We start from the raw sequence: 55,394 nt of genomic DNA, 5'->3' as shown, positions 1-55,394 counted from the left end.
GGCGGGGCCGGCCACGAACTCGGCCCGTCCGCCGTCGCCGGTCACCAGCCGGGCCAGCCAGATCACGCCCGCGACCAGGAGGACCGCGAGCGCGGCGATGACGGCGACGATACGACGGCGATCCACGGACATGGCCGCTCCCCTCGGGGGTGCTTCCGCCTGCGTACCACAGGCCGGGGCAGGCCGATGTCGGGTGCGCGACGGCCGGCGCCACCATCCGTCGATCGGTGGATCCGCGGGCGCGGCGGTGGAGGCGGGGGAGCGGTACATCGGTCGATTCGGGCCAGGGGTGGACGCCCGAACCTGGAGGCATGACTGTCAAGCGGGGAACTGCCATGGCCGGGCCGGTCGGAGCGCGGGAGCGGGACCTGGCGCCCGACCTGGCGCGGGGGCTCATGCTGGCGCTGATCGCGCTGGCCAACTCGGTCGTCTATCTGTATGCGAGGCCGTACGGGGTGCGGCAGCACATCGTCGAGCCGGGGCTCGTGGACCGGATCGTCAGCGTCGTCACGGTGACCGCCGTCGACGGCCGCGCCTACCCGATGTTCGCGGCCCTTTTCGCGTACGGCGTGGTGCAGATCCTGCAGAGGCAGCGCGCCGCCGGGGCGTCGCTCGCGGACGCCAAGCGACTGCTTCGGCGGCGCAGCTGGTGGCTCGTCGCGTTCGGGTTCGCGCACGCCCTGCTGCTGTTCCCGGGGGACATTCTCGGGCTGTACGGCGTGGCCGGCTTCGTCCTGGTCGCCCTCACGCAGGTGAGCGACCGGAAGCTGCTGATCGCGGCGGGCTGCTGGCTGGTGGTCGTGGCGCTGGTGCAGGGGGCCGCCTACATGGCTCCGCCGTCCGGGCAGCGCTCGTTCTTCTGGTCGTTCGAGACGGCGGATCCGTTGCGTGCCATGGCCTTGCGGCCGCTCGAGTGGCTGATGACGCCGGCCGGGGTGCTCGGCGTGGGCAGCGCGATCCTGGTCGGCACGTGGGCCGCCCGGCGCCGCATCCTGGCCGACCCGGCCTCTTATCGTGCGCTCCTCACGCGTACGGCAATAGTGGGTCTGACGACGGCGATTCTGGGCGGCCTGCCGGCGGGGCTGGCGGTCGGCCACTTCTGGACGCCGTCCACGACCTTCGCGCTGTGGGGGATCTCGGCGCTGCACGCGGTGACCGGTGTCGTCGGCGGTCTGGGCTACGCGGCGCTCATCGGCCTGGTCGCGATCCGGGCCCGGGGCCGGGTGGTGAATGCGCTGGCCGCCACCGGGCAGCGGTCGCTCAGCTGCTACCTGTTCCAGTCGGTGGTCTTCGTGGCGCTGCTCGCGCCGTGGACGCTGGGGCTGGGCGCGACCATCAGCACCTCCGCCGTGGCCCTGCTGGCGCTGGGCACCTGGCTCGTCTCGGTCGTGCTGTCCGACCTGCTGCGGCGGGCTGGGCGGCGGGGGCCGGCCGAGATCGGGTTGCGGAAATTGTCGTACCGGACCGGCAAGATGACTGTGTGACCACGACCGTGGAGGAGCTGCGCCGGGAACACCGGTGGAACCAGGCGTGGGCTTTGCTTCCGTACGGTTTGCTGGTCGTCGCGTGTGGGCTGGCGCTCATCAACGGCAGCGGGCCGCACGTCCTGGCCGTGGTCGCCGGCTTCGCGGTCTGGCACTGGTGGTTCGTCCTGGCCCACCCGCAGTGGCCCGAGCGCCGACCGTGGCTCATGGCGGTCTACTTCGCCGGCGTGCTCGGCTCCACTTATCTGTTCCTGCGGCTCGACGAGGCGTTCCAGCTCTTCGTGCCCGCCTGCTATGTGCTCGCATTCGTCGCTCTGCCCGGGTGGTACGCCTATGGAGGCCTGCTCGCGGCCAACATCCCGCTGCTGGTGGCGTCCGAGGCCAACCTGACCTCGCTCCTGATCAACGTCGCCATCATCACGCCGCTGGCCGGGCTGTTCGGCACGATGATCCGGCTGATGGAACGCGAGGCGATCCGCCGGCGCGAGGTTAACAGCGAGCTGGTCGCCGTGGCGGCCGAGAACGCCCGGCTCAGCCGTCAGGCCGGCGTGGCCGAGGAAAGGGCCCGCCTGGCCCGCGAGATCCACGATACGGTGGCCCAGGGGCTCACCGGCATCGTCACCCAGCTCGAGGCGGTCGGCGACCTGCCGCCCGCGCAGGCCCGGCGGCTCGAGACGGCCCGCACGCTGGCCCGCACCAGCCTCGCCGAGGTGCGCCGCTCGATCGATGCGCTGCGGCCGGGCCCGCTGCAGGACGCGCGTCTGGGCGACGCCGTACGGCTGGCCGTGACCGCCTGGAGCGGGCAGCACGACGTCCCCGCGAGCTTCACCGTGACCGGCACCCCCGTGCCGGCCCATCCCGAGGTCGAGGTGACGGTGCTCCGGGCCGCCCAAGAGGCGCTGGCCAACGTGGGGCGGCACGCGCGGGCCGGCCGGGCCGACGTCACGCTGTCCTACATGGAGGATGTGATCGTGCTGGACGTGCGGGACGACGGCGCCGGGTTCGACGTGCCCGCGGCCGAGGGGTTCGGGCTGGTCGCGCTGCGCCAGCGGGTTGAGGCGCTGGCCGGGTCGGTGGCGATCGAGTCGTCGCCGGGCGCCGGCACCGCCGTCAACGTGACGCTGCCGGCGATCGGGGCGGCGTGATGGCGGCGCTGCGGCTGGTCGTGGTCGACGATCACCCCGTCGTGCGGGACGGGTTGCGGGGCATGCTCGGCACCCAGCCCGACTTCGAACTGGCCGGCGAGGCCGCGACCGGCTCCGAGGCGCTGACCGTGGTCGCGGCGGTGCGGCCCGACGTGGTGCTGACCGACCTGCGCCTGCCCGAGCCGAGCGGCGGCACGCTGATCCGCTTGCTGCTCGAACGCGTGCCCACCGCCCGGGTGCTCGTGCTGACCACCCACGACACCGACTCCGATGTGCTGCCCGCGGTCGAGGCGGGCGCGATCGGCTACCTGCTCAAGGACGCGCCGCGGGAAGAGTTGTTCCGGGCGGTGCGGGCAGCGGCTCGCGGAGAAACCGTGCTGTCGCCGACGGTCGCGGCAGTGCTCCTGGCCCGCGTACGGCCTAAGAAGCTCGCACCGACCACCCAGCTCAGCTCACGCGAACGCGAGATCCTGGCCCTGGTGGCCGAGGGCCGCACCAACCGCGAGACGGCGGCGGCCCTGTTCATCAGCGAGGCCACGGTGAAGACGCATCTGCTGCACATCTACGCCAAGCTCGAGGTGCCCGACCGGGCCTCGGCGGTGTCGGCCGCCCACCGCCGAGGCATCCTCTAGTGCTAGATCAGCGGGATGAGAGTCTTCGCGACCTTCTTGGCGTCCGCCAGGTTCTCAGCGTCGGAGCCACCCCGCGAATAGACGTCGATCTGGACGGTCCCGTAGAGCACGTAGAGGTGGCCGGAGTGCACGAAGGCGTCCTCGCCGACGCCCTCGACCGGCTCGGCCTCGGCCACGGTGACCTCGAAGTCGGCCGGGGTGGTGCGGCTCAGGAAGACCGCCAGCTGGCCGCCCGACTGCTGCCACTGGCAGAAGCGGGTGATGTCGCCGGGGTCGCCGCCGTCCTCGTCGATCTGGGTGACCTCGCGCCCGGTCAGCTCCATGACCTCCTGCTTCGAGAGCAGCGTGCACGGGTCGGGGATGTCGCCCTCGTCCTTCACCGAGCCGAAGCCGGACTCGGCGGTGGGCGAGGGATCCGCCCCGGAGCCGGCCGTGGCGGTGGGCGCCGGCGTCTTCGGTGCGGCGGTCGCCGACTCGAGGAGGCTGCAGCCGGAGGTGAGCGAGACGGCGACGAGGGCGGCCAGGGCGACGAGGCTTCTTCTCATGGGGAGAACTCTGCGGCCCGGGCCCAAAGAAACCCCAAAGGCCTCACCCGAGCAGCGCGGCGACCACCTGGTCGAGGGACATTTCAGCGGACGATCGGTAGGCGCGGGCCACCTCGGCCGGGCTCAGCGCGCCCCGGGCGGCCGCCTCGGCCTGGTCGCGGTCGGCGATCTCGTCCGGCGTGAAGCTGGGTGCGCCCAATTCCGTACGTTCTCGCTCGGCCACCGCCAGCAGCCGGAGCCCACCCTCGGCGTCCCCCTCGAGGATGTCGAGCTGCGCCAGCCCCTCGACCGCGTCCAGCTGTCCCTCGGCGATTCCCAGCTCCGTGTAGACCGCCAGCGCCTCCAGCATCGCCTTGCGGGCCGGAGCGTAGCGGCCGAGACGCCGATCGGTCGTCGACAGGTTGGACAGCGCGGCCGCCTCCCCGCGCCGGTCGTTGAGCGCGCGGAACCCGTCCAGCGCCCGGATGAACAGCGGCTCGGCCTCGTCGAGGCGGCCCATGCAGCGCAGCGTCCCGGCCGTGTTGTTGGACGCGGCGGCGACCATCCGGGCGTCCCCGGCCTGCTCGGCCAGGTCCAGCGCCTCGTGCCCGAAGGCGAGCGAGGCCGGGTAGTCCTCCTGCGCCTGCGCGGTGATCAGCAGGTTGTTCAGCGCGGCGATGGTGCCCGTCCGGTCGTCGAGCGAGCGGAACACGGCCAGCCCCTCCTCGCCCAGCCGCCGGGCCGCCGCCAGGTCGCCCGAGTTGCGGGCCAGCGCGGCCGCCGCCCGCAACGCCCGGGCCCGCAGCGCGGACGGCTCGGCCGAGGCCGCCAGGGCCCGGTCGAGCCAGGTCAGGCCCTCGGCCATGCGCCCCGAGACCCACCAGTACCACCACATGGCGGCGGCGATCCGCAGGCCGTCGGCCGGGTCGCCCTCGCGCAGCGCCCAGTCCATGGCGGCCACGATCGTGTCGTGATCGGCCGCCGTTCCGGCCAGCCACTCGGTGTGCGCGGGACCGTCGACCGGCGGCGGCTCGGCCAGCCGCCGAGTCCAGTAGCCGACCAGGCGTACGAAGGCCTCGGAACGCTCGGCCGGACCGAGCCGCTCGCGGGCGTACTCGCGGATCGTCTCGATCAGCCGGTAGCGGCCGTCCCGCCACTCCACCATGGACCGGTCGACCAGCTGAGTGAGCGGGTCGAGCGGATCGGCCCCGGCCACCTCGGTCGCGGTGGCCAGCTCGAACCCGCCGGCGAAGACCCCGAGCCGCCGGAGAAGTTCCTGCTGCGGTACGTCAAGCAGCTCGTAGCCCCAGTCGATGGCCGCCCGCATGGTCTGGTGCCGGCGCACCGGCGACGTGCCGGTCAGCAGGTCGAGCCGGCGGTCGAGGCGGGACACGATCTCGGACAGCGGCAGCGCGCGCAGCCGGGCCGCGGCCAGCTCGATCGCCAGCGGCAGGCCGTCGAGCCGGCGGCACAGCTCGGCCGCCACCGCCAGCTCGGCCGGGGCCAGCCCGGCGCCACCGCGGGCCGCCGCGACCCGGTCGGCCAGCAGCCGTACGGCGTCGGTCTGATCGGCTGAGCCCGGCTCCGGTGTGGCCAGGCCGCCCAGCGAGAAGATCACCTCACCGCTCAGGCCCAGCTGCTCGCGGCTGGTGGCCACCACGCGTACACCCGGGCATTGCGCCAGCAGGGTGTGGGCCAGCTCGGCCGCCTCGGGCCGGACGTGTTCGCAGTTGTCCAGCACCAGCAGCACCCGGCCCGCGAGCTGGCGCGTCACCGTCTCGAGGACCGGCGTGCCGGGCTCCTCACGGATGCCGGTGGCCGCGGCCAGCCGGGCCGCCAGCGGACCGTCCCGGTGCTCGGCCAGCTCGACCACGTGCACGGCGTCGTGGTCGGCGGCCACCTCACGGGCCAGTTCCTGGCTGAGCCGGGTCTTGCCGGCCCCGCCCGGCCCCACGATGGTGAGCAGGCGGGCCGAGCCGAGCAGGTCGATGGCCCGGTCGAGCTCGGCCCGGCGGCCGATGAACCGGTTGCGCCGGCCGGGCACGCCGGGCGCGGGCCGGTCGAGGGTCGGGTCCTGCCGGCGGACGGCGGCGGCCAGCGCGTCCAGGTCGGGGCCGGGACGGGCGCCCAGACCGGCCAGGGCGGTGGCTGTCCGGTCGTACGCGGAAAGGGCATCACCGGCCCGGCCGGACCGGTAGAGGGCGAGCATGAGCTGCTTGACCAGGCCCTCGGCGGTCGGTTGCTCGGCCGTCCACGCGGCCAGTTCGGTCGCCGCGGCCACATGCTTGCCGTCGGCCAAAGCTTGCTGCGCCCACTGTTGCCGGGCGGCCAGGCGCAGCTCGGTCAGGCGCGCCGCAGCGGCCGCGACGGCTGGTCCGGCCGCCACCCCCTCGTACGCGTCGCCCTGCCACAACGCGAGGTCGCCGCCCTGTTCGAACTCGGCGGCGTCGAAGGTGGCCCCGGCCAGATCGAGCCGATAGCCGCCCGGGGCCGTGCCCACCCGCTCGCCGACGACCTTGCGCAACGCCGACACGTGCATCTGCAGCGTCGCTGTGGCCGTCGAAGGTGCGCCCTCGGGCCACAGCTCGCCCAGCAGCCTCTCGACCGTGACCGGGCGGCCCTTCGCCGCCAGCAGGACGGCCAGCAGCGCCCGGGGCTTCGGGGCCAGGGTGGCCGCCTCGCCGTCGTTCGCCAACACCCGTACCGGCCCCAGAACCTCGAACCGCACCCGCGCCTCTTTGGTGGTTTTTTGGCGGTGCCGGTCAGGCTTCCCGCACAGGTCGGACAGGGAGTGGGGACATGGTAAGCGCAAAATCACTGGGTACGGCGATGCTGACCTCGATCGTGTTGGCGACACTGACCGCGTGCGGCTCCGTCGCCGATGACAACGCCGCCGCGGCCGACGAGGACGCCGGCTTCTCGCTCGGCCCGCAGGTGACCGTCACCTTCGACGTCACCGGAGCCAAGACGCTGAAGGGCAAGCAGACCGCCCTGGCGCCCACGCTCAACGGCACCTTCAACGAAAGCTGCGCCGCCTACGCCAAGGGCAGCACGAAGGACGACAAGACGCTCTACGCGATCGCCGGCCTCTACAACGGCCCGGTCGACGGCAAGAAGGTCACGCTGGAACTCTGGATCGACGACTACACCGGCGCCGGCGACTATCCCAAGGACCAGCTGACGGCCCCCGGCTCGCGCCCCAGCATCGCCATCGACAACAAGGTCTACGGCACCTGGCCCGACTCGACGTCGAGCAAGGTGACCACCGACGCCAAGGGCGGCGGCACCTGGACCTTCAAGAGCCTGGCCACCACCGGCCCCGGCGGCCTCCCCGGCGACGCCCTGAGCGGCACCGTGAAGTGGACCTGCAGCGAAGGCTAGAGCTCGGCGACCAGGATGTCGTACGCGCCGCTGGGCGCCTGCAGGTTGCGCAGGTCGGGCTCGGCCGGCTGCACGTAGCCGAGCCGCAGGTAGAAGTCGCGGGCGACCGGATTGGACTGGTCCACGCCGAGCAGCACCCGGCGGTGGCCGCGGACGCGCAGGCCGGCCTCCGCCGCGCGGAGCAGGGCGGTGCCGACGCCGCGGCGCCGCCGGGCGGGGTCGACGTGCAGGTGCTGGATCATCGGCACGCCGGCCAGGTGGCGGCGCACCTCGGGTTCGGTGGCCAGGTCCCAGTTGAGCAGGACCCCGCCGACCGGGCGACCGTCCTCGAAGGCCAGCAGGATCTCGCCCAGACCCTTGTCCTGCAACGGGTAGCGGTTCAGGAAGAACTCGTGGTGGGCGGGGCCCAGGGAAGCGGCGAGCCCATCGAGGTCGTCGCGGTGGGCGGCGCGGATCTTGACTGCCACCCGCACAGCTAAACCCACGAAAGGCTGCGCCGCGATCCGGGTCTGGTCAGTGGTTGACCATCGAGACGAAGACGGCGCCGACCAGGGCGGCCAGCGAGAGGAAGAGCAGCACGACCACGCCGAGCGAGCTCAGCAGCATGCGGGTCATCTGCCAGACGGCCACCAGTACGGAGCGCGCCCAGCTGAAGGCGAAGCCGAGCAACATGATCGCGACCGCGATCGCGATGGTGCTCATCAGGTCGGTGGGAAGTTCGGGAGTGGTGCCGGCCGCCGCGGCCAAGGGGACGAGTGTCGACATGAGTCTGCCTTCCCTGCAAAGAGCCGGTTCGCGTCTGAGCTTCTTCGGGGCGGGCTGGCTGGAGAGCGGGCGATGGCCGGGCATCGGTTTCGCCCTGTCGGCGCCGGGAGGTTCAGCGCCTCTTGTAGACTCAGCCTAAACTTCAGCACTTCACTGAAGTAGCGTCGGCAACCGTCAATTTCCGGTCTCTTCGCGCGACACGCCAACGCTTCATTCGGCTTCACTCATGCTTTTCCCGGCGTTAAGGTCTATCCTTCAGGCGGAACTTCAGCATGGCACTGAAGCTGACTGAAGGGAACGGCGCCGATGCCCGCTGTGACGCTGGCCGACCGGCTGCGCGAGCTTCGCGGCTCCCTTACGCAGCGGCAGCTCGGGCGTGCGCTGGGGGTGAGCGTCCCGCTGATCTCGTCGTGGGAGCACGGCGTCGTGCCGCCGCCGGAACGCCTGGACGACTACGCGCGCTACTTCGCCTTGGCCGAGCCGGGTTCCACGCTGCCCACCCCCGAGCAGTTGAGTCCGGACGAGCGGCAGACCTACGACGTACTGCGCCGGGGTCTGCACAGGCTGCGCGGCAGCAGCGAGATCGAGCCGGAACTGCCGCACCCGTTGCGGTTCCCGCCCGGCCAGGCGATCACGATCGTCCCGTCGGAACTGCCCTCACACGTACGCGACCAGTTCGGCGACGTTTCCAAGCCGCAGGGTCCCGACTACGTGGACGCGTACAAGTACGCCGACCTCGACGCCCTGATCGAGCTGCTGTCGTTCATCCGGGGCATGAACCCCACCAACCCCACCACCGTCGGCGTCCCGAGTGAACTGTCGACCGACGACCTGACGGCACATCTCATCGCGCTCGGCGGGGTCGACTTCAACGAGGTCACCGAGGCCACCCTGACCGACCTCAGCCACGTGCCGGTGAAGCAGTTGCGCCGGGCGACGTTCCAGGACACGGGTTCGTTCTCGGTCGGCTACGCGGACGGGCGGCGCGTCGAACTCGCCCCCAAGCTGCGGCGTGACCAGCGCGGCACCACTCTTCGGGAGGACGTGGCCCACTATCTGCGCGCGCCAAATCCCTATAATCGTGAGCGAACACTGACATTCTTCAACGGCATGTACAGCCGGGGAAGCTACGGAATCGTCCGGGCCCTGACCGATCCGAAGATCCAGGAGCGGAACGCGGCCTACGTCGACCGTAGATTTCACGGCGCCGACACCTATAGCATCGTCTGCCGCGTGAAGATCGTCGCCAATGAAGTTGTCGTCCCCGACTGGACTGTGGACGACATTCGTCTACACGAGTGGCCGGAGGCCGAGCATGACCGCTCCAGCGGTGCTGCCGCCCACTGACGCGCGGCAGCCCCGGCAACGGGCCACGCACCGGCGGCTCCTCCAGCAGGTCGCCACGGCCGAGGCCGAGGCTCAGGTCGACGCCATCATCGTGCCCGCCGCCCGCCCGGCCGGCAGCCTGAACCACGCGACCCGGCTGGCCGCCGAGCTCGGCTGTCCGCTGCTGGTGCTGTGCAGCCTCGACGCGAAACCGGAAGACGTGCTGGCCCACACGGCCGGGGCCGGGGTCGCGGTGTTCGCCGTCGAGTCGCCGCCGAAGAGCAATGTGCCGGTCCTCGAGACGAAGGGCCTGCTCCCCGAAGACCTCAGGCGCCGGACCGACACGCCCGGCAAGCGGAACTTCGGCCTGGCCCTGGCCTGGATGGCCGGCTGGGAAAGGGTGCTCTTCCTCGACGACGACATCGACATCCGCGACGCCTCCGAAGTGCGCCGGGCGGCCGCGCTGCTCGACGAGTACGAGGTGGTCGGCCTCGACAACGTGGGTTTCCCCGACAACTCGGTAGTGTGCCACGCCCACCGCGACACCGGCGGCGAGCAAGGCACGTTCATCGGCTCCGGCGCGATGCTGTTCCGCCGCAGCCGGGCCACGTCGTTCTTCGCGACCATCTACAACGAGGACTGGTTCTTCCTGCTCGACCCGGACGGGCTGGCCCGCTGCGCGGTCTACGGCACCTTCAGCCAGGCCCGCTTCGACCCGTACGCGGTGAAGAACCGAGCCGCCACCGAAGAGTTCGGCGACTGCCTGGCCGAGGGTTTGTTCTCCCTGCTGGACGACGGCCGCTCGCTGGACGAGGCGGCCACCACCCACTTCTGGGAAGCCTTCCTGGCCGACCGCGGGCAGTTCATCGCCGGCGTCCTGAGCCGGCTCGAGACCACGCCCGGCATCTCGGTGTTCCGCCGCATGCAGATGGCCGAGGCGCTGCACGCCGCCCGGACCAGCCTGCACCAGTTCACCGCGGAGGAATGCGTCGGCTACCTGAAGACCTGGCAGGTCGACCGGCAGATGTGGCGCTCCTGGATCGAGGGCCTGCCGGTGGGCCTGACCATCGACGAGGCGCGGGCCCACCTCACCTCCTGACCGTGGTGTTGCGGCGCGATGCCGCCGGCCCGATTCTGCAGGGATGGACGGTCACCTTCTGCGCGACAAAGTCGTGCTGGTCAGCGGAGGCACGCGAGGCATCGGGGCCGGCATCGCCGCGGCGGCGCTGCGCGAAGGCGCGTCGGTCGTGGTGAGCGGGAGGCGGGCGCCGGCTGGGTCGGGGGCTTATTTCGTACGGTGTGACGTCTCGGACGTGGAAAGCGGGCGAGCAGCCGTCGCGGCCACCGTGGACCGCCACGGCCGGATCGACTGCCTGGTCAACGCGGCCGGCCTGACCACGCGTGGCACCCTGCTCGACACCACGCCGGAGCTGTTCGACGAACACGTGGCGGTCAACCTGCGCGGCCCGTTCTTCCTGATGCAGGCGGCCGTCCAGGACATGCTGCGGCGCGGCGCCCCCGGCACGATCGTCAACATCATCTCGTCGTCCGAGCTGGGCGGCCAGCCGTACCTGGCCCCCTACGTGGCGGCCAAGGCGGGGCTGGCCGGCCTCACCCGCAACGCCGCCCACGCCCACCGCTTCGACCGGATCCGCATCAACGGCCTCGACATCGGCTGGACCGACACCGAGGGCGAAGACCAGATCCAGCGCCGCTTCCACAACGCGGACGACGACTGGCGGGAAAGGGCGGCCGAGAAGCTGCCGATGGGCAAGCTGGCCCAGGTCGACGAGATAGCCGACTTCGTCGTCTTCCTGCTTTCCCCGCGCAGCGGAGTGGTGACCGGCTCGATCCTCGACTGGGACCAACAGGTCTTCGGCGCCACCGACTGAAACGCCTCGCCAGTTCGGCGTGCTATCCGGAAAGCGGCAACTTGCGGCGGCGTTTCTGCTCGTCCATTCCGGAAATCAGCTCCGCCTTGAGGGCTGCCGGATCAGCGATCAGACGATTGCGAAAGGCGCCGGCCTGCTCATGCAGCCTGCGCACCCAGTCGCGATCATCGGTCGGATGAGCATCGATTGCCTCTTGGACCGCACGGGCCGCCCGTTCAGCGTCTTCGGGGCGTTCGAGGATGACGGCGGTAGCAGCCTGGCGGTAGAGAATGTGCGGATTGCCGAGTTGGTTCGGATGATCGGCGTTGTAGCGCCGGCAGAGATCGAAGTAACCCTCCAAGCTCCCGTTCTCGGTGATGTAGGGGAGAACGGTCTCGACGACGGCGCCGGCCAAGTCGTGCATGTACTTCTCAGCTTCGGACTCATGGAAGCTCAGGCGGTGATAGGGAAAGACGCCGGGGACGTAGCTGCCGGGCGCCACCGTCCACGCCGCCGGCTCGTAGTCCAAGGGCATGAAGAGGGGTTCCAGAATTATGCCGAGGGTGCGGTCGTTGGCCCCGACGCCGCGCGCGATGAATCCGAATGGACGGAGGATGAGGGTCGCGGTCAGGACCTGCCATTCACCGGGAAGAATCGGGATCGCATATTTGCGCGCCGCGGTCTTCCACACGTTTCGGCGCCTCTTCGCGGGAGTCGATGGGTAGGCGTCGCCGGCGGAATCCGTCATCTCACCAGAATTCCGGATGGCGGCTTCGGGCGGGGCTCGGACCGAGAATTTCGATGCGGAGGTTGCCGCGCCGCAGTGATCGGGGCGATAAGGTTCGCGGCCGGTGAGCGCCGACCCCGCCGCGGCCGTGCAAGAAGTCGGCGCCGGCTTCGGGGAGATCACCGTGTCGCGACGGTTGGGCGACGGTCCGCGGCGGGTCACCACCAAGCGGGTCGCGTCGCGGGAAGGCCGGCAGTGGCTGCGGGCGGAGGTGGCCGAGCTGCCGGCCAACCTCAAGCTGATCACGGGCCGGCTCGACAAGACCGGCATGATGGTCGGCGCCAGCTTCAACGGCTACGTCGCCACTTACGCGGAGTCGCCCGGATGGGTGCAACTCCGGGCAACTGTCAACCGGTCGAAGTTCATCACCATGCAACAGCGCTGGGTGGACTTCGTGTTCTCGTTCGCCGATCGGGTCGACCCCGGGTACGGCCAAGTGACTTACTCGTACGACCGGGGAAAGTCCGTCGTCGAGGAGACGACCCAACCGCGTACGCCGGAGAAGTGGCGCCGGAATCCGGCGATCACGATCGGACGCTGCCGGGAGACGCTGCGCGGCTACAGCTGGTTGACCGTCCTGGCCCAGGAGCTCGCGGACCGGGTGGGCGGGGCCGACACGCTGCGGGCGACCGGTGCCTTCTCGCAGGTCCGGCAGTTGGAGCGGGGAGGGGTCGGCCTGCTCGTCACCGACAACCTGCAGGACTACACGGAGCAGACGGCCGAGCCGGCGTTCCGGGTGCTCGCCCCGCTGCTGCCGCCGGGCGAGCCGTTCACGGCGTACCGATCACCGATGCGGCCTCCCGTCATCGTTGTCTCGGCTGATCCTGCGAGCGTGCCCGAAGCAGGCTGAGCCGCAGGGGATGAAGTTGCACCGCCGCCCAGACGCAGAGGGCAAGCGCGGCGAGCAGATACGCGTTGCCGGCGATGTGCTCGATGAGGCCCCACCTGTACTCGCGGGTTTCTCCCCACGGCGGCCACACGAACGGGCGGGCCAGGAACACGGCGGTCCACACGATGCTGGCCCACCGGCTGTACGTCCACAGGGCCAGCCCGATGGGCACGGCCCACACCCAGTGGTGCGACCAGGAGACCGGCGAGGCGAGCAACATGGCCAGCGCCGCGAGGCCCGTGCCGAGTACGCGGTCACCACGGCGCCACCACAGGGCGCCGACGACCACGATCGCCAGAGCGACCGGCCCGGCGACGGCGAGCCACAGCGGAGTGGACGAGGGCGCGTCCAGCAGCCGGGTCAGCGCACCGAACACCGACTGGTTGTGAGCCAGTTCCGGGGGACCGACCCGGCCCGCCGAAATGAGATTTTCGGTCCAGTACGCCTTGGCCGAGCCCGGGACGACCGCGAACCCGACCGCGACGGTGCCGGCAAAGGCCAGGACCGCCCGTCCCGCCGTGGCCCGGCGACCGACCAGTATCAGCAGCACGATGAACACGAGCGGGGTCAGCTTCACGCCGGCGGCGACCCCCACGAGCACGCCGGACCAGCGCCGTTCCGGGTGAACCAGATCGATGAGCACGGCCAGCATCAGCAGCAGGTTGATCTGGCCGAAGGTGAGGTTCTGCCAAACCGGTTCCAGCGCGAGCGCCCCCACGGTCAGCAGCGCGGCCGGCCACCCCGGAAGGGGACGCCCGAGCGCGCGCCCCACCAGCCGGATGACCCCGGCCAGCGCGCCGACCGACGCCGCCGTCCACAAGGCCGTGGCGAGCCAGAACGGAAGCGGCGCCAGCGGCACCATCGCCACCGCCGCGAAGGGCGGATAGGTGAACAGCAGAGCGGTGTCCGGGTCACGGGACCCGTAGAGCGGCAGACCGTCGAGGACCAGCCGCCCGCCGTACCGGTAGACGGAAAGATCGACGAACTCCCCGTGCACGCTCAGCTTCGCGGGCACTTCGGCCCAGGCCACCACCCCGGCCACGACGCCCGCGGCGACGATCACGGCCACGACCGGCCCGAGCCCCCGCAGCCCGCGCGACTGCCTCACCGAAACAGACGCCGGACGGGCACGTCCAGAAACAACCTCATGATCGGACCTTAGCGGGCGGCGCCGGTCCCTCCGTCCACGACCGGCCACGGCGGGTCTTCAAGAGACTCGTCCCGGTCCTGGACGGTCTTGACCGCGCCGTAAACTCCGACTGCAGCCCCGAAAACCACGAAGCAGAAGCCGAAATTGCGGTAGTTCTCCGACCTCGTGCTCGGCGCCGCGTCCGTGTCCACGTTCAGATTCGCATTGTTCTCGACATGGATGACATGGCCCCGGTAGAGGGTGACCTCCACCGGGATGGCGGGAGGGGAGCTCGGGAGCTGCCCGCTGATCGTGACGTGCGCGCGGACGCTGTGCCCGTCAACGGTCACGTCCATCTCGGTGCTGGTCAACCTGGTGACCTCGCCGGCTACCTCGGCCCGGCAATCCGCCCCGGTCAGCAGCTGACCGTGCGCACAGGTCGGAGCCTCGCGCGACCGCTCCGCCCCCACGCCGATGCGCCAGGACGCCAGCAGCAGCGCCCCGCCGACCACCCAGAAGGCCGCGGCTGACGACAACCCGATGATCAGCGGCCACGACCGCCCATCTCGCACGTCCCCACGATGCCAGACAACGGCACGTTCGCGCGGTCACGCCTCGGATCGGGTGGCGGCGTCGTCGGCCAGGCGGTGCCAGAAGTGGGCCAGGGTGGCGGCGCCGTTCAGGAGCATGTGGATGGAGACTCGTTCGTCGTCGTCGTGCCAGCGGTCTTCGGGCAGGCCGATGCCGAAGAAGAGGACGGGGGCGTCCAGCTTGCGGCTGAGCAGTTCGGCCGGGCCGCCGCCGGCGTTGCCCATGCGGCCGGGGCGCCGGCCGAAGCCGTCCTCCATGGCGGCGGCCAGCACAGCCAGGGCGGGCAGGTCTTGCGGCGTTCGGTAGGGCTCCTGCGAGATCTGCTCGGCCACCGTGAGGTCGTAGGCGAAACGGTCGTCCAGGCGGGACGCCACCCACTGGCGCAGCTGCTTCTCGACGGTGGCGGCTCGCTGGCCGGATGCCGTACGGATGCTCAGGCGCGCGGTGGCCACGGCCGGCACGGCAGCGCGGGGCAGGCCGGTCGGGTCGCCCGCCAGCAGGCCGATCACCTCGATGGCGGGGCGTTCCCACAAGCGTTCCAGCACCGTGTAGCCGTGCTCGCCGCCGATGCTTCTGGTCTCCGAGCGGGCCAGCCAGTCCTCGTCGCTGTAGGGCAGCGCCGCCAGTTCGGCCCGCCGGGCCTCGGTCAGTTCCTCGACGTCGTCGTAGAAGCCGGGGAACGTGATCCGGCCCTGGTCGTCGTGCAGCGCGCCGATCAGGGCTGACAGCTCGATCGCCGGGTTGACCGCCGGGCCGGACACCGCGCCGCTGTGCACATCGCGCAGCGGGCCCAGGACGCGCAGTTCGGCGCTCACCATGCCGCGCAGGCTGGTGCACAGGGCGGGGTGGTCGGCCCGCCAGGTCAGGGTGTCGCTGAACAGCACCAGGTCGCAGTCGAGCCGTTCGCGGTGCTGGTCGAGGGCGTCGGAGAGGTGGGCCGAGCCGCTCTCCTCCTCGCCCTCGATCACGAGCTTGAGGTTGACCGCCGGCGCCGTGCGGCCGGTGGCGGCCAGGTGGGCGCGGATTCCCCAGATGTGGCTGAGCACCTGACCCTTGGCGTCCGAGGTTCCGCGTCCGTAGAGATAGCCGTCGCGCTCCACGGCCGAGTACGGCGCCGTCTCTTCCCACTGGTGATCTTCGGTCACGCGTACGTCGTGGTGGCTGTAGATCAGCACGGTCGGCGCCCCCGGCGCCTCGCACCATTCGGCGTACACGGCCGGGGCGCCCTCGATCCGCCACACGTCGACGGTCGGGAACCCGGTCGCCCGCAGCGCCGCGGCCAGCCAGTTGGCCGAGCGGATCAGATCCGGCTCGTTCTCCGGAAGACCGTTCACCGAGCGCAGCCGCACCCAGTCGATCAGCTCGTTCACCAGCTCGTCGCGGTGCTGGTCAAGGTAGTCGCGCACGGCTGCGGACTACCCGGTATGCGCCGTTTCATACGACCGCAGGGCCTCCTCGAAGCGGCTGGCCTCCCATTTCTCGGCGACAGCCCGCCGTACGAGATCGGCCTGGGTCGGCGGCGCGAGCCCGTCGATCGGCTGGTCCCGGTCGAGGTTGGTGGGGAACGCGTAGCCCTCGGCCGAAGCGGCGATCACGTTCTCGACCGAGCCGCCGAAGTCGCGCAGCACCGGGTACAGGGCCCGCACCACGGCCGCCCGGTCGACCGTCTCCATGGCGCGGCCGAACCCGGAGGACACCTGCAGCAGGTTGGCCATCCGGCGTACGTCGGAAGATCTGTTGGTTCCCGCGCCGTGGAACAGGGCCGGGTTGAAGAAGGCGGCGTCGCCCTTCTTGAGCGGCAGCTGCACGTGATGCTCGTTGAAGTACGAGGTGAACTCGGGCTGGTGGAAGGCGATGTACCCGGCCGGGTACTTCTGCGAGTGCGGCAGATACAGCGTCGGCCCGGTCTCGATCGGCATGTCGACGTGCGCCACCGCGCCCTGCAACGTCAGCACGGGTGACAGCGCGTGAATATGGGCGGGGTAACGCAGCGCCTGCTCCTGCGACATGAAGCCCAGGTGGTAGTCGCGGTGTGCCACCTGCGCCTGGCCGCCCGGGTTGACCACGTTGACCTGCGACGTCACCTGGTAGCCGAGACCCAGCCAGGCCCGGCAGATCAGGGCGAGCGTCGCATTGTCGTAGTACGCCGCGAAGGCCGCCGGGTCGCGCAGGGCGAACTTGTCGAGCGCGCCCCACACCCGGTCGTTGGCGCCCGGCTTCGCGAAATGGTCCCCACCGCGTACGCCGGAAGCCTTCTGCTCTTCGATGATCGAGGCGAACACGGCCGTCGCGCGGTCGACCACCTCCGGCTCGAAGGCCCCGGTGAAGACGACGATGCCGGGCCCGTCACGCAGCGCCCGGATGAGTTCGCCCTGGATCTCGCGGGTGTCCGGCAGCGATCCGGGATAGATGAGCACGTTGTCGACGACGTCGGCCGCGTGCGGGTAGTCGCTCAGTTCCGTCTTCTGCTCGCAGACCGCCCGGAAGTCGTCCAGGTCGCAGTCGGCGGCGGTGAACCAGGTTGTCATGGGGTCACGCTAGGTCGCCGGGCGCCGCCGCGGGCCCTTGAGAACCCCTCAAAACCCCCTCATCGTGTACGCATGAAGCACCCCTACCGGATCCGGGAGATCGCCGTCCAGGCCGGCCTGAGCCAGGCCACTGTGGACCGGGCGCTGCACGGCCGAGCCGGGGTCCGCGAGAGCACGATCCGCGAGGTGCGCCAGGCCATCGCCGACCTCGACCGGCAGCGCGACCAGGTGCGCCTGGCCGGTCGCACGCTGCTGATCGACGTGGTCGTGCAGGCGCCTCCGCGCTTCTCGGCGGCCATCCGCGCGGCGATGGAGGCCGAACTGCCCGCCCTGCGCCCGGCGGTGTTGCGCGCCCGCTTCCATCTGCTCGACGGTTCCTCCGTACGCGAGGTCGCGTCAGTGCTGAATCGGACCGGCCGCAACGGTTCGCACGGCGTGATCCTCAAGGCTCCCGACCACCCGCAGATCGTCGCCGCCGCCGCGGGTCTGCCGGTGCCGCTGGTCACGCTGGTCACCGACCTGCCGGGCAGCCCACGCATCACGTACGCCGGTCTGGACAACCACGCGGCCGGTGCGACCGCCGCCTATCTGATCGAGCAGTGGCTGGCCGGCCGCCCCGGCGATGTGCTCGTGGTGCGCGGCCGGGGCACTTTCCGGGGCGAGGACGAGCGGGAGGCCGGCTTCCGCGCCGAGACCCGCCGCCGCATCCTCGAGGTCACCGACGACGGCGACAAGGCTGACACCGTACGGCGGGAACTTGACGCTCTTCTGTCGGTGAACCCGGCGATCCGGGCGATCTATTCGCTGTATGCCGGGGCCGGGGGCAATGCGGCAGTGGTCGAGGCATTCCGCGATCACTCGTACGACGTCTTCATCGCCCACGACCTCGACCGCGAGAACACGGCCCTGCTGCGTGCGCGCAAGCTGTCCGCCGTGCTGCACCACGACCTGCGCACCGATCTGCGCCGCGCCTGCCACGCCATTCTGCAGGCGCACGGGCTGCTGCCCGGCCCTATTCGCACCAACCCGTCGGCCGTGCAGGTGATCACTCCGCACAACGCCCCGCCGGTCGAGTTCTGACCGACAAACCTTGACCCGGACCTTGGGGTACGGGTTTAGGGTCGCGGCATGCGGGTGGGTGAGCTGGCGCGGCGAACCGGGACGACGGTGCGCGCGCTGCGCTACTACGAGGCGGCCGGCTTGGTCGTGCCGCGCCGCCTGAGCAACGGCTACCGCGAGTACGAGCCGGTCGCCGAACGCCAGGTCGCGCAGATCCGCGAGCTGATGGCCCTGGGCCTGAGCGTGGAGGAGACCCGCCCGTTCGTCGAGTCGATCGGCAACGGCGACGACGTGTGCGCGGCCGCCGTGGCCACGTTCCGCAGCACGGTCCGCGGATTGCAGCAGCGTATCGGCGAGTTGACCGCCCAGCGCGACGCGCTCGACGCGCGCATCGACGCCGCCGCACGACAGGTGATGACCGGCCCGCCCGCGGCCGGCTCCCTGCTCGGGGTGCGCCTGCCGGCGTTGCGCTTCTACGCCACCGACGGCCGCCCGGTCGATCTGGGCGATCTGGGTCCCGGCCGTACGGTCGTATTCGTCTATCCGTTGACCGGCCGCCCGGGCGTCGACCTGCCCCGCGGCCTGCTCGAGGTGGCGGGCGCCCGCGGCACCACCGATCAAGCCATCTGGCTGCGAGACCACCACGCCGAGATCCTGGCCGCCGGCGCCGCCCGCGTCTACGGCCTCTCGGCCCAGTCGACCGGCTACCAGCGCGAGCTGGCCCACCGCCTGCGCCTGCCGTACCCCCTGATTCCCGACCCCCGCCTGACCCTGGCCGCCGCGGCCGGCCTGCCCACCCTGACCACAGCCGACATGACCCTCTACGACCGCCTGACCCTGGTCATCACTGACGACGTGGTCGAGCACGTCTTCCACCCCATTCCCGACCCGGCCGCCCACCCCCTCGACGTCATGCGCTGGCTCACCCAGCACCCTCGAAATCGCATACCGTGAGCGGCATGGCTACGGAGTCGTCGTACACCATCGCGCCGCTCAGCGCCGAGACGTGGCTCGCCTTTGATGCGCTGGTGCAGCGGCACAACGGCATCTTCGGCGGCTGCTGGTGCATCTGGTTCCATCCCGACGGGCCCGAGCGCGGGCAGGGGGCGGAGGCCAACCGGGCGTTGAAGAAGGCCTACGTCGAGCAGGGCAAGGCGCACGCCGCCCTGGTGATGGACGGCGACGAGGCCATCGCGTGGGCCGAGTACGGCACCCCGGCCGAACTGCCCACCCTGCACCACCGCAAGCAGTACGACGCCACCAAGACGGCCGACCCCGACTACCGGATCACCTGCGTCTTCGTCGACAAGCGCCACCGCCGGCAGGGCGTGACGGAGCTGGCCATCACCGGCGCGCTCGACCTGATCGCCCGGGCCGGTGGCGGACGGGTCGAAAGCTATCCCCACGACCTGACCGACCAGACCAAGAAGATGTCGTCGTCGTTCCTCTACAACGGAACCCGGCGGTTGTACGAGCGGCTGGGCTTCGCCTACGACCGGCCCAAGGGCCTGAAGAACTGCGTCATGGTGAAGACGGTCGCCCCCGCTAGCTGATCTTCATGGCCCTTGCCTTCGCGGCGTCTCGAGCGGCGGGCATCTTCGCCCACTGCACGGCCACCTTGTCGATCTCGGCGCGGTTGGCGGTGGCCCAGGCGCTCAGCCGGGCGCCGCTGGCCGCGATCACTCGGGTGGACTCGGCGCCGCGGCACTTCCAGTCCGCGGCGGTGACCTGCTTCTCGAAGGCGGCCGCCTCGGCGAAGCCCTGGACGGCGGCCGGGTCTTTCACGTCGGCGGCCAGCGCCTGGTGCGGGAACTTCCGGGTGGCCCAGCCGTACGCGTCCGCGAGCTCTTGGACGCCGGGCAGGCCGGCCTTCGCCATGCAGGCGGTGTAGTCACTGCGCAGGGTCGGCGCCAGCTCTTCCTGGATCGCAAAGAGCTCGGGGACAAACTTCGTGTCGAGCGGGATCATGCCCTCGGACAGATGCTGCTCCTCGGTCGCGGTGGTGGCCGGGTTGCACTCCTTCTGAACCTTCAGCCACCGCGCGCGGGCGTGGCCGGTGAGCTTGTCCAACGCGGCATTGCCGGGCGGGCCGTCCTTGGCCATGTCAATGACGCGGCCCGCGATGCCGTACCCGTCGCGGCGTGGCGAGAAAGCCAGCACGTCACCCGGGGACACTGCCGAGGCCGTTGACGACCCAGGCGTCCACGCGGGAGCCGTGAAGGGGACACCCTTGCTGGTCATGCAGGCGCCCAGCGCGGCCTGCCAGGCGTAGTGCTGCCGCTCCTTACCCGCGTCCCGCTGCTCGGCGGTGCCGTAGATCCGGCCGACCAGATCGGAGTACACCTCGGCCCCGTCGGTGCGCACATCTGAGACGGCGGGCCGCGCACAGCCGGCGATAGCACCGACGGTGAGCGCGATCGAGGCGAGCGCCGCCACTCGAGTCATTCCCACGAAACCGTAACGACGCTCCCGGGGCTGCAGACGCGCGGTCGCGGGATGCGGTAGGCACATCGCATGACGACATCGGAGCCGGCGCGGCTGACCGTGGTGCCGCCGGGCGGCGGGCGCGTGGGCGAGCTCGGTGACATCGGCGTGCACTTCAAGCTGTGGGGTGAGGACACCGGCGGCGCGCTGGCCGTCGTCGAGCATCCGTTCCCGGTCGGCGCGCTGGTGACGCCGCACCGGCACACCCGCGAGGACGAGTACTCGATCGTCACCGAGGGCGAGATCGGCTTCCGCTCGGGCGACCGCGAGGTGGTTCTCGGGCCGGGCGGATACATCGCCAAGCCGCGCGGCGAGCTGCACGCGATGTGGAACGCCGGCCCGGCGCCGGCCCGGATGATCGAGATCATCAGCCCGGCCGGCTTCGAGCACTTCTTCCGCGAGGTGGCGGAGTTGATCGCGGCCGGACCGTCGGCGGCCGGCGATGGCGGCGACCTCGCCGAGCGCTACGGCCTGCAGTTCGGCGAGGCCGAGTGGCTGCCGGGAATCATCGAACGGTACGGCTTGAAGGCCTAGACATCACTGGCGAACGCTGATGATCGTCTTTCCCTTGATCCGGCCGGTCGGGTTGAGGGCCGCGACGGCCTCGTCGAGCGGGGCGACAGTGCCGATGTTCGTCCGCAGTCGCCCGTCGCGGACGCGCCGGACGATCTCGGTCAGCTGGGCCCGGTCGGCCTCGACGACGAAGTCGACAGCCAGGCCGTCCTCGGGCCGGGCCTCGGGCGGCCCGACGACTGACACCAGCGTCCCGCCCGCCCGGATCAGACGTGCCGATCGCTTCTGGATGTCCCCGCCGATGACGTCGAAGACCAGGTCGACCTGGCCGGCATCCTCCAAGGTGTCGTTCTCGAGGTCGACGAACTCGTGGGCGCCGAAGTCGAGCGCCTTCTGACGGTCGGCGGCCCGCCCGGTGCCGATGACGTACGCGCCGAACTCCCGGGCGAGCTGCGACACCATCGTCCCGACGGCGCCGGCGGCCCCGTGCACGAGCACGCTCTGCCCGGCTCGCAGGCGGCCGTGGTCGAACAGGCCCTGCCAGGCGGTCAGGCCCGAGATCGGCAGGCTCGCGCCGGCCGTGAAGTCCACATCGCCCGGCAGCGGGGCGAGGTTGCGGGCCTCGACGGCCACGTACTCGGCCAGGGTGCCGTCGCGATGCCAGTCCGTGAGGCCGAACACCCGCTGCCCCAGCGACAGGCCCGTCGTGCCGTAACCCAGGGCGCTGACCACGCCGGCCACCTCGTGCCCCGGGATCGGCGCGGTCCGGTCCCGGCCGGCCCGATCGGTCCACGTCGAGGGCCAGTCCGTCTCGGTCGGGACGAAACCCGACGCATGCACCTCGACGACGACGTCGTTGATCGCCGGGGCGGGTTCGGGCCGCTCCACCAGCGTCATTCCGGCCTTTCCGGCCGCCTGATCGGTCACCACGATCGCTTTCACAAGATCGTCTCCTCGGTCGAATTTCTCGCAGGTCGGGTAGCCTGGCGGCCGTGGTCGACCCGCCGGTCAGGAACGAGGGCGCCCGGCTGACCGCCCGTGGTGCGGCCACCCGGGAACGCATCGTGCGGGCGGCCGCCGAGCTGATGGCGGCCAAGGGCGTCGCCGCCACCACCCTCGACGAGGTTCGGCTGGCCAGCGGCACCAGCAAGTCCCAGCTTTACCACCATTTCGCGGCCAAGGAAGACCTGGTCCGCGCGGTCGTCGCCCACCAGGCCGGCGTGGTGCTGGACCGTCAGGAACAGTTGCTGCGCGGCGTCAGCTCGTTCGCCGGGCTGCGCCGCTGGCGCGACGCCGTGCTGCAACGCAACGAGCTGCGCAGCGGCGCCTACGGATGTGAGATCGGCACCCTCGCGGCCGAGCTGTCCGACACCGACGAGGCCGCCCGTCAGGCGCTGGCCGGCCACTTCGCCACCTGGGAGAAGCTGCTCGCCGACGGCTTCCGGCGGATGCGCGACAACGGCACCCTGCGCCCCGGCACCGACCCGGCGACGCTGTCGGTGGCGGTGATGGCCGCCGTGCAGGGCGGCTACCTGCTGGCTCAGACAGCGCACGACGCGGAACCCATGCGGGTGGCCCTGGACATGGCGCTGACCCACGTCCACACCTTCGAGGCGAACACAACTGGACTATAGAGTCCAACTCAAAGCCCGTCTAGCCGGAAGTGCTGTGCCATAGTTGGACTCAAAGGTCCAACCATTCTGGGGAGCAGCACGTGACCGGGCCGCGGGAAAACCGCAAACTCTTCGGCCTTCGCCCGGTGGAGGCGGTGGCCGGGCTCGCCCCTGAGCCTGCGTCATTCGGCCAGGGTCGCCTCGGCCACCTTCTTCAGGGCGGCGGTGACGCTGAGGTCTTCGAGCAGGCGTCGTTGGCGGGTGGCCCCGGTTCCCTCGCGGCGGATGCGGTCGAGCTCGGCGGTCACGGTGTCGAGGTCGCCGTGGCGGCGCAGCGACGGGGTGAGGTGGTCGAGCAGTTCGGCGACCAGGTCCCAGGCGGGGCGGGCGCGGCCCGTGCGCGGGTCGAGCAGCGTTCCCTCGACTCCCTGGCGGGCGGCGTTCCAGTGGGCCGCCTCCAGCACCACGTCGGGCACGACCGGCGCCGGCAGGGTGGTGTCGGCCAGGCCCCGGACCAGCGCGGCGATGAGCACGGTGTCGGCGGCTGACAGGCAGACGTCGGCCACTCGCACCTCGACGGTGGGGAAGGTGGCCGACGGGCGGGCGAACCAGAAAAGCATGCTGTGGTCCATCATCTCGCCCGAGGCGATCAGCGCTTCCACCGTACGCTCGTAGTCCTCCACCGAGGCCAGGTGCGGCCACGGTCCGAGGCTGGGCCACCGGTCGAGCTGGATCGACCGCCAGCTGGCGTAGCCGGTGTCCGCGCCCAGGAACAGCGGCGAGTTCACGGCCAGGGCCTGGATCACCGGCAGCCACGGCCGCATACGTGTGCAGATCCGCACCGCCTCGGCCGCGGAGGGCACGCCGACGTGCACGTGGCAGCCGCACACCGCCGGGTCGCGGGCAATCGGGCCGTAGTGGTCCACGATCTTGCGGAACCGGACGTCGTCCACCGGCTCGCGCACCGGCTCGGCGACCGGGGTGGCGCCCAGCGCGACCAGCCGGGCCCCGGTTCGGGTGGCCGCCGCGGCCGTCGCCCGGCGGGCCGTCAGCAACTGCTCGCGCAGCTCGTCCAGGGTCGTGCAGACGTCGGTCACCATCTCGACCATGCTCGGGCGGAACTCGCGGCGGTGCCGGTGGCGCAGCTCTGCGGGCAGCTCGGTCTGAACCTTTTCGGCCATCGGCGCGTTCTCACCGCTGTCCGGGTCGAGCAGCAGGAACTCTTCCTCGACCCCCAGGGTCAGCGGGGTCATCGCGGACGGGTGGCGCTCAGCAGCACCACGGCGATCCGCTCGGCCCGGTCGTACGCCGGACCGTCCAGCTCCTCGTCGTACACATCCGGGTCCACCTCGCGATAGGACCACGTCAGGTCCGTGCCGCTCAACCGTTCCGCCGCCGCCTCGCGCAGCGGGTCGTGGCCGTCGACGATGCCGCACCCGCTGAACAGCACGAGCGAGCCGCCGGGGGCCAGCCGCTGCGCCGCCACGTCGATGATCCGCAGCGAGAGGTCGCTGCCCTCGGGGCCGCCGCCGTCGCGGTACGTCCGTCCGGCCGGGTCGACCATGAACGGCGGGTTGGAGACGATCAGGTCGAACGAGCCGTCGACGTCGTCGAGCAGGTTGCTCGGGCAGGGAAGGACACGGCCGCGGACACCGGCCAGGGCGGCGTTGATCCGGGCGTACCGCAGTGCGTTGTCATTGATGTCGACCGCGAGCACCTCGGCCCCGGGCGCCCGCTTGGCCACCGTGATGGCGCCCGCACCGGTGCCGCAGCCGATATCCACCGCCCGCCGGACGGGCCGGCTGCTCGCGCAGGCCGCGGCGGCGTCGGCCATGCGATACGTGTCCGGGCCGAAGAACACGGAGTCGGGCGCGTCGGTCGGGAACGCCGAGTGGACGAACAGCTCTCCGTCGTACGAGGAAAAACGCACCCGGCTACGCCAGAGCTCGCCGCTCGTGTCGACCGCGTCGGCCGCCCGCAGCAGGTCGATGATCGGCGCCGGCAGCAGGCCGGGGACGAACGGCCGGCTCCAGCCGAAGACGTCGCGCTTGCTGCGGGCAACGGCGTTCCCCGTACGCCGGTTGACGCGCTCGTGGGTGGCCGGTGTGGTCGTGGTGAAGCAGTAGCCGTCCTGTTTCAGTGTCTCCCCGAGCTCCAGCAGCGCCTGATCGGTTCCGGTCAAATGATCGGCCACGGTCGTCGTCATGGGGCGCCGTGTTCCCTTCGATCGCCCGATTAATCCGGGCCGAACTCCTCCGTTCCGGAGGATGTCCGGCCCCCTTGCCGTGTGGGACGTTCGGCGTCGTGCGCACACAAACCAGGACGTTGATCGCCGGGGCGGTCGCGCTGTGCCTGGCGTCCGGGATTGTGGGTGGACTGCTGGGCGCCTGGTGGGCGCCCGGTGACCAGCCGGCGGCGGTCGCGCAGACCGCGACCGGCTGCGACGTCACCGATGTGGCCGGGCGGGTCTTCCCGTCGCTGGTCACCATCCAGGTGGCGGGGGCCGAGGGTTCGGGGCTGGGGTCGGGCTCGGTTCTCGACCGCGAGGGCAACATCCTCACCAACGACCACGTGATCTCCTCGGCGGCCGCCGGCGGCCGGATCACGGTGGACTTCGCGCGCGGCGCCGCCGGGGTGCCGGCCACCGTCGTCGGGCGCGATCCGAGCACCGACCTGGCCGTGCTGCGCGTCGCGCCCGGCGGAGCCACCCTCACCCCGATTGCCGCCGGCGACTCGTCGGCCCTGGTCATCGGTCAGCCGGTGGTGGCCGCGGGGTCGCCGCTCGGCCTGAGCAGCACGATCACCGCCGGCGTGGTGAGCGCGCTCAACCGGTACGTCGACGTGGGGCAGGGCGGGCAGCCGAGCGCGCTGGTCAACGCCGTGCAGACCGACGCCGCGATCAACCCGGGCAACAGCGGCGGCCCGCTGGTCGACTGCTCGGGCCGGCAGGTGGGCGTCAACTCGGCCGGGGCGCAGGTGCCGGGCGGCGGGGGCGGCAGCATCGGGCTCAACTTCGCCATCCCGATGGACTTCGCGCGCTCGGTGGCCGCCCAGCTCATCAGCACCGGGAAGGTCACCCACCCCAGCATCGGCGTGCTCGCCGTGACCGTGACCGACGAGATGGCCCGGGCGACCGGGCTGCCCCGCGGAGCCCTGATCGACCAGGCCCTGCCGGGGATGGGCGCGGCCCGGGCCGGTCTGCGCGAGGGCGACGTGCTCATCGACGTCGGCGGCAAGCCGGTCGACAGCGTGGACGAGATGCTGGTCGCGGTGCGGGCGCACAGCCCCGGCCAGTCGGTCCAGGTGACATACGTGCGGGACGGCAAGAAGCAATCGGCGCCTATTCCAGTCTCTGCGCTCTGAGCCGAGGGGAGAACAGCCCGTGGGCACCACCGACACCGTGCCGGCGGTCAGCACGCCGCAGAAACTGACCCTGATGACCATGACGGCGATGGTCGTCGGGTCGATGGTCGGGGCGGGCGTGTTCTCGCTGCCGCGGCGGTTCGCGCAGGAAACGGCGGTGCTGGGCTCGCTCATCGCGTGGGTGATCGCGGGCGCCGGCATGCTGATGCTTGCTTTTGTGTTCCAGACCCTTGCCGTACGCAAGCCCGAGCTGGATGCGGGCGTCTACGCGTACGCCAAAGCGGGTTTCGGCGAATATCTCGGCTTCTTCTCGGCCTTCGGCTACTGGGCGAGTTCGTGCGTCGGCAACGTCACCTACTGGGTGCTCATCATGTCGACGATCGGCACCATCGCCCCGGCTTTGGGCGAAGGGGACACCGTTCTGGCCGTGGTGTGTTCGACCATCGGCGTGTGGGCGTTCTTCTATCTGGTGCAGCGCGGGGTAAAGGACGCGGCGGTCATCAACCGGATCGTCACGGTCGCCAAGCTCGTACCCATCATCGCCTTTGTTTTTCTCGCCTTGTTCGCACTCGACCCGCAGGTGTTCGCCGACAATCTGCGCGGCGGCAGCGATCTGGGTTCGCTGTTCGACCAGGTGCGGGGAACCATGCTGGTCACCGTCTTCGTGTTCCTCGGGGTCGAGGGGGCCAGCGTCTATTCGCGGCACGCGGCCCGGCGGGAGGACGTCGGCCGGGCGACGGTTCTCGGCTTCCTCAGTGTGTTCGCCGTGTTCGCCTCGGTCACCATTGTCTCGTACGGCGTACTGCCCTATCAGGAAATCGCCCAGCTGCGGCAGCCGTCGATGGGCGGGGTACTCGAAGCCGCGTTCGGCGAATGGGGCAAGGTGCTGGTCAGCGTCGGCCTCATCGTCTCGGTGCTGGGCGCCTATCTCGCGTGGACGCTGATGGCGGCCGAGGTGCTTTACGTGGCCGCCCGCGACGACGACATGCCGCGATTCCTGGGCCGCACCAAGGGCGCCGACGTGCCGTTCAACTCGCTGCTGCTGACCACGATCCTCATTCAGGTCGTGCTGGTCATCACGTACTTCTCCGAGGACGCCTTCAATTTCGCGCTCGACCTCACCAGCGCCCTCAGCCTGATCCCGTTCCTGCTGGCGGCGGCCTACGCGGTGAAACTGGGCCGCGGCCGGGCCCTGACGATCCCGCTCATCGCCACCGCGTACACGATATTTCTGCTTTTCGCGGCCGGCCTCAAGTTCGTGCTCATCTCGTTCATCATCTACGCCCCGGCCACGATCCTGTTCGTCATGGCCCGGCGTGAGCAGGGTCGCCGGCTCTTCTCGCCGCGCGAACTGATCATCCTGGCCGTCTCGGTCGCCGGGGCGGTCGTCGGCATCGTGGCGCTCGCCGCGGGCTGGATCTCCATCTGAACCGTTGGGAGCCCAACCATGACCGAATCCACCCCCTACGGCGTCCATTCCGAGGTCGGCCGGCTGCGCAAGGTGCTCGTCTGCGCGCCCGGTCTGGCCCACCGCCGGCTCACTCCCACCAACGCCGACGACCTGCTGTTCGACGACGTCATGTGGGTCGAGAACGCGCAGCGCGACCACGCCGACTTCGTCAACAAGCTGCGCGAGCGCGGCGTCGAGGTGGTCGAGCTGCACGAGCTGCTGGAACAGACGATGGCCCTCCCGGACGCCAAGGCGTGGCTGCTCGACCGCAAGATCGTGCCCAACGAGGTGGGCCTGGGGCTGGTCGACGACACCCGCGCCTTCCTCGACTCGCTCACGCCGCGCGAGCTCGCCGTCTACCTCATCGGCGGACTGGCCACCTCGGATCTGCCGGCCGACTTCCGTTCCGGGTACGTGGCTCTGGCGCGCGAGTCGACCGGCGTACGCGAATATCTGATGCCGCCGTTGCCGAACACCCTCTACACCCGGGACACGACGTGCTGGCTCTACGGCGGGGTCACGCTCAACCCGCTCTACTGGCCCGCGCGGCACGACGAGACGCTGCTGATGAAGGCGATCTACCAGTTCCACCCGGACTTCGCCGGCGCCACCGTGTGGTGGGGCGACCCCGAGAAGGACTGGGGCCTGGCCACCTTCGAGGGCGGCGACGTGATGCCGGTGGGCAACGGGGTCGTGCTGGTCGGCATGAGCGAGCGCACCTCCCGCCAGGCCATCACCCAGGTCGCCAAGGCGCTGTTCGACCAGGGCGCGGCCGAGCGGGTCGTCGTGGCCGGCATGCCCAAGCTGCGCGCGGCCATGCACCTCGACACCGTGTTCACCTTCGCCGACCGGGACGTCGCCACGCTGTACCCGGCCATCGTGGACGGCATCCACTCGTTCTCGCTGCGGCCCAGCGACAATGCGCACGGCATCGAGTGCACCGACGAGGGCGACCGGAAGTTCGTCGACGTCGTGGCCGAATCGCTCAACCTGAAGGAGCTGCGGGTCATCGAGACCGGCGGCGACGTCTACCAGTCCGAGCGCCAGCAGTGGGACAGCGGCAACAACGCGGTCGCCCTCGAACCGGGCAAGGTCTTCACGTACGACCGGAACACGCTCACCAACACGCTGCTGCGCAAGGCCGGGATCGAGGTCATCACGATCGTCGGCGCCGAACTCGGCCGGGGCCGGGGCGGCGGGCACTGCATGACCTGCCCGCTCATCCGCGACGCCGTGACGTTCTGACCGCCGATGACCGAGCACAGCGCGCTGGTGCTGTTCCTGGCGTTGTTCGCGCTCTACAGCCCGGTCGCCGCCCTGGCGTCGTACCTGCCGATCGTCCGGCCCTACTCGGGAAGTGAGCAACTGCGGCTGGCGTCGGGGCTGACGATCAACGTCGTCGTCTTCGTGCTGGTCGCCATCTGGGTCGGCGAGCCGCTGCTCGTGCTGCTCGGGATCAGCACGGCGGCGCTGACGGCGACCGGCGGCATCGCGTTGCTGCTGGCCGCCGTGCCGCTGATGCGGGGGACCGTACCGGTCGAGTCGCCGGACGCGCCGGTGCGCGACGTGCCGTGGCGGTCGGTTCTCTTCACGCCGCTCACGTTCCCGCTGACCGTGGGCGGCACGACCTTCGCCTTCGGGGTGGCGGCGTCGGCCGAGGCGAACGACAACGGCGAGCGACTGTGGTTGTCGCTCGCCGCTCTCGCCTACGCCGTCGTCACCGGGGTGACGCTCTATCTCTCGGGACATGTCGAGCGGCGCGTCTCGCCCCGCATCGGGATGATCCTCGACCGGGTGGCCGGCATCCTGCTGACCTCGATCGCGGTGATCCTGCTGGCCAACGGGTTCACCGACCTCGTACAGGCCGCCTTGTGACCGCCGGTGTCAGACCGCGAAGCCGCGGTGGCGGCGCACCAGCTTGCGCAGCATGAAGACGGACTGGGCGATGGTGGCGATGTAGAGCATCGGCCAGCCGAGCGAGAGGATCGCCGACTGCACGCCCACGCTCTGCTGGGTCCAGGCGAAGGTCGCCCCGGCCACGATCGCGAGCAGCACGACCAGCGGCATGACGTAGGCCGAGCCCTTGCCCTTCTCGGCGTTGGCCTGGGCCGCCCAGTTGTCCTGGTCGGTCTTGGCCAGGAACTGCGCCCAGGCCGACACGAAGTGCCCCATCCGCACGAACATGTACAGCTCGGCCGGGATGAAGAGCGCGGCGTAGAGAATGTCGGAAGCGCTCTTGTCCTTCATGGACAACGCGAGCCGCAGGTTCAGCAGCATGGCGATGGCCGGCGGGATGAGCCAGATCGGGTTGAACACGAAGGCGTCGATGGACAGGGCGGCCACCAGCAGCAGGAGGAACCCCAGCCGCGAGATGATGTTGAAGGCCATCGAGATGTTCTCGAACCAGCGCAGCCGCAGGTTGGGGTGCAGCGGCTGGCCCTTGCTGTCGCCGCGCTGACCCGGCCAGAACAGGTCGATGGCGCCGAAGTTCCACTTGACCTGCTGGCCGTGCAGCGCGCGGAGGTTGGTCATCGGACCGACGTACGCGCGGGCGGTGGCGCTGATCTTCGTGCTGAAGCCGGCGTCCTTGATCTGCAGCGACAGCTTCGAGTCCTCGACCTCGCTGTCGCGGACCCACGGCGCCTGCTGGTAGTGCCGGACCATGACCGTCTCGAGCGCGCGCATGTTGAACAGCGAGCACTGGCCGCCCAGCACGGCCATGTTGCGGCCGCGCAGCAGGTTGTCCATGTTGAACGCGGCGAACTGGGCGCGCTGGCCGGCCACCAGGAACCGCGCCATCAGACCCTTGCGGTTCTTGTCGATGCTGTAGATGGCGCTGAGCCCGCCGATGCGCGGGTCGTCGGTCATCTCGAGCTCGAGCCGCTCCACGGCGTCGCGGGCCAGGGTGGTGTCACCGTCGACACCGAGGATGTAGTCGTAACCGCGCGACAGGAAGTAGCCGTAGTTGAGCGCGCCGACCTTCTTGTCGGGGTTCACGCCCATGTCATGCACGTGCACCGACGTCACAAATTCCTCACCCTTGACCGTACGGGTGTGGACGCCCTCGAACCGGCGGGCGATCTCGGGGGTGTCGTCGTCGGTGTTGTTGATGATCACGTGAATGATGTCCGGCAGCCGGGTCTGGGCCAGCAGGCTCGTCAACACGTCGGCGATCGTGTCCTGCTCGTTGTAGCAGGGGATGATGCAGCTGATGGTGGCGTTGCGCGGCGTCGCGCTGGTGGCCGCGGCCGCGATCTCACCGGCGATCGTCTCGACCGCCTCGAGCTCGTGCAGCTGCGGCACGGCCGGCGGCAGCGCCAGCGGCCCGGCCTTGGCGCTGCGGGGCAGCAGGATCTGGCGGTCGGTGGCCCGGCGCAGCCCGGGACTGGACTCGGTCATCAGTTGGCACCATTCGTGAGCAGCGGGAGGGTGAGGGTGTCGAGGGCGGTCGAGCGGTAGTAGCTGCCCGACTTGGGGGCGGTCTCGACCAGCAGGTCCAGCCGGATGGTGAGCGTGAGCGTCGTTGCTCCGGTCGTCGCCGCGGGCAGCGTCACCACGGTGTTGTAGGGGTAGGGCGGGGTGACGTCGAACTTGCCGTTGTCGGTGGCGGCGGTGACCCGCTTGGTGCCGTCGTCCTGGACCACCTGGAACGTGCTGATGGTGATCTGGTGAGTGCTGTCGGCGTCCTCGACGTGGGCCGCGACGTTGATGGTCTTGAGCGTCTCGGCGCTGTACAGCTTGGCGTTGTCCGAGGTCCAGTAGGTCAGCTTCACCGAGAAGGCACCCTGCTTGAGGCTGTGGGTGACCGTGCCCGTGTCGAGCGGGCCGCTGGCCCGGACCGGAAGCTTGACCGCGACGGCGCTGGGGGACGCCGACGGGGTGGGGGAGGCGCTGGGGGAACTGGCGCCGGCCAGCGGCTTGCTGCTGCTGGTCAGCTGCTTGAGGCTGCTGCAGCCGGTCAGGCTGCCGCACAGTACGGCGGCGGCCAGTCCGGCCGCCACGCTTCGGGGGAGGCGCACGTGGGGGAACCCTTCGCTTCTTCGACCAGCGCGGCACGCCCGCGCTTGCTCGACTCCTCATCGGTTCGAGGAGGTCCGCGCTTGAAGGTTTCGTCCCGGGTTCTTTTCGGTAGCTCGCAGCGCTCAAAAAAATGTCGGTGGCCCTTGGCAGAATGAAGGCACACCTAGCGATGGGTCGAGGCTCGACCGTCAGGGTGCTGGGGGCTGCGAGCCATGAGATCCGGCTACGGTCTGCCAGACCTTGATGCCGTCCGCTCGGCGAGTGATCAGGCCGTGCTCGAAGAACTGGATCATGTCGGGGCCGTCGGCGATCGGCTGTTCAGGATGCGTCGGAAAGCCGAGGTGGAGCTGAGCGAAGAAGTTGACGGGCGGCTCGGGGTGGAGCAGGGCCAGCACGTCGCCCCGCACGGCCACTGCGTCGTGCTCGGGGCTCCAATAGATGGCGCCGCCCTCGAAGGTCTGCACTCGGCGCTGGTTGTCCGCCGTCGGCGAGTCGTTCTGGGGCCGGTGTGAGTCTTCCGTCGGGAAGCCCAGCCAGCCGGGGGTGCCACCCATGCGCTCGTAGAGAATGCCGATGCCGCCGTCGACCTTGTACGTGCCGTGAACCGACGTGTAAATGGTGGCGCCACCCGGACGGTCGAAGCCGATGCAAGCGGCCACCAGGTCTTCGGGGTAGTCCCATGCACCCTCGAAACGCTGAAACCTGCCTTCGGTGCCTTGCGGTGAACGGCCCGCGGCGTGCGACTTCCCACGTGGGAAGCCGAGGCGGCCGGTCACGCCGTCGAGGGCGTCGAAGTGCTCGCGTATCGGGGACCAGATCTCGATGGCCCCGACAGCATCGGTGAAGACGATGCTGGCCTTCTCGAACGGCTGAATCCAGCCGCTGTCGCCGTCGCCGGGCCGGCGCGACGGACCTGCGGCAACCTCGGGACCCACTGGGAAGCCGAAGCGGTCCGCTCCACCTCGCCGCTGATAGTGCCAACCGATGCCGCCCCACGTGGCAAACATGCCGTGTTCTTCGGTCCAGTAGACAGACGCGTGGCCGGCCGGGTCCGCGCTCTCCGACTCGAAGTCCTGCCGGGTCGCCTCTCCCGCTGGGCGGCCCGCTGCACTCACCACTTCAGCCTCGGCAAGCGGGAACCCGAGCCGACCGCCAGTTCCGCCGTTGTCGCGGTGGAACGAGGAGAAGGGCTCATACGTAGCTTGGGCGCCGGTCTGCTTCGACCAGTGAACGACGCCCTCGGCGAAAACGCGGTAGAAGCCGGCGGTTCCCCGCGGCGAACTGGCCGCCCGGCGCACGATGTCGCTCTCGAGACCGAGGATTTTCCGCTCGTCGTGGCATCGGCAGATCGCCTCGGCCGCGACAGGCACGTCGCGCAGAGCCGCAAGTGCTGGACCGCCCTCGTCCAGGAGCGCCGCTGCCAGTCCCGGATGCATCTCGGATACGAGCGCGACGGAGAAGTCGTCATCCGAGTTGAGCAGCATTCCCAGGACCGCCGCCGCGTCCTCGGCCGAAGCGGCCGCCACGATCTTCAGGGCGTCGTCGATCGGCATCTGCTTGATCCGGTTGGCGGCGGCGCGAGGGGAGGACCGGCCGATGAGCCCGAGATCGAGCGGTTCGAAGGCGGCGTAGTTGTTCTGCGTGTTGCCGGTGCCGATCACGATGCCACGGCTGTCGTGGACCGAGGTCTCGATGTTTCGAGGGTCGGGCTCCACGGGTGCTCCTGACGGCGGCGGGGCATAGGCGCCAGTCAGTATCGCGGGGGACGCGCGGGTCGGAAACCGGACAAACGGCCGGTGTCACAGGCCGGGGGTATGATGGCTGGCGCGGTGAACGCAGTGGGTTTGCTAGGTTAACTCGAGGTGAACGACGCAGTTTCCGCTGCCATTTGTCAACGGGTTGTCGATGTGAGAAAGAGGTAGGTTTTGTTCAGCCGATTCGGGCAATGCGGGTCGGCATGCCAGATCACCAGGAACGCGGGCGAGCAGTGAGCAAAACAGCAGTGACCAGGTGTTTCTGGCAACCTCCGATGAGCAAGCAGGTCCCCAAGGTCGAGCTGAAGGTGGCCGTTTCCTCGGCCGACCTGCGCTCCCTCGGCGTCGACCTGAAAAGCGGCCTCACCCGCCGCATTTACTTTCTCGACACGGCCGATCTCGCCCTGCAGCAGCACGGCCTCATCGTCCGGCTGCGCAGCACCCGCGGGCGGGCCGGCGACGCCGTCGTGAAGCTGCGGCCGGTGCTGCCCAAGGCGCTGCCGGGCTGGCTGCGCAACGACAACGGCTTCGACGTCGAGATAGACGCCCTGCCCGACAACTACGCCTGCTCGGGCACGCTCAAGCGCACCCTGGGGCGGCACGAGGTCGAGCGGACGGCGGCCGCGCGCAAGCCGCTGAGCCGGCTGCTCTCCGGCCGTCAGCGGCGCCTGCTCACCGCGTACGCGAATGTGCCTCTCGACAGCTTGATCACGTTCGGCCCGGTCGAGGTGCGGCGCTGCCGGTTCGAGATGGCGGCGTCCGACCATCCGCTGGTGGCCGAGCAGTGGACGTTTCCCGACGGTTCCTCGATCGCCGAGTTGTCCATCCGCTGCCCGTCGTCGAAGGCGTCAGCCGTGGCCGCCGAGACGTCGAGCGCCCTGCGGGCCCACGGCATCGTCCCCGACGACGAGCCCCAGGTGACCAAGACGGAGGCGACGCTCCGGTATTTCAGACCTCAATTCGCGACCCCATGATCACCGTGTGGTCGCGCGGAAGGCTGAAGTATTCGGCGGCGTCGGCCGTGATGTACGACGTGGCGATGAACAGGCGTTTGCGCCATGGCGCCATGGTGTGCGACGTGCCGCGGGTCAGTTCGATCTTCGACAGGAAGTAGGACGCCTCCTCGACCGAGATCTGGCCCTCGGTCAGCTCGGCGTCCAGCATCTGCAGCAGCGCCGGCACGTCCGGCGTCTCCATGTAGCCGTAGCGCGCCGTCACGTGGGTGATGCCGTCGCCGGCGTAGCCCAGGTGGTCGACGACGATGCGCTGGTCGTCGGCGAGGCGGGGCACGGGCAGCGTGTCGATCGACAGAACCACGACATGCTCATGCCGTACGTGGTTGTGTTCGACGTTGGCCCGCAGGGCGAGCGGCGCGGTCACCTTGCCGCGGTTCAGGAAGATCGCCGTGCCCGGCACCCGGCTCAGCGGCCGCTTCCGGTTCTGCATGTCGTCGACGAACTCGCTCAGCGAACCCTCGGCCCGGTCACGTTCCGCGGTCACGATCGCCCGGCCGCGCTGCCACGTGGTCATCACGGTGAACGCGGTGATCCCGATCAGCAGCGGCAGCCATGCCCCGTGCACCAGCTTGGTCAGGTTGGCGCTGACGAACAGCAGGTCGATGGCGAGCAGCAGGCCGCCGCCGGTGAGCACCAGCCACAGCGGCGTCTTCCAGCGCACCCGGGCCAGATAGAAGAAGAGCAGCGTGGTGATCGTGATGGTGGCGACCACGGCCATGCCGAACGCGTAGGCCAGGGCGGCCGAGCTGCGGAAGGCGAACACCAGCACCAGCACCGAGACCATGAGCAGCCAGTTGATCCACGGCACGTAGATCTGCCCGATGGCCGACTCCGAAGTGTGTACGACGCGCAGGCGCGGAAGGTAACCGAGCTGACCGGCCTGGGACGCCACCGAGTAGGCGCCGGTGATGACCGCCTGGGCCGCGATCACCGTGGCCGCGGTGGCCAGGATGACCAGCGGCAGGCGGGCCCAGTCGGGCACGAGCAGGAAGAACGGGCTCGAGTACTTGCTCTCGTCGCCCAGCAGCAACGCGCCCTGGCCCAGATAGCTCAGCGTGCTCGCCGGCAGCACCAGGCTCAGCCAGCCGATCACGATGGCCTTGCGCCCGAAGTGCCCCATGTCGGCGTAGATCGCCTCGGCCCCGGTGACGGAGAGCACGATCGCGGCCAGCGCGAAGAACGCGATGTGGAAGTGCCCGGCCAGAAACCCGATGGCGTACGTCGGTGACAGCGCCTCGAGAATGCGGGGTTCCTGGCTGATGCCCCAGATGCCGGCCGCCCCGATGGCGGTGAACCAGGTGATCATCACCGGCCCGAAGAACTTGCCCACGGCCGCCGTGCCGTGCCGCTGGAAGGCGAACAGGATCACGATGATCACGGCGGTGAGCGGGACGACGATCTCGTCCAGCCCGGGCCGGACCGTCTCCAGCCCCTCGACCGCCGACAGCACCGAGATGGCCGGCGTGATCATGCTGTCGCCGAAGAACAGCGACGCGCCGAAGATGCCCAGCGCGGCCAGGAACACCGCGCTGCGCCGGCGGTTGGACGACCCCCAGCGGCGCAACAGCGTGATGAGGGCCATGATGCCGCCCTCACCGTCGTTGTTGACCCGCATCACCAGCGTGATGTAGGTCAGCGTCACGATGATCATGACCGACCAGAAGATGGTCGAGACGACGCCGAGGATGTTGCCCTCGCTGATCGGCACGGGGTGCGGGTCGGACGGGTTGAAGACGGTCTGGATGGTGTAGATCGGGCTCGTGCCGATGTCCCCGAACACCACGCCGAGGGCGCCGATCACCACGGCGGCCTTCAGCGTCGGGTGGCCGTGATGGAGTGCTTCTTGGCTCACCCGATCATTCTGCGCCCCGGCGAGTCGTTCGGGTGGCCTGTCCCGAGGTGTCGCTCGTTACCGGAGCCGGGCCTCGGCCACCACCCGGCCGCGCTCCGAGGCCGGGAAGCGCTCCAGCATCGCGCGCAACTCGGGCGCGGAGACGTTGGCCCCGAAAGCCTCAGTGCCGGGCTCCAGCCGTACGCCCTCGGACAAGGACCCGGCAACCACCGGATCGAAGCCCAGGTCGTCGACGAGAGCCGCGACCGCGGCGACGGCGGCCTCGTCATCCCCGGCCACCGCGATGGCCTTGCGATCGGGCGAGCCGGCCGGACGCGCGCCCTCCTCGAGGTCGTGATAGCCCATGTGGTTGAAGGCCTTCACCACCCGCGAATCGGGCAGGAACTCCTGGACGATCTCGCTCGACGACGTCCGCGGGTCGGTGAGGTCGTCGCGGATGCCGTCGACCTCCCACCAGTAGTTCATGGCGTCGACGACGAGTTTGCCGCGCAGCGCCTCGACCGGGATGCTCTGGTGCTTGCCCAGCGGCAGCGCCAGCACCACGACGTCGGCCCGGGCCGCCGCGTCCTCGGCCGTGGTGGGCTCGGCGCCGGGCGCCAGCACCCCGATGATCAGCCGGATCTTCGAGACGTCGCCGGAGCCGGCGATGAGCACCCGATGCCCGGCCGCCACCGCGAGCCGGGCCAGGACGGTGCCCACCTTGCCAGCCCCGAGGATGCCGATCGTCGTCATCGTCACGCCGCCAGCAGTTCGCGCGTCATCGGGAGCACCTTGCTGCCGAACAGCTCGACCGCGCGCAGGCGGGCGCTGGCGGGGGTCGACCCGGCCACGTAGATCAGGTCGAACCGGCCGACGCCGAGCGACTTGATCGCCCTGGCCATCTTGCGGGCCACCGTCTCGGGCGAGCCGATGTACAGCGAGCCGTGCTCGACCTCGTGGTCGAACTCCTCCTTGCGCAGCGGAGGCCAGCCGCGCAGCTTGCCGATGCGGTCGCGCATCACCTTGTACCGCGGGTAGAACACTTCCTTGGCCTCCTCGTCGGTGTCCGCGACGAAGCCCGGCGAGTGCATGCCGACCGGGTGCGCCACGGTGCCGAGCTGGTCGGCGGCACGACGATAGAGATCGACGTACGGGGCGAAGCGGTCGGGTGCGCCGCCGATGATCGCGAGCATCAGGGGCAGACCGTACCGCGCCGTGCGGACGACCGACTGCGGGGAGCCGCCGACGCCGACCCAGGTGTCGAGGTGGCCCGAATCGGTCTTGGGGAAGACCTCGGCGTCGGCCAGGGGCGCACGGGTCGTGCCGCTCCAGGTGACCGGCTTCTCCTTCAACAGCTCGGCGAACAGCTCGATCTTCTCTTCGAAGAGCTTGTCGTAGTCGCTCAGGTCGTACCCGAACAGCGGGAACGACTCGGTGAACGAGCCGCGACCCAGGATGACGTGGGCCCGCCCGTTGGACAGGCCGTCGAGCGTGGCGAACCGCTGGAAGACGCGGACGGGATCGTCGGAGCTCAGCACGGTGACGCCGGACGCGAGCTTGATGTTCTTCGTCCGGCCCGCGATGCCGGCCAGCACGGTCTCGGGCGAGGAGATCGCGTACTCGGGGCGGTGGTGCTCGCCGAGCGCGATGACGTCGACGCCGAGCTCGTCGGCCAGGACGGCCTCGTCGACGACCTGGCGCAGGGCCGCGCCGTACGAGAGCAGGTTGCCGTTGTCGTCCTCCGGCACGTCGCCGAACGTGTCGAGGCCGAAGGTGATGTCACTCATGTGAGCCTCCAAGCTGATTGACGTGTCAATTATGCCCGCTACGATTGACACGTCAACTACAGGAGGTGTGGCCGTGACCACCCGACGCTTCCCCACGCAGGAGGAACTGCGGATCTGGCGGGACTTCATCGAGACCGGCGAGAAGGTCCGAACCGAGATGGCCGCCCGCCTGCAGAAGGACGGGCTCTCCACGGGCGACTACACGGTGCTGCTGGCCCTCAGCGAGGCGCCCGGGCAGCGGCTGCGGTCGTCCGAGCTGGCCACCACGGTCGGGTGGGAGCGCAGCCGGCTCTCGCACCACCTGGGGCGCATGGAGAAGCGGGGGCTGATCCGGCGCGAGGAGTGCCTGACCGACAACCGCGGCGCCGAGGCCGTGCTGGCGCCGGCCGGTCTGGAGCTGTTTCAGCAGGTCAACCGGCCGCACCTGCGCGACATCAGGGAAATTTTCGTGGACGCGCTGACCCCTGCCCAGCTGCAAGCGGCGGGCGAGATCATGGCCGCCCTGCGGGAGCACCTCGCGCGGGAGTAGAAAGGTGGGCATGGCTCGAATCGCGGTGACCGGTGGCAGCGGCAAACTCGGCCGCGCCGTAGTGAAAGACCTGCTCGACCACGGCCAGCAGGTCGTCAACCTCGACGCTGCGGCGTCCGACGGGTCGTACGTCAAGGTCGACCTCACCGACTTCGGCCAGGTGGTGGGCGCGCTGACCGCGGTCGACGACCGCTACGACGGCATCGACGCGGTGGTGCACCTGGCCGCCATCCCCGCCCCCGGCCTGCGCCCCAACGCCGCGATCTTCCACAACAACGTGCCCGCCACGTACAACGTCTTCGAGGCGGCCCGCGTGGCCGGCATCAAGACCGTGGTGTGGGCGTCCAGCGAGACCGTGCTGGGCCTGCCGTTCGAGAGCACCCCACCGCCGTACCTGCCGGCCGACGAGAACTACGAGGCCCGCCCCAACTCGGCGTACTCGCTGGGCAAGCACCTCGAGGAGCAGATGGCGGCCCAGTTCTGCCGCTGGGACCCCGAGCTGACGATGATCGGCCTGCGCTTCAGCAACGTCATGGAGCCCCACGACTACGAGGCTTTCCCCAGCTACGACGCCGACCCCCACCTGCGCAGCTGGAACGCCTGGGGTTACATCGACGCCCGCGACGGCGCCCAGGCCGTCCGCAAGGCCCTCACCTACCGCGAGCCCGGCGTCGAAATCTTCGTGATCGCCAACGCCGACACCGTCATGAGCCGCCCCAGCGCCGCCCTGGCCGCCGAGGTCTTCCCCGACCTACCCATTACCAAAGAGCTGGGCGAACACGAGACCCTGCTCTCCATCGACAAGGCCCGCCGCCTCCTCGGCTACGAACCCGAGTTCAGCTGGCGTACGAAAGCCTGATCGTTTGCCCCTTCAGTCGCCGAACTGACTGCTGACCATTCGTGCTCAGTGGAAGAGTGTCGGCGGGCCAAGGGAGGTGGAATGGGCTGGCGAGAAATGGATCCGTATCCAGCTTGTTGGCGCTGGCCGGAATCTCAGGTCGCCTTGCAAGTAGTCGGGGAAACCAGCGCGCAAGCAGTAGGCCGATACAGAGTGGCATTGGAGGCCTGGCAGGCGGGTCGATGTGCAATCTGTGGTGGACGGCCAGGGCGTGACAAATGGGGATACAGCCTCGTCGACGACCATGACCACACCTCGATGCTGGTTCGCGGGTTGTTGTGCCGCAGCTGCAATACGGCCGAAGGCTGCTCACAGGGGCGGATCTTCCGCGCATACCGAAAGCGACATCCGACAGTTCTTCTCGGCATGACGATCCCTTACCGTGGCGGCTGCCTGGTTCCGTCTTGTGCCTGCGACGGAGGCATCCGGAAAGGTTGGCTTCTCGAAGCTACGGAGTCCGGAGTCGTGGACCCGTCAGACTTGGGGACCTTGACGGATCTGCTGTGGAGGAACGACGCCGAGAACTGCTTCACGACGGGTGGTCACGCGTGCTGCGAGCACGGACCGGTCACAGCGTGGCCGCCTGGTCCGGAGTGGTGCCCGAACTGTGAGAGGTCCGGTTACACCGACGATGGCAACGCTCTGTGTGGATTTTGCGGAGGCGTTGGGCGTTTGCCTGTGGCGACCGATGCCGTGATGGCTGAAATTCAGGCCTCCGCAACTGAAATCGAGACTGTTCTCCGTCGGCTCGTGCCAGCTTTCCAAAGCTTCCCTGGGCGGGTTCCGATTCTCGAGGTGGGCCTGGCGCATCGCTATCTCGCCATGGCAGCCCGAGCGCTTAGATCGGTCAGCGTCCAGTCTTGTGAATACGAAAGCGAGGGAGCGGCCGGGCGCCGGCTATGAGGTCGGCGGCCAGTTCGCCGATGGCGGGGGTGAACTTGAAGCCGTGGCCTGAGAAGCCGGCCAGCACCACCAGCGGGCCGGTGCGGTCGATGACGAAGTCGCTGGTCGGGGTGGTGGTGTAGGTGCAGCTGATCGGGGTGGTGGCGTCGGCGTCGACGCCGGGGAGCCAGTGGCGGGCGTAGTCGCGCAGCTGGGCGGCGTGGACGGGCTCCTCGGCGAAGTTGCGGTGGTCGGGGTCGACCTCGGGGCCGGTGCCGTGGAAGCCGGCCTTGATGCCCTCGCCGGGGGTGGCCAGGCCGTAGACGCCCAGGTCGGGGCGGTGGTGGATGAAGCTGGGCCACTGCAGCGCGGGGTCGAGTGGGGCGAAGTGGGCCGGTTGCTCTTGCGTGACGCGTACGCGTAACAGGCCCGGCAACAATGACGGGGTCCACGCGCCGGCGGCTACCACGACGCGGCGGGCGCGCAGGGTTTCGGCCGGCGTGACCACCTCGACGTCGTTCTCGGCCCGTACGGTCACCGACAGCACCGGTGTCTCGTGCCGCACGACGGCCCCGCGCGCGGCGGCGGCCGACTGCAGGGCGGCCACCGCGTTGTCGGCGTGCACGCGGCCGCTCGTCGGGTGGAAGTAGACCGGGCCGGCGAAGCGCAGACCCGGCCACCGTTCGGACGCCTCTTCCGCCCTCAGCCACCGGCCGGGAACACCCTCGGCGTCCAGGGCGCCGGCGATGTCCTCGATCGGCGCGAGCAGCCCGTGGTCCACGCCGCCGGTGAGGTCGAGCAGCGGCCTACCGGTCTCGGATTCGAGCTTCCGCCACAGGTCCAGAGCCCGGCGGGCCAGCCGGATGTAGTCGGGCTGCGCGTAGGCCAGCCGGAAGATCCGCGACGCCCCGTGCGAGGCGCCGTTGGTGTGGCCCGGCGTGAACCGTTCGAGCAGCACCACGTCAGCGCCCCGCCGGGCCAGCGACCAGGCGGCGGCCGAGCCCATGGCGCCGCCGCCGACCACGACGACGTCCGGCGTCACGGAAGCTCCAGGTGCTCGCGCAGCGTCGTCCCGGTGTACGCCGTCCGGTAGAGCCCGCGTTCCTGCAGCTCCGGCACCAGCTTGTCGACGATGTCCTCGATCGTGCCGGGCAGTTGCTGGGGCAGGATGTTGAAGCCGTCGACCACGTGGTCGTCGTGGTACCGCGTCCATTCGTCGGCGATCTGGCCCGGCGTGCCCACGAACGCATTGTGCCGCGGGGTCACCTGGATGACCGTCTCGCGGATGGACAGGCCCAATGCGCGCCACGACGCGATGCGTTCGAGCTTGCCGGTGCGGAACTCGATGGGGATCGTGCCGCGGGACGGGTCCAGTTCGCCCTCGGCCGGTTCGATGTCGGGCAGCGGGCCGTCGGGGTCGTACCCGGAAAGGTCCTTGCCCCAGTACTGCTCGAGGAAGGCGATGGCGCGCGGGCCGGTCGTCTGCTCGCGCTGGATCCATTCGGCCTTCTCGGCGGCCTCCGCGGGCGTGTCGCCCAGCACGACCATCGCGCCGGGCAGGATGCGGACGGCATCGGGGGAGCGGCCGTAGCCGGCCAGCCGGGCCCGCAGGTCGGTCGCGTACGCCGCCGCCTTGTCGTAGTCGGTGTTGGCCGAGAACACCACGTCGGCGTGCCGGGCGGCCAGGTCGCGCCCGCCGGGCGAGTCGCCCGCCTGGAACAGCACCGGCCGCGCGGCCACGGTCGGCGGCGCATCGATGTCGATGAGATCGTCGTGCTTTGCATAACGCGACCCGGCCCACAAGGCGCGAGCCGCGGTCACGAACGCGTCCGCGCGTTCATAGCGGCGTGAGTGCTCCAACCACCCGCCGTGCCGGAAGTTCTCGCCCGTCCACGCGTTGTCGGTGGTCACGATGTTCCAGCCGGCCCGCCCGCCCGACACGACGTCCAGGCTGGCCAGCCGCCGGGCCAGGTCGGCCGGGAAGTTGTAGGTCGTGTTCTGGGTGGCCACCAGGCCCAGGTGGGTGGTCTCGGCGGCCAGGGCGGCCAGCTGCGTGATGGCGTCGGGCCGCCCGGCCACGTCCAGGTCGTAGACGCGGCCCCGGTTCTCGCGGACGCGCAGGCCCTCGCCGAGGAAGAACGCGTCGAACAGCCCGCGCTCCAGCGTCTTCGCCGTGGCCACGAACGTGTCGATGTGGGTGTGGTCGGCGAAGTCCGGCGCGGTCCAGATCAGTTGCGGTCCGACGCCGGTGAAGAAGAGTCCGAGATGGAGCACGTCACCCTCCCTGGGGCAGGCCGAGCGTTTCGCGGAGGGTCGAGCCGGCCGGTGGCCGTGGCCCGAGGGCGTCGATGACCGGCGCCAGGCCGGGGGTGGCGCCGGTCAGGTGCAGCCGGACGCCGTCGACGATGCCTTCCAACCGGTCGAGGCGCGCCCGCACAGGTGCCGGGTCGTCCACCTCCACCTCGGCGAAGATCAGCCGGGCGCCGTCGGCCCGGGCCTGCGCCGACCGCTCGACCAGCTCGTCGTGGGTGGGGGCGTCGATCAGGGCCACGTCGAGGCGGCCGGTCACGCCGAGCGTGTCGGCGCCGATCACCACGATCTGGCCCTGCGGCGGCCGGGGCGTGATGAGCGGCCCGACCACCGAGAAGCGCGCGCCGGTGAAGTTGACGTGGTGCACCCGATCCGCGTCCAGAAACCGTCCACTCCCGACGTCGCGGATGACGGCGTCGTCCTCCCACGAGTGCCAGAGCAGCCGGGCCACGTCGATGACGTCCTCGATCTCGCGCCGCAGGTCGTCCCCGGCCAGCGGCGTGCCGCCCACCGCCGCGTACGCCGAAGGGGTGTTGACCGCCCCGACGACCCACCCGGCGCGCCCGAGCGAGGCGTGGTCGAGCGAGGCCAGCTGCGTGGCCAGGTGGAACGGCTCGGTGACCGTGACGTGAAGCTCCGGCGCCAGGCCGATCGTGCTCGTGCGGCGGGAGAGATACGCGGCCCGCACGCCGGCTTCGATCGGCCCGTCGTTCGCGATCGTCACGAAGGCGAACCCGGCCTTCTCTGCGTCCTCGATGTCCAGCGAACCGAGCTCCAGCGCGACATGGATCACGACTGACGCTCGTACGGAATCTTCTCGCCCGCCTCCACGGCGACCGGCAGCCGGTTCTCGGCCGGCGGCAACGGGCAGGTCGCGAAGTCGGTGTAGGCGCAGACCAGGTTGGTGGCTTTGTTGAAGTCGAGCGTGACCGTGCCGTCGCCGGCGGGCGCGTCGATGGCCAGGCTGCGGTTGGCCGCGTAGGTCGTGACGCCCGAGGTCTCGTCGGTGAAAAGAGCGAAGAACGATCCCGGCGTACGTCCATTGAAGACGGTCAGCGACAGCGGAGTGCCCAGCGCTTCGAACTCGACGCGGCCCGGCGACTCGTACACGTGCTCCAAGCCCTCGACCGCCGCGCCCACCGTGACGTCGCGCGGCTCCTCGAACGGCACGTAGCGCCCGGTCAGCGCCCACTTCTCGGTTGGCTCGTAGGCCGGCACGCCGTGGAACTGCAGCCGCAGCTCGTTGGAGGGGTGCCGCGGCCGGATGATGTCGAAGCCACCGCGCTTGGCCACTTCGACGACCGCTTCCCCGTACGCCGGGAAGACCCCGCCCCGCTCGGGCAGCACACCGAACTCGTGCCGCCCGGTGACCTCGGCCCCGTCGATCGTCAGCGACTCACCCTCGGCCAGCTCGACGACCACCCCGCCGGGCCCGGTGCTCCACTCGCCGGGCGCGTCGGGGAACCGCCGCGGCGTCGCGTCGAGGAAGTTGAGGCTGGTGATGGCCAGGAACCCGTGCGGGTCGGCCAGGTTCTTCTCGTGCTCGGCGTGCCATGCGGCCCAGGTCTGGTTGCTCATGGGCCGACCATATCCCTACCTAGCCTATAGGCGATAGAGGGTGTTAGAGTTCGTTCCGAAGGTCATGAGCGCCAGCGTCAAGCCCCGGCTCGCTGGCCGGCAACCCTTGCGTTCGCGATGGGGTGCCCCGGGTGAAGACCTGGCCTGTGCCCGTCCGGGCGCGGGCAAGCGCGAGCTCTCCCGGAGGCAGAGCCATGTCCGATCTTCTCGACATCATCGGCGCCGATCTCACCACCACGCTCCCGAACGGCGCCGCCGTGCGGTTCGCCCACCTCGACTACGCGGCCTCCGCGCCGGCCGTGCGGGCCGCCGCCGACGCCGTCCGCGACCTGCTTCCGTACTACGGCAGCGTGCACCGCGGCGCCGGCCTGCGCTCGCAGCGTTCGACCTTCGAGTACGAGCGCGCCCGCGAGACCGTGGCCGAGTTCGTCGGCGCCCGCGAGGGTGACACCGTCGTCTTCACCCGCAACACCACCGACGCGCTCAACCTGCTGGCCCGCGCCCTGCCCGCGGGCACCACGACGGTCGTCTTCGACGGCGAGCACCACGCCAACCTGCTGCCCTGGCCGTCGCCCGTGCGCCTGCCGGCGCCGGCCGATCCCGACGAGGCGGTCGAGGCCGTGCGGGTCGCGCTTTCCTCCGTACGAGGTCCCGCCCTGCTCGCCGTGACCGGGGCCAGCAATGTGACAGGTGAGATCTGGCCGGTGCGCCGCCTGGCCGACGTCGCGCACCAGCACGGGGCCCGCGTGCTGGTCGACGCGGCCCAGCTGGCGCCGCACGTGCCGGTCGACCTGGACGACCTGGGCGCCGACTACCTGGCCTTCTCGGGGCACAAGTTGTACGCCCCGTTCGGCGCGGGCGTGCTGGCCGGGCGGAGCGACTGGCTCGACGCCGCCGAGCCCTATCTGCGGGGCGGCGGGGCCAGCGCGTCCGTCGGCGACGCGCCCGGCGACGTCGTGTGGGCCACCGGCCCGGCCCGGCACGAGGGCGGCACCCCGAACCTGGTCGGCGCCGTCTCGCTGGCCGCCGTGTGTGAAGCCCTGCTGCGGGCGGATCGCGTGGCCTTGCTGGAACACGAGCAGAGCCTGCTGGCCGGTCTCGACGGCGGCGTCTCGCTCTTCGGCGGCCGGCAGCCGCGCGTGGGCATCGTCTCGTTCGCCGTGCCGGATCCGGCCGCGGTGGCCGACCGGCTGGCCCAGGACCACGGGATCGGCGTACGGGCGGGCCTGTTCTGTGCCCACCCGCTGGTGCGCCGCCTGGGTGGCGCGGGCACCTGCGACACCGGCGGCCTGCTGCGCGCGAGCTGGGGCCTGGGCAGCACGCACGACGACCTCGACCGCCTGAACACCGCCCTGCACGAGCTCGGCGTGTGCCCCTGATCACTTAGGGTGTCGATTGCTCTATCGCCGGGGGTAGTCGCGGCGATAGATTCGGCCGGACAGCGACCCTGCAGCCCACAGGAGGCTTCCGGTGTCCATCTCGCATCCTCCGACCCCGACACTCATGCGATCCGCCGAGCGATCCCTGTGGTGGCTGGCCGCGGCCGGCGCCGCCACCTCGATCATCCTCGGCGTCGTGGCCCTGGCCTGGCCCGACGAGACCCTGTACGTGGGGGCCGCGATCTTCGGCGTCTGGCTGCTGGTGCACGGCTTCATCAACCTCGTGCAGGCGGTGACGGCCACCCGCGAGGACGGTGCGTCGCGCGCCCTGACCGCGGTGATCGGCATCCTGTTCGTGGTGGCGGGCGTCATCGCCCTGCGCAACCTCGTCGTCTCGCTGATCGCCATCGCCACCCTGATCGGCATCGCCTGGCTCATCGGCGGCATCACCGGCCTGGTCAACGCCTTCACCGGCCCGTACGACGGCGGCGCACGGGTGGTGGTCGCCCTGCTGGGCGTCATCACGATCCTGGGCGGCCTGGTCGTGCTGCTCTGGCCCGGCCCGTCGCTGGCCACCATCGTCTGGCTGACCGGCATCTGGCTGGTCGTCATGGGTTTCATGCAACTGTTCCTGGTCTTCCGCCACCGCCCGTCGTCCTGAGCCGGACGGGGTCGACGAGATTGTCACGTTCGTCGATGCTTGGGCCATGTCTCCGCTCAGCCGTCGCACTGTCCTGGCCATGCTCGGCGCGGCCGCCGTCCCGCCCGTGGTAACGATCGGGGCGCGGCCCGCCGCCGCAGCCGACGACAACTATCTGTCCAACCTCGACATGTACTCGAAGACCACCGAGGGGGTCGACTACGCCCGTCGCTTCCGCCGGCACGCCGCGTTCGACGACAGCGACGCCCCCGGCGGCAGCTACCCCGACACCGCGATCCTGGCCGTGCACGGCGGCGGCATCGAGCCCGGCACCTCCGAGCTCTGCCTGGCCATCGCCGGCTACGACCCGGCCGACCTGACCTCGAGCGGGCCGGTCTACGACTACTGGATGCTCGAGGGCATCCGGACGTCAGGCAACGCGGCGCTGCACGTCACGGCAACCCACTGCGACGACCCGGTCGCCCTGGCCACGGCCGCGGCCAGCCGGCGGACGGTGTCGTTGCACGGCTGCTCGCCGGCCGAGGCCGAACAGGACGACGACGTGGCCGCCGTGCTGGTCGGCGGGCTGGACACCGACCTCAAGGCGGCGCTGATCCGGGCGTACCGGGCAGCCGGGTTAAACGCGATCGACGCCAACATCGTCCCGCCGCTGAGCGGCACCGACACCCGCAACATCGTGAACCTGAACGGCCGCGGGAAGGGCGTGCAGCTCGAGCTGACCACGCCGCTGCGCACCGACATGTTCTTCACCAATACGCGCAAGGACCGCAAGAACACGCTCAAGCCGCTCTTCGACACGTTCGTGACCGCCACCCGGTCGGCCCTGGCATGAGGTTGCGTCCGGCCACGGCCGACGACGCCGACCGGCTGGCCGACATCGTCATGGCGGCCACCAAGGCGCAGGGCCGCTGGCCGGACAACACCCCCGAACAGGACGAGCAGTGGCGCGCCGGTTTCGCCGAATGGAGCCGGAACCCGGAACCGGACAGCTTTCTGTCGGTGATCCTGCTGGACGACGAGGTGGTCGGCCGGCTCCGCGTGGTCCGGCGGGAATCGGCCCTGCACCTGGCCGGTATTCAGCTGCTGCCGTCCGTGCAGGGCCGCGGCATCGGCACGGCCATCATCCGCGACCTGCAGGGCGCCGCGGCCCGGGACGGCGTCCCGCTGCTGATCGGCGTCGAGAAAGACAACCCGCGGGCCCGCCGGCTGTACGAGCGGCTGGGCTGCGTCGTCGAGTCCGAGAGCGACGACGAGTACCTGCTGCGCTGGACGCCGAAGGGTTAGCCTGGCCCGGTGAGAATCGTGGTGGCCGGCGGCAGTGGGCACATCGGCACGTTCCTGGTGCCCCGGCTGGTTCGCGCCGGGCACGAGGTGATCAACGTCAGCCGCGGGCAGCGCTCCGGCTACGTCGACGACCCGGCCTGGTCGCAGGTGCGCCCGGTGACGGCCGACCGCGACGACCCGGCGTTCCCCGAGGCCGTGGCCGGGCTGCAGCCCGACGTCGTGGTCGACCTGATCTGCTTCACCCTCGAATCGGCGACGGCGCTGGTCGACCGGTTGCGCGGCCAGATAGGGCACCTGCTGCACTGCGGCTCGATCTGGCGGGCCGGCCCCAGCCTGAAGCTGCCCATGACCGAAGAGAACGGCCCGCCCCCGCTCGGCGAGTACGGCATCGCCAAGGACGCCATCGCCCGCATGCTCAAGGAAGAGACCAGCTCGGGCGGCCTGGTCACCACGTCGATCCACCCTGGACACATCGTCGGGCCCGGCTGGCACCCGGTGGGCCCGCTCGGCAACCTGGACCCGGCAGTGTGGCGCACCCTCTCGGCCGGGGAGCCGCTAGACGTACCGGGAATCGGCACCGAATTCATGCACCACGTGCACGCCGACGACGTGGCCCAGATCTTCGAGGCCGCCATCGCCCGCCGCGACGCCGCCGCCGGCGAGGACTTCAGCGCCGTCGCCCCATCCGCCCTGAACGTCCGCGGCTACGCCCGCATCGCCGCGGGTTGGTTCGGCCAGACGGCGCAACTGCGCCCGGTGACCTGGGTCGACTTCCGCCGCACGGCCGGCGAGGAGGCCGCCCAGACCAGCTGGGAACACCTGGTCCGCGACCACTACTTCAGCATCGACAAGGCCCGCGCCCTGCTCGGCTACCTTCCCGCGTACGAGCCGGAGCAGGCCGTCCTCGAGTCGGTGCGCTGGCTCATCGACCACGACGAGCTCGAGGTGGCCACCCCGCTCACGGTCTGACGGCCGCGTGCACGGCCACCGGCTGGTCGTACTCCGGCACCACGGTGTCGAACTCGTACGCCAGGCCCAGCTTCTCCATCACCCGGGCCGACCGCATGTTGTCGACGTGCCGGATGCTGATGACCCGCTCGAACCCCACCTCGTCGAACCCGAACCGCAGAGCAGCCGCAGCCGCCTCGGTCGCGTACCCGTACCCCCAGAAGCGCCGCCCCAGCCGCCACCCGATCTCCACCGCCGGCAACACCGCGGGCAGAAACACGGGCACCGCGAACCCAGCCCACCCGATCAGTTCACCGCGCAGCTCGACCGCGAACAGCCCGTACCCCTGCTCGTCCCAGTCCCGCCGCATCTTCCGCAGCCCGTCGGCGCTCTGCTCCCGATCCCGCACCGACCCATCCAGGATGTACCGCATGACCTCCGGGTCCGCGTTGATGGCAGCCAGCCCGTCGAGGTCATCGTTCCGCCACTTACGCAGCAGCAACCGTTCCGTCGTCAGCATCCCGCCATCCTCGCTCACGCCCGACGTAGGGTCGGCCGTATGGCTGTTGCTGTCGCTGCTCCGCATCCGGCTGCCGTGGAGGCCGCGCGAGCGGTGGTGGGGGACGGGGGCAACGCGTTCGACGCGGCGCTGGCTGCGGCCGGGGCGTTGGCCGTCGTGTATCCGCATCAGTGTTCGGTGGGTGGGGACCTCGTCGCGATGGTGCGGGCGGCCGGGGCGCCGGTTCGGGCGGTGGTGTCGGTCGGGGCGGCCGGGCGGGACGCGTACGTGGAAAGAATGCCGCTGCGGGGGCCGCAGACGGTGACCGTGCCGGGCGTGGTGGCGGGGTGGGCCGCGGTGCAGGCGCTCGGGGCGCGGTTGCCGTTGAGCCAGTTGCTGGCGCCCGCCGTGCAGCTTGCGGTTGATGGTGTCGAGATCAGCGCGGGCTTGCGTACGGCGATCAGTGCGGCCGCCGACGTGGTGCGGGCCGATCCGGGGCTGGCCGGCGTGATGCTCGGGCCGACGCTGGTGCAGCCGGCGCTCGCCCGGACGCTCGACGAGATCGGCCGGGACTGGCGGTCGTTCTACGCCAACGAGCGCCTGATCGCGGGGCTCAAGGCGTTGGGTGTCACGCTCTCGGCGGACGACTTCGGCGCTCACTCGGCCGAGGTGGTCGAACCATTGCGCCGTACGGTCGGGGAGGTCACCTGGCATGCGGCGCCGCCGCCGGTTCAGGGGGCCACGTTCCTGGCCGTGGCCGGCTCGCCGTCGCTGCTGGCCGACAGCCGGCGCGCGCAGGCTGCCCGTAACGCGCTGCTCGGCGATCCTCGTGGCGGCCCGATTTCGGTGGATGGGCTTCTCCTTCGTACGCGGGAAGCCTTTGACCTTGCCTCGGAGCCCCCGAAACCGACCGGCGACACGGTGGCCGTCACCGCCGTCGACGACGAGGGCAACGCCGTGACCCTGATCCAGAGCGTTTTCGAGAGCTTCGGCGCCGGCCTGCTCGAGCCGGGAACCGGGGTGCTGCTGCACAACCGGGGCACGTCGTTCAGCCTCGACCCGGCCCATCCCGCGCACCTGAAACCCGGAGTCCGCCCGCCGCACACGCTGTGCCCGACGATCGCGCTGACCTCCGGCGGCGTGGTCGCGCTGGGCTGCCAGGGCGGCCGGGCCCAGCCGTGGATCCTGGCCCAGCTCGCCCCCGACGTGTTCACCGCCGACCCCGCCGACCTGGTGACCCGTCCACGCTGGATCCTCCGCGGCGACGACCTGATCCTCGAACCGGGCGTGCCTCTCCCCGGCGACCCGACCGGCCTGACCGTCACAACCACAGCCGGCCCGCACGACGAGGCCGGCCACGTCCAACTGTCCCGCCTGCACGCCGGCGTCCTCGAAGCGGGCAGCGACCCCCGAGCCGACGGCCTGGCCGCCATCACCCCCTGACCGCTACTTCTGCTGTCCGGTCTCGTTCGACCACTCACCGTCCACGATGATGCGCTGGTTCTGCGCGGTGAGCCGGAACGAATTCGGCGGAGGGAGTTCGGCTGAGCGCAGCTCCCAGGTGCCCTTCTCGTTGCGTACGGCGGAATTGAGCACCACGCCCGTGCCGATGGCGGCCAGCGTGAGATGGTCGCCGAGGGCTGCCGGCGGGCGGGCCGGCTTTTCGATTTCGCGGCTCCAGCGCTCGGCCAGGCGCTGGTAACCCCAGGGCCACCGGGCCGCGCGGCGGGCGTCCGATCCGGCGTTCGCGAGCAGACCGGCCAACTCGTCGACCGGCACCTTGCCGACCAGCCGGGCGTAGCGCACCGACCGGATCCGGATCATCGCCTCGTGCAGGGCGGCCGCGGCGGCGTAAGCCCAGCCGTCGGGTTGACGCAGCTTCACCTCATTGCGCGGCGGCCGGGGCGGCGTCACCGCGTCCGCCCGCCGACCGGCCTGGGACAGATGCCAGGAGTCGTCGTCCAGCCAGTACTCGGCGCCGGCCGCGCGCACGAAGCCGTGCTCGCCGAGCTTCACCTCGCCGTCGGCCACCGCGACCCCGCGCCGGTCGTCATTGTCGAACCGGCAGTCGTCCAGCCCGGTCAAGTACACCTGCACGTCGGCGTTCCCGGCGACGCCGTACCGCCGCGGGACCTCCAGGCCGATGAACCCGTTGAGTGCGTGGCCGGCCTGCTCGACCCGTACGGAGGAAATTCGCGCCCGCTCGAGGTCGTAGTCCTCGCCGAGGCTCGCGTCCAAGGGCTGCATGCTGTGGCGCACCATTCCCCGGTAGTCGCGGTACGGCCCCTCGTCGGCCACCGGCAACGCCTCCAGCGCGTATCCGGCCAGCGCCACCTGCTCGGCCATCCACTGCTGACGCTTGGCCCCGAATCCCGCCATCCATTCGAGCGCGAGCCGGCCGTGAGCCGCCCGCTGTCGCCGTGGGGCGCTCAGGACCCCGAACAACGGCCCGCTGTTGTTGTCCCAGACGTCGGCGATCCGGACGACCTCGAGCCGATCGAAGTGGCGGGCGTCCGCCGTGAGTTCGGCGATCCGGGCCACCGACCGGTCCAGCAGAGCCGTCAGAACCTCGATCATGAGCACACGGTAGAGGCCGGCGGTGAACCGGACGGCGTGACCGCACCGTGTACTTTTCGCGAGCGGGACCTCTACGGGTGGGGTGGTTGATCGATGGACGACATGACCAGCATCGATGCGCCGGCGGTGCGGGCGATGGGCGTGGCGGTGACCGGGATCGGGGAGCAGATCGCGAAGGCGGCCGCGCCGATACCCGGATGGGAGTACGCCGGTAAGGGCGCGGTGGAAGGGGCCGAGGTCTGCGAGACCCGGATGGCCCACGCCGCCCGGTTCTGGCAGATCACGATCGAGAGGCTGGGAACGCTCGTCCGCGACTACGGCGGTGAGCTGCGCGCGGCGGCGGGGGACTTCGTCGCCACCGACGAGGCCGCGGCCGACCGCATCCAGGTCGCCGGGAAGCCGGGGTGACGTCGTGACGATCACGCTGAACGGGCTGCTCACCGCCGACCTCGGCCGGCTCGAGACCGTCGCCCGGCACTGGGATCAGCTGGCCCGCACCCTCGACGTCGCCGTGGAGGACCTGGGCCGCGACACCCGCGAACTGCCCAACCACTGGCCGGCCGGGCCCAGCTCGCAGGCCGCCCAGGACAAGGCGGCCGAGATCCGCGTCCAGGTCGGCAACGGCCAGGCGGGCTGCGCCGCCATCGCCTGGATCATCCGCGACTTCGCCCTCGATCTGGGACAGGCCCGGCGCCACCTGCAGGAAGTGGTCGCCGACGCCGAAGCGGCCGGGCTGCGGGTCGACCTGAAAGCCGGCCTGATCACCGCGCCCCTCACGGTCGCCGCCTCGCAGGGCACGGTCGACGCGTACGCGCAGCAGATCGGCGAAGTCCTCACCTCGGTCAACGACCTCGACCGCAAGGCGGCCCAGGCCCTCAGCGACTACACGTACCGCGAGGACGTCCTGCCCGACGGCGAGCAGCCGCGCTACGACGACGTGAGCATCCTGGCCCTGGCCAACTGGACCGAGTTCAGCCAGACCGAGTACTGGAAGGGCCAGCACTCCCTCAACCAGGACAAGGCCATCGCCGAGCACCCCGAGATCATCGGCGCCGCCCGTGGCATCCCCGCCCGCGACCGGGACACGGCCAACCGCATCCTGCTGCAGCGGGCCAAGGACGAGCTGCTGGCCGCCCGCACCCGCCAGGGCGAGATGCACGACGGGGCCATGAACCGCGCCCAGCTCGACCTCGACCGCCGCCTGGCCGCCATCACCGACCTGGAACACCGGGCCGAGGGCAAACACCTTCTCTCGTACGAACCCGGGGTGGAGGAGGAAGCGGAGCTCACCAAACGGTGACTCGCGGGCGCGGCCGATCAGGGGAATATCGGGGCGGATAGCATCGTCAAGGTTCTGATGGGCTATTCGCAGCTGAAGGAGATCACCGTGTCCGCAACCCGTACCCCCGCTGTGGCCGACCCTCTCGTCGTCCCGGCCGGGACTACGGCCGCCGATGCGGTGGCCGCAGCCGGCCTGCCGACGACCGGCCCCAAGGCGATCGTGGTGGTCCGCGACGCCGCCGGCCGCCTGCGTGACCTCGACTGGCGGCCCGAGCTCGACACCGACGTCGCCCCCGTCGCCATCGACGAGCCGGACGGCCTCAACGTGCTGCGCCACTCGGCCGCGCACGTGCTGGCCCAGGCCGTGCAGGACGTGTTCCCCGAGGCCAAGCTGGGCATCGGCCCGCCCATCGAGAACGGCTTCTACTACGACTTCGACGTGCCGAAGCCGTTCCAGCCGGAAGACCTGACGAAGCTCGAGAAGCGCATGCAAGAGATCGTCAAGGCGGGCCAGACCTTCCGCCGCCGCGAGTACAAGTCGCTGGACGAGGCCAAGGTCGAACTGGCCGGCGAGCCGTACAAGCTGGAACTGGTCGACATCAAGGGCGACGTGGACGACACCGAGCTGGCCACCGTCGGCGCCGGTGAACTCACCCACTACGACAACCTCGACAAAGAGGGCAAGCGCGTCTGGGGCGACCTGTGCCGCGGCCCGCACCTGCCCACCACCCGGCTCATCCCGGCCTTCAAACTGATGCGCTCGGCCGCCGCCTACTGGCGCGGCTCCGAGAAGAACCCGCAGCTCCAGCGCATCTACGGCACCGCCTGGCCGTCCCGCGACGAGCTCAAGGCGTACCTGAACCGCCTGGCCGAGGCCGAGCGCCGCGACCACCGCAAGCTCGGCACCGAGCTCGACCTGTTCTCGTTCCCCGACGAGATCGGCTCCGGCCTGGTCGTCTTCCACCCCAAGGGCGGCATCATCAAGCGCGAGATGGAGGACTACGTCCGCGCCCGCCACATCGAAGAGGGCTTCCAGTACGTCAGCTCGCCGCACATCACCAAAGAGGGTTTGTTCCACACCTCCGGGCACCTGCCGTACTACAAAGACACGATGTTCCCGCCCATGCAGCTGGAAGGCGCGGACTACTACCTCAAGGCCATGAACTGCCCCATGCACAACCTGATCTTCAGGTCGCGCGGGCGGTCCTACCGCGAGCTGCCGCTGCGCTTCTTCGAGTTCGGCACGGTCTACCGCTACGAGAAGTCAGGTGTGGTGCACGGCCTGACCCGGGTCCGCGGCCTCACCCAGGACGACTCCCACTCGTACGTGACGAAAGAGCAGGCCCCGGCCGAGATCAAGCACCTGCTGAACTTCGTCCGGTCGCTGCTCGACGACTTCGGCCTCGACGACTACTACCTCGAGCTGTCGACCCGGGACCCCAAGAGCGACAAATTCATCGGTACGGACGAGCAGTGGGCCGTGGCGACGAAGGTTCTGGAGGACGTGGCCACCGAGTCCGGCCTCGAGCTGGTGCTCGACCCGGGCGGCGCCGCCTTCTACGGCCCGAAGATCAGCGTCCAGGCCAAGGACGCGATCGGCCGCACCTGGCAGATGTCGACCATCCAGTACGACTTCAACCAGCCGGCCCGCTTCGGCCTCGAGTTCCAGGCCGCCGACGGCACCCGCCAGGAACCGGTAATGATCCACTCGGCCAAGTTCGGCTCGATCGAACGCTTCTTCGGCGTGCTGGTCGAGCACTACGCGGGCGCCTTCCCGGCGTGGCTGGCCCCCGTCCAGGTGGTAGGAATCCCGATCCGCGACGACCACGCGGACTACCTGACGTCGTTCGTGGAGAAGCTGCGCGCCGCCGGGGTCCGGGCCGAGGTCGACTACTCCGACGACCGCATGCAAAAGAAGATCCGCACAGCCCAGCAGCAGAAGATCCCCTTCATGGCCATCGCCGGCGACGACGACGTGGCCGCCGGAACCGTCTCCTTCCGCTACCGCGACGGCTCGCAGCGCAACGGCGTTTCCGTTGACGAGGCTGTGGCTCACGTTGTTGAGATCGTGCGGTCGCGGACCAATGTTGGGCCGTCTGCCGCTGCGTGATCCTCAAAAACCGCGGCTTTCTTACGCTTTGACGGCCGGGGACGAGGGCGCTCACGCAAGCTGAAAACCGTCTCTATGCTTTGCGTGAGCGCCCTCGTCCCCGGCCTTGCCGGGTTTCTGCCTGCGGCTTTCGTCGTGGTCGGTGCTTCTCTGATTGCACGGCTGGGCTGGGGAACCCGTGCGGGTTCGGGGTCTGGCTTCCGCGTTGTGGACGAAGCTGGGCGGCTTGGTCACCCGGGCGGACCTTTGTGGTGTGTTTCGCGTTCGCACCGTGCCGGTCGCGCTTCCGGATGGTTGCGCGGTAACTCCTCGGCTTGGGCGGGCCACCAACTTCCGGGCCGGGTCTCTCAAGGTGAAGAGGTGGCTCAAGCCGGTGGCCGTCGAACGCGGAAACCGCTAATCCGACATGGGTGGCATGACGGTGGCGAGCGGCGCGCTCGGGAGTCTGACCCTCGCATGGGGCCCCTGGCTTGGATGATCTCCCCGGGGCGGCAGCCGTAGCTCATCGTGAGCTGA

At 70.4% G+C, this 55,394-nt stretch carries 56 protein-coding genes and 1 riboswitch (1 of these 57 running past the window's edge); of the genes, 30 read left to right on the top strand and 26 right to left on the bottom strand.

Going from position 1 to position 55,394, the window contains the following annotated elements; all coding sequences use genetic code 11:
- A protein-coding gene (locus OWR29_RS17425) for a hypothetical protein (RefSeq protein ID WP_267563943.1) crosses the window boundary here: on the bottom strand, positions 1-132 show its 5' end (the start). It extends 705 nt beyond the left edge of the window; 132 of the gene's 837 nt are visible here — the first part of the coding sequence; the start codon lies at positions 130-132; its stop codon lies off the left edge, out of view.
- A gap of 179 nt (positions 133-311) precedes the next feature.
- Here OWR29_RS17425 and OWR29_RS17420 point away from each other — a divergent pair, with 179 nt between their 5' ends.
- From OWR29_RS17420 to OWR29_RS17410, 3 genes are read left to right on the top strand one after another with little or no spacing between them, the layout of a single operon-like run.
- The gene (locus OWR29_RS17420) at positions 312-1,484 is read left to right on the top strand and encodes a DUF418 domain-containing protein (RefSeq protein WP_267563942.1); all 1,173 of its coding nucleotides are present in this window, start codon (positions 312-314) and stop codon (positions 1,482-1,484) included.
- A complete protein-coding gene (locus OWR29_RS17415) occupies positions 1,481-2,629 on the top strand; it encodes a sensor histidine kinase (RefSeq protein WP_267563941.1) in 1,149 nt (382 codons plus the stop codon). Before OWR29_RS17420 ends, OWR29_RS17415 begins: the two co-directional genes overlap by 4 nt.
- Entirely contained in the window at positions 2,629-3,261 is a 633-nt protein-coding gene (locus tag OWR29_RS17410) for a response regulator (RefSeq protein ID WP_267563940.1), read from the top strand. Before OWR29_RS17415 ends, OWR29_RS17410 begins: the two co-directional genes overlap by 1 nt.
- A gap of 2 nt (positions 3,262-3,263) precedes the next feature.
- On the opposite strand, the gene OWR29_RS17405 is transcribed toward OWR29_RS17410, so the two are convergent.
- Both OWR29_RS17405 and OWR29_RS17400 read right to left on the bottom strand, forming a co-directional pair.
- Positions 3,264-3,806: a DUF3558 family protein gene (locus OWR29_RS17405; protein ID WP_267563939.1), complete on the bottom strand. Its 543-nt coding sequence runs from the start codon at positions 3,804-3,806 to the stop codon at positions 3,264-3,266.
- Between the two features lie 43 nt (positions 3,807-3,849).
- The gene (locus tag OWR29_RS17400; protein WP_267563938.1) at positions 3,850-6,513 is read right to left on the bottom strand and encodes an ATP-binding protein; all 2,664 of its coding nucleotides are present in this window, start codon (positions 6,511-6,513) and stop codon (positions 3,850-3,852) included.
- Positions 6,514-6,614: 101 nt separating this feature from the next.
- On the opposite strand from OWR29_RS17400, the gene OWR29_RS17395 reads away from it, so the two are divergent.
- Positions 6,615-7,166, top strand: coding sequence for a hypothetical protein (locus OWR29_RS17395; RefSeq protein ID WP_267563937.1), 552 nt, complete (start codon positions 6,615-6,617; stop codon positions 7,164-7,166).
- On the opposite strand, the gene OWR29_RS17390 is transcribed toward OWR29_RS17395, so the two are convergent.
- Both OWR29_RS17390 and OWR29_RS17385 read right to left on the bottom strand, forming a co-directional pair.
- A complete protein-coding gene (locus OWR29_RS17390; RefSeq protein WP_267563936.1) occupies positions 7,163-7,633 on the bottom strand; it encodes a GNAT family N-acetyltransferase in 471 nt (156 codons plus the stop codon). The two genes, OWR29_RS17395 and OWR29_RS17390, sit on opposite strands and share 4 nt — an antisense overlap.
- Positions 7,634-7,679: 46 nt before the next feature.
- Positions 7,680-7,931: a hypothetical protein gene (locus OWR29_RS17385; RefSeq protein WP_267563935.1), complete on the bottom strand. Its 252-nt coding sequence runs from the start codon at positions 7,929-7,931 to the stop codon at positions 7,680-7,682.
- Between the two features lie 306 nt (positions 7,932-8,237).
- On the opposite strand from OWR29_RS17385, the gene OWR29_RS17380 reads away from it, so the two are divergent.
- The 3 genes from OWR29_RS17380 to OWR29_RS17370 are packed head-to-tail and all read left to right on the top strand — an operon-like array spanning position 8,238 to position 11,149.
- Positions 8,238-9,278, top strand: a complete 1,041-nt coding sequence (locus tag OWR29_RS17380) for a helix-turn-helix domain-containing protein (RefSeq protein WP_267563934.1) — start codon at positions 8,238-8,240, stop codon at positions 9,276-9,278.
- Positions 9,247-10,356, top strand: coding sequence for a hypothetical protein (locus OWR29_RS17375; RefSeq protein ID WP_267563933.1), 1,110 nt, complete (start codon positions 9,247-9,249; stop codon positions 10,354-10,356). Before OWR29_RS17380 ends, OWR29_RS17375 begins: the two co-directional genes overlap by 32 nt.
- A 43-nt stretch (positions 10,357-10,399) precedes the next feature.
- Positions 10,400-11,149, top strand: a complete 750-nt coding sequence (locus OWR29_RS17370; protein ID WP_267563932.1) for an SDR family oxidoreductase — start codon at positions 10,400-10,402, stop codon at positions 11,147-11,149.
- 22 nt (positions 11,150-11,171) lie between these two features.
- Here OWR29_RS17370 and OWR29_RS17365 read toward each other — a convergent pair whose 3' ends face one another.
- A complete protein-coding gene (locus OWR29_RS17365; RefSeq protein ID WP_267563931.1) occupies positions 11,172-11,876 on the bottom strand; it encodes a hypothetical protein in 705 nt (234 codons plus the stop codon).
- A 103-nt stretch (positions 11,877-11,979) separates the two neighbouring features.
- On the opposite strand from OWR29_RS17365, the gene OWR29_RS17360 reads away from it, so the two are divergent.
- Complete coding sequence (locus OWR29_RS17360; protein ID WP_267563930.1) at positions 11,980-12,765, top strand: type VI immunity family protein; 786 nt, start codon at positions 11,980-11,982, stop codon at positions 12,763-12,765.
- Here the strand turns inward: OWR29_RS17360 and OWR29_RS17355 are convergent.
- The 4 genes from OWR29_RS17355 to OWR29_RS17340 are packed head-to-tail and all read right to left on the bottom strand — an operon-like array spanning position 12,719 to position 17,052.
- Positions 12,719-13,912, bottom strand: a complete 1,194-nt coding sequence (locus OWR29_RS17355; protein WP_267563929.1) for a glycosyltransferase 87 family protein — start codon at positions 13,910-13,912, stop codon at positions 12,719-12,721. The two genes, OWR29_RS17360 and OWR29_RS17355, sit on opposite strands and share 47 nt — an antisense overlap.
- Positions 13,913-13,962: 50 nt before the next feature.
- The gene (locus OWR29_RS17350) at positions 13,963-14,505 is read right to left on the bottom strand and encodes a hypothetical protein (protein ID WP_267563928.1); all 543 of its coding nucleotides are present in this window, start codon (positions 14,503-14,505) and stop codon (positions 13,963-13,965) included.
- A 36-nt stretch (positions 14,506-14,541) separates the two neighbouring features.
- Positions 14,542-15,930: a M20/M25/M40 family metallo-hydrolase gene (locus OWR29_RS17345; protein ID WP_267563927.1), complete on the bottom strand. Its 1,389-nt coding sequence runs from the start codon at positions 15,928-15,930 to the stop codon at positions 14,542-14,544.
- 9 nt (positions 15,931-15,939) lie between these two features.
- Positions 15,940-17,052: a phytanoyl-CoA dioxygenase family protein gene (locus OWR29_RS17340; RefSeq protein WP_267563926.1), complete on the bottom strand. Its 1,113-nt coding sequence runs from the start codon at positions 17,050-17,052 to the stop codon at positions 15,940-15,942.
- Between the two features lie 72 nt (positions 17,053-17,124).
- Between OWR29_RS17340 and OWR29_RS17335 the strand changes: the two genes are divergently transcribed.
- Genes OWR29_RS17335 through OWR29_RS17325 form a run of 3 tightly spaced genes read left to right on the top strand, consistent with a single transcriptional unit; the run spans position 17,125 to position 19,664 of the window.
- Positions 17,125-18,132: a LacI family DNA-binding transcriptional regulator gene (locus OWR29_RS17335; RefSeq protein ID WP_267563925.1), complete on the top strand. Its 1,008-nt coding sequence runs from the start codon at positions 17,125-17,127 to the stop codon at positions 18,130-18,132.
- A 48-nt stretch (positions 18,133-18,180) separates the two neighbouring features.
- Complete coding sequence (locus tag OWR29_RS17330) at positions 18,181-19,065, top strand: MerR family transcriptional regulator (RefSeq protein WP_267563923.1); 885 nt, start codon at positions 18,181-18,183, stop codon at positions 19,063-19,065.
- Positions 19,066-19,070: 5 nt separating this feature from the next.
- Entirely contained in the window at positions 19,071-19,664 is a 594-nt protein-coding gene (locus tag OWR29_RS17325; protein ID WP_267563921.1) for a GNAT family N-acetyltransferase, read from the top strand.
- Here the strand turns inward: OWR29_RS17325 and OWR29_RS17320 are convergent.
- On the bottom strand, positions 19,657-20,556 hold the full coding sequence (locus tag OWR29_RS17320) for a hypothetical protein (RefSeq protein ID WP_267563919.1): 900 nt from the start codon (positions 20,554-20,556) through the stop codon (positions 19,657-19,659). The two genes, OWR29_RS17325 and OWR29_RS17320, sit on opposite strands and share 8 nt — an antisense overlap.
- Before the next feature lie 69 nt (positions 20,557-20,625).
- On the opposite strand from OWR29_RS17320, the gene OWR29_RS17315 reads away from it, so the two are divergent.
- Entirely contained in the window at positions 20,626-21,129 is a 504-nt protein-coding gene (locus OWR29_RS17315; protein WP_267563918.1) for a cupin domain-containing protein, read from the top strand.
- A gap of 3 nt (positions 21,130-21,132) precedes the next feature.
- Here the strand turns inward: OWR29_RS17315 and OWR29_RS17310 are convergent, their stop codons facing one another.
- Positions 21,133-22,050: an NADP-dependent oxidoreductase gene (locus OWR29_RS17310; protein ID WP_267563916.1), complete on the bottom strand. Its 918-nt coding sequence runs from the start codon at positions 22,048-22,050 to the stop codon at positions 21,133-21,135.
- Positions 22,051-22,100: 50 nt separating this feature from the next.
- Here OWR29_RS17310 and OWR29_RS17305 point away from each other — a divergent pair, with 50 nt between their 5' ends.
- The gene (locus OWR29_RS17305) at positions 22,101-22,742 is read left to right on the top strand and encodes a TetR/AcrR family transcriptional regulator (protein WP_267563915.1); all 642 of its coding nucleotides are present in this window, start codon (positions 22,101-22,103) and stop codon (positions 22,740-22,742) included.
- Between the two features lie 161 nt (positions 22,743-22,903).
- Here the strand turns inward: OWR29_RS17305 and OWR29_RS17300 are convergent, their stop codons facing one another.
- Both OWR29_RS17300 and OWR29_RS17295 read right to left on the bottom strand, forming a co-directional pair.
- Entirely contained in the window at positions 22,904-23,974 is a 1,071-nt protein-coding gene (locus OWR29_RS17300; RefSeq protein ID WP_267563914.1) for a carboxylate-amine ligase, read from the bottom strand.
- Positions 23,971-24,927, bottom strand: coding sequence for a methyltransferase (locus OWR29_RS17295; protein ID WP_267563913.1), 957 nt, complete (start codon positions 24,925-24,927; stop codon positions 23,971-23,973). Before OWR29_RS17295 ends, OWR29_RS17300 begins: the two co-directional genes overlap by 4 nt.
- A 98-nt stretch (positions 24,928-25,025) precedes the next feature.
- Here OWR29_RS17295 and OWR29_RS17290 point away from each other — a divergent pair, with 98 nt between their 5' ends.
- The 4 genes from OWR29_RS17290 to OWR29_RS17275 are packed head-to-tail and all read left to right on the top strand — an operon-like array spanning position 25,026 to position 29,409.
- Complete coding sequence (locus OWR29_RS17290; RefSeq protein WP_267563912.1) at positions 25,026-26,084, top strand: S1C family serine protease; 1,059 nt, start codon at positions 25,026-25,028, stop codon at positions 26,082-26,084.
- A 19-nt stretch (positions 26,085-26,103) separates the two neighbouring features.
- Positions 26,104-27,513, top strand: a complete 1,410-nt coding sequence (locus OWR29_RS17285) for a basic amino acid/polyamine antiporter (protein WP_267563911.1) — start codon at positions 26,104-26,106, stop codon at positions 27,511-27,513.
- An 18-nt stretch (positions 27,514-27,531) separates the two neighbouring features.
- On the top strand, positions 27,532-28,779 hold the full coding sequence (locus OWR29_RS17280; protein WP_267563909.1) for an arginine deiminase: 1,248 nt from the start codon (positions 27,532-27,534) through the stop codon (positions 28,777-28,779).
- Positions 28,780-28,785: 6 nt separating this feature from the next.
- A complete protein-coding gene (locus OWR29_RS17275) occupies positions 28,786-29,409 on the top strand; it encodes a MarC family protein (RefSeq protein ID WP_267563908.1) in 624 nt (207 codons plus the stop codon).
- Positions 29,410-29,418: 9 nt separating this feature from the next.
- Here the strand turns inward: OWR29_RS17275 and OWR29_RS17270 are convergent, their stop codons facing one another.
- The 3 genes from OWR29_RS17270 to OWR29_RS17260 all read right to left on the bottom strand — a co-directional run bounded on the left by OWR29_RS17270 (position 29,419) and on the right by OWR29_RS17260 (position 33,215).
- Positions 29,419-30,933 (bottom strand): glycosyltransferase family 2 protein, encoded by a 1,515-nt coding sequence (locus OWR29_RS17270; protein ID WP_267563907.1) that lies wholly within the window; start codon positions 30,931-30,933, stop codon positions 29,419-29,421.
- Complete coding sequence (locus OWR29_RS17265) at positions 30,933-31,553, bottom strand: hypothetical protein (protein WP_267563906.1); 621 nt, start codon at positions 31,551-31,553, stop codon at positions 30,933-30,935. The genes OWR29_RS17270 and OWR29_RS17265 overlap by 1 nt, the downstream gene beginning before the upstream one ends.
- Before the next feature lie 189 nt (positions 31,554-31,742).
- Positions 31,743-33,215 (bottom strand): hypothetical protein, encoded by a 1,473-nt coding sequence (locus tag OWR29_RS17260; protein WP_267563905.1) that lies wholly within the window; start codon positions 33,213-33,215, stop codon positions 31,743-31,745.
- 368 nt (positions 33,216-33,583) lie between these two features.
- Here OWR29_RS17260 and OWR29_RS17255 point away from each other — a divergent pair, with 368 nt between their 5' ends.
- Positions 33,584-34,282 carry a CYTH domain-containing protein gene (locus OWR29_RS17255; protein ID WP_267563904.1) on the top strand — a complete coding sequence of 233 codons (699 nt, stop codon included), beginning with the start codon at positions 33,584-33,586 and terminating at the stop codon, positions 34,280-34,282.
- Here the strand turns inward: OWR29_RS17255 and OWR29_RS17250 are convergent.
- From OWR29_RS17250 to OWR29_RS17240, 3 genes are read right to left on the bottom strand one after another with little or no spacing between them, the layout of a single operon-like run.
- A complete protein-coding gene (locus OWR29_RS17250) occupies positions 34,257-36,176 on the bottom strand; it encodes a potassium transporter Kup (protein ID WP_267563903.1) in 1,920 nt (639 codons plus the stop codon). The genes OWR29_RS17255 and OWR29_RS17250 overlap by 26 nt on opposite strands.
- Before the next feature lie 57 nt (positions 36,177-36,233).
- Positions 36,234-36,908: an NADPH-dependent F420 reductase gene (locus tag OWR29_RS17245; RefSeq protein WP_267564423.1), complete on the bottom strand. Its 675-nt coding sequence runs from the start codon at positions 36,906-36,908 to the stop codon at positions 36,234-36,236.
- Positions 36,909-36,910: 2 nt separating this feature from the next.
- Positions 36,911-37,942: an LLM class flavin-dependent oxidoreductase gene (locus OWR29_RS17240; protein WP_267563902.1), complete on the bottom strand. Its 1,032-nt coding sequence runs from the start codon at positions 37,940-37,942 to the stop codon at positions 36,911-36,913.
- Positions 37,943-38,015: 73 nt separating this feature from the next.
- Between OWR29_RS17240 and OWR29_RS17235 the strand changes: the two genes are divergently transcribed.
- From OWR29_RS17235 to OWR29_RS48125, 3 genes are all read left to right on the top strand, one after another.
- A complete protein-coding gene (locus tag OWR29_RS17235) occupies positions 38,016-38,471 on the top strand; it encodes a MarR family winged helix-turn-helix transcriptional regulator (RefSeq protein ID WP_267563901.1) in 456 nt (151 codons plus the stop codon).
- A 10-nt stretch (positions 38,472-38,481) separates the two neighbouring features.
- Positions 38,482-39,330 carry an NAD-dependent epimerase/dehydratase family protein gene (locus OWR29_RS17230; RefSeq protein WP_267563900.1) on the top strand — a complete coding sequence of 283 codons (849 nt, stop codon included), beginning with the start codon at positions 38,482-38,484 and terminating at the stop codon, positions 39,328-39,330.
- A gap of 81 nt (positions 39,331-39,411) precedes the next feature.
- Complete coding sequence (locus OWR29_RS48125; protein WP_369077353.1) at positions 39,412-40,272, top strand: endonuclease domain-containing protein; 861 nt, start codon at positions 39,412-39,414, stop codon at positions 40,270-40,272.
- Here OWR29_RS48125 and OWR29_RS17225 read toward each other — a convergent pair.
- From OWR29_RS17225 to OWR29_RS17210, 4 genes are read right to left on the bottom strand one after another with little or no spacing between them, the layout of a single operon-like run.
- A complete protein-coding gene (locus OWR29_RS17225; protein WP_267563899.1) occupies positions 40,217-41,293 on the bottom strand; it encodes an FAD-dependent oxidoreductase in 1,077 nt (358 codons plus the stop codon). The two genes, OWR29_RS48125 and OWR29_RS17225, sit on opposite strands and share 56 nt — an antisense overlap.
- Positions 41,290-42,525, bottom strand: a complete 1,236-nt coding sequence (locus tag OWR29_RS17220) for an LLM class flavin-dependent oxidoreductase (protein WP_267563898.1) — start codon at positions 42,523-42,525, stop codon at positions 41,290-41,292. The genes OWR29_RS17225 and OWR29_RS17220 overlap by 4 nt, the downstream gene beginning before the upstream one ends.
- 1 nt (position 42,526) lies before the next feature.
- Entirely contained in the window at positions 42,527-43,354 is an 828-nt protein-coding gene (locus tag OWR29_RS17215; RefSeq protein WP_267563897.1) for an LLM class flavin-dependent oxidoreductase, read from the bottom strand.
- Positions 43,351-44,139: a DUF1684 domain-containing protein gene (locus tag OWR29_RS17210; RefSeq protein ID WP_267563896.1), complete on the bottom strand. Its 789-nt coding sequence runs from the start codon at positions 44,137-44,139 to the stop codon at positions 43,351-43,353. Before OWR29_RS17210 ends, OWR29_RS17215 begins: the two co-directional genes overlap by 4 nt.
- A 60-nt stretch (positions 44,140-44,199) precedes the next feature.
- A riboswitch (SAM riboswitch) is annotated at positions 44,200-44,316 on the top strand.
- Positions 44,317-44,333: 17 nt separating this feature from the next.
- Here OWR29_RS17210 and OWR29_RS17205 point away from each other — a divergent pair.
- From OWR29_RS17205 to OWR29_RS17185, 5 genes are all read left to right on the top strand, one after another.
- On the top strand, positions 44,334-45,518 hold the full coding sequence (locus tag OWR29_RS17205) for an aminotransferase class V-fold PLP-dependent enzyme (RefSeq protein ID WP_267563895.1): 1,185 nt from the start codon (positions 44,334-44,336) through the stop codon (positions 45,516-45,518).
- A gap of 124 nt (positions 45,519-45,642) precedes the next feature.
- Positions 45,643-46,179 carry an HdeD family acid-resistance protein gene (locus OWR29_RS17200; RefSeq protein WP_267563894.1) on the top strand — a complete coding sequence of 179 codons (537 nt, stop codon included), beginning with the start codon at positions 45,643-45,645 and terminating at the stop codon, positions 46,177-46,179.
- A gap of 46 nt (positions 46,180-46,225) precedes the next feature.
- The gene (locus OWR29_RS17195) at positions 46,226-47,011 is read left to right on the top strand and encodes a poly-gamma-glutamate hydrolase family protein (protein WP_267563893.1); all 786 of its coding nucleotides are present in this window, start codon (positions 46,226-46,228) and stop codon (positions 47,009-47,011) included.
- Positions 47,008-47,463 (top strand): GNAT family N-acetyltransferase, encoded by a 456-nt coding sequence (locus OWR29_RS17190; RefSeq protein WP_267563892.1) that lies wholly within the window; start codon positions 47,008-47,010, stop codon positions 47,461-47,463. The genes OWR29_RS17195 and OWR29_RS17190 overlap by 4 nt, the downstream gene beginning before the upstream one ends.
- Before the next feature lie 9 nt (positions 47,464-47,472).
- Positions 47,473-48,432 carry an NAD-dependent epimerase/dehydratase family protein gene (locus OWR29_RS17185; RefSeq protein WP_267563891.1) on the top strand — a complete coding sequence of 320 codons (960 nt, stop codon included), beginning with the start codon at positions 47,473-47,475 and terminating at the stop codon, positions 48,430-48,432.
- Here OWR29_RS17185 and OWR29_RS17180 read toward each other — a convergent pair.
- A complete protein-coding gene (locus OWR29_RS17180; RefSeq protein ID WP_267563890.1) occupies positions 48,422-48,931 on the bottom strand; it encodes a GNAT family N-acetyltransferase in 510 nt (169 codons plus the stop codon). The genes OWR29_RS17185 and OWR29_RS17180 overlap by 11 nt on opposite strands.
- Positions 48,932-48,970: 39 nt before the next feature.
- Between OWR29_RS17180 and OWR29_RS17175 the strand changes: the two genes are divergently transcribed.
- Positions 48,971-50,353, top strand: a complete 1,383-nt coding sequence (locus tag OWR29_RS17175; RefSeq protein ID WP_267563889.1) for a gamma-glutamyltransferase — start codon at positions 48,971-48,973, stop codon at positions 50,351-50,353.
- 3 nt (positions 50,354-50,356) lie between these two features.
- Here OWR29_RS17175 and OWR29_RS17170 read toward each other — a convergent pair whose 3' ends face one another.
- A complete protein-coding gene (locus tag OWR29_RS17170) occupies positions 50,357-51,487 on the bottom strand; it encodes a hypothetical protein (protein WP_267563887.1) in 1,131 nt (376 codons plus the stop codon).
- A gap of 102 nt (positions 51,488-51,589) precedes the next feature.
- Here OWR29_RS17170 and OWR29_RS17165 point away from each other — a divergent pair, with 102 nt between their 5' ends.
- The 3 genes from OWR29_RS17165 to thrS all read left to right on the top strand — a co-directional run bounded on the left by OWR29_RS17165 (position 51,590) and on the right by thrS (position 54,878).
- Entirely contained in the window at positions 51,590-51,895 is a 306-nt protein-coding gene (locus OWR29_RS17165) for a hypothetical protein (RefSeq protein ID WP_267563886.1), read from the top strand.
- A gap of 4 nt (positions 51,896-51,899) precedes the next feature.
- Complete coding sequence (locus tag OWR29_RS17160; protein ID WP_267563884.1) at positions 51,900-52,787, top strand: hypothetical protein; 888 nt, start codon at positions 51,900-51,902, stop codon at positions 52,785-52,787.
- 87 nt (positions 52,788-52,874) lie between these two features.
- Complete coding sequence (thrS, locus tag OWR29_RS17155) at positions 52,875-54,878, top strand: threonine--tRNA ligase (RefSeq protein WP_267563883.1); 2,004 nt, start codon at positions 52,875-52,877, stop codon at positions 54,876-54,878.
- Positions 54,879-55,394: the final 516 nt, after the last annotated feature.

The sequence above is a fragment of the Paractinoplanes pyxinae genome (assembly GCF_026626335.1).
GTDB classification, from domain to species: Bacteria; Actinomycetota; Actinomycetes; order Mycobacteriales; family Micromonosporaceae; genus Actinoplanes; species Actinoplanes pyxinae.
Note: the sequence above shows the minus strand (reverse complement) of the source record. Positions and strands in the feature narration are given on the sequence as shown.

Excerpts from the sequence above, each read along its gene's own strand:
- OWR29_RS17420 (WP_267563942.1), top strand. The coding sequence starts at position 312 with ATGACTGTCAAGCGGGGAACTGCCATGGCCGGGCCGGTCGGAGCGCGG.
- OWR29_RS17410 (WP_267563940.1), top strand. The coding sequence starts at position 2,629 with ATGGCGGCGCTGCGGCTGGTCGTGGTCGACGATCACCCCGTCGTGCGG.
- OWR29_RS17405 (WP_267563939.1), bottom strand. The coding sequence starts at position 3,806 with ATGAGAAGAAGCCTCGTCGCCCTGGCCGCCCTCGTCGCCGTCTCGCTC.
- OWR29_RS17395 (WP_267563937.1), top strand. The coding sequence starts at position 6,615 with ATGCTGACCTCGATCGTGTTGGCGACACTGACCGCGTGCGGCTCCGTC.
- OWR29_RS17385 (WP_267563935.1), bottom strand. The coding sequence starts at position 7,931 with ATGTCGACACTCGTCCCCTTGGCCGCGGCGGCCGGCACCACTCCCGAA.
- OWR29_RS17380 (WP_267563934.1), top strand. The coding sequence starts at position 8,238 with ATGCCCGCTGTGACGCTGGCCGACCGGCTGCGCGAGCTTCGCGGCTCC.
- OWR29_RS17375 (WP_267563933.1), top strand. The coding sequence starts at position 9,247 with ATGACCGCTCCAGCGGTGCTGCCGCCCACTGACGCGCGGCAGCCCCGG.
- OWR29_RS17370 (WP_267563932.1), top strand. The coding sequence starts at position 10,400 with ATGGACGGTCACCTTCTGCGCGACAAAGTCGTGCTGGTCAGCGGAGGC.
- OWR29_RS17365 (WP_267563931.1), bottom strand. The coding sequence starts at position 11,876 with ATGACGGATTCCGCCGGCGACGCCTACCCATCGACTCCCGCGAAGAGG.
- OWR29_RS17340 (WP_267563926.1), bottom strand. The coding sequence starts at position 17,052 with ATGACAACCTGGTTCACCGCCGCCGACTGCGACCTGGACGACTTCCGG.
- OWR29_RS17335 (WP_267563925.1), top strand. The coding sequence starts at position 17,125 with ATGAAGCACCCCTACCGGATCCGGGAGATCGCCGTCCAGGCCGGCCTG.
- OWR29_RS17330 (WP_267563923.1), top strand. The coding sequence starts at position 18,181 with ATGCGGGTGGGTGAGCTGGCGCGGCGAACCGGGACGACGGTGCGCGCG.
- OWR29_RS17325 (WP_267563921.1), top strand. The coding sequence starts at position 19,071 with ATGGCTACGGAGTCGTCGTACACCATCGCGCCGCTCAGCGCCGAGACG.
- OWR29_RS17320 (WP_267563919.1), bottom strand. The coding sequence starts at position 20,556 with ATGACTCGAGTGGCGGCGCTCGCCTCGATCGCGCTCACCGTCGGTGCT.
- OWR29_RS17315 (WP_267563918.1), top strand. The coding sequence starts at position 20,626 with ATGACGACATCGGAGCCGGCGCGGCTGACCGTGGTGCCGCCGGGCGGC.
- OWR29_RS17300 (WP_267563914.1), bottom strand. The coding sequence starts at position 23,974 with ATGACCCCGCTGACCCTGGGGGTCGAGGAAGAGTTCCTGCTGCTCGAC.
- OWR29_RS17295 (WP_267563913.1), bottom strand. The coding sequence starts at position 24,927 with ATGACGACGACCGTGGCCGATCATTTGACCGGAACCGATCAGGCGCTG.
- OWR29_RS17280 (WP_267563909.1), top strand. The coding sequence starts at position 27,532 with ATGACCGAATCCACCCCCTACGGCGTCCATTCCGAGGTCGGCCGGCTG.
- OWR29_RS17275 (WP_267563908.1), top strand. The coding sequence starts at position 28,786 with ATGACCGAGCACAGCGCGCTGGTGCTGTTCCTGGCGTTGTTCGCGCTC.
- OWR29_RS17270 (WP_267563907.1), bottom strand. The coding sequence starts at position 30,933 with ATGACCGAGTCCAGTCCCGGGCTGCGCCGGGCCACCGACCGCCAGATC.
- OWR29_RS17255 (WP_267563904.1), top strand. The coding sequence starts at position 33,584 with ATGAGCAAGCAGGTCCCCAAGGTCGAGCTGAAGGTGGCCGTTTCCTCG.
- OWR29_RS17245 (WP_267564423.1), bottom strand. The coding sequence starts at position 36,908 with ATGACGACGATCGGCATCCTCGGGGCTGGCAAGGTGGGCACCGTCCTG.
- OWR29_RS17240 (WP_267563902.1), bottom strand. The coding sequence starts at position 37,942 with ATGAGTGACATCACCTTCGGCCTCGACACGTTCGGCGACGTGCCGGAG.
- OWR29_RS17230 (WP_267563900.1), top strand. The coding sequence starts at position 38,482 with ATGGCTCGAATCGCGGTGACCGGTGGCAGCGGCAAACTCGGCCGCGCC.
- OWR29_RS48125 (WP_369077353.1), top strand. The coding sequence starts at position 39,412 with ATGGGCTGGCGAGAAATGGATCCGTATCCAGCTTGTTGGCGCTGGCCG.
- OWR29_RS17210 (WP_267563896.1), bottom strand. The coding sequence starts at position 44,139 with ATGAGCAACCAGACCTGGGCCGCATGGCACGCCGAGCACGAGAAGAAC.
- OWR29_RS17205 (WP_267563895.1), top strand. The coding sequence starts at position 44,334 with ATGTCCGATCTTCTCGACATCATCGGCGCCGATCTCACCACCACGCTC.
- OWR29_RS17200 (WP_267563894.1), top strand. The coding sequence starts at position 45,643 with ATGCGATCCGCCGAGCGATCCCTGTGGTGGCTGGCCGCGGCCGGCGCC.
- OWR29_RS17195 (WP_267563893.1), top strand. The coding sequence starts at position 46,226 with ATGTCTCCGCTCAGCCGTCGCACTGTCCTGGCCATGCTCGGCGCGGCC.
- OWR29_RS17190 (WP_267563892.1), top strand. The coding sequence starts at position 47,008 with ATGAGGTTGCGTCCGGCCACGGCCGACGACGCCGACCGGCTGGCCGAC.
- OWR29_RS17180 (WP_267563890.1), bottom strand. The coding sequence starts at position 48,931 with ATGCTGACGACGGAACGGTTGCTGCTGCGTAAGTGGCGGAACGATGAC.
- OWR29_RS17175 (WP_267563889.1), top strand. The coding sequence starts at position 48,971 with ATGGCTGTTGCTGTCGCTGCTCCGCATCCGGCTGCCGTGGAGGCCGCG.
- OWR29_RS17170 (WP_267563887.1), bottom strand. The coding sequence starts at position 51,487 with ATGATCGAGGTTCTGACGGCTCTGCTGGACCGGTCGGTGGCCCGGATC.
- OWR29_RS17165 (WP_267563886.1), top strand. The coding sequence starts at position 51,590 with ATGACCAGCATCGATGCGCCGGCGGTGCGGGCGATGGGCGTGGCGGTG.